We start from the raw sequence: 54,201 nt of genomic DNA on the forward strand, positions 1-54,201 counted from the left end.
GGCGTCCCGTGGTCGTCTCCGGCGGCGAGGACAGAACGGTCCGGGTGTGGGACCTGGCGACCGGCCGGGCGGTCGGCGAGCCGTACGCGGGACACACCGACTTCGTGATCGAGGTGGACGTCGCCGAGCTGGCCGGGCGGCCCGTCGTGATCTCCGGCGGCGAGGACGAGACGATCCAGGTGTGGGACCTCGCCACCAGGAAGCAGGTCACCGGACCGATCTTCGGTCACGGCAGGGCCGTCCACTCGGTGGAGGCCGCGACGCTGGACGGGCGTCCCGTGCTGGTCTCCGGCAGCGAGGACGAGACGGTGCGGGTGTGGGACCTCGCGACGGGGAAGCCGATCGGCGGGCCGTTCACCGGGCACACCGACTGGGTGTGGTCGGTGGGCGTGGCCCGGCTGGACGGGCGTCCGGTCGCGCTGTCCGGCGGCGAGGACGAGACGATCCGGGTGTGGAGCCTCGGCCCGCCCGCCCCGTGACCCCGCCGGGGACTCGGTGAGCCCCCGGCGGAGAGCTCCCGGTCAGCGGCCGGCCGCGTAGCCCTGGGCGCCGCGCGGGTTGGCGGCGGCGCGCAGGAAGCCGCCGGGCGCGGTGGCGCGGGCCACCGCGCTGAGCCGGCCCAGCGTCCAGGAGTCCTGCACCTCGACCTCGTGGCCGCGCCGGCGCAGCTCGTCCACCACGCCGGCGCCGACGCGGTCCTCCACGAGCAGCACGCCCGGACGGGACTCCCTGGGGAAGAACGAGCTCGGGAAGTGCGCGGAGTGGAACATGGGCGCGTCGATGGCCTCCTGAAGGTTCATCCCGGTGTGCACCAGAGTGAGGAAGAAGTTCAGGCTCCACTGGTCCTGCTGGTCGCCGCCCGGGGTGCCGAAGGCCAGCCACGGCTTCCCCTCGCGCAGCGCGAAGGACGGCGTCAGCGTCGTGCGCGGCCGGGCGCCGGGACGCAGCGAGGCCGGCAGCCCGTCCTGCAACCAGAACATCTGCGCCCTGGTGCCCAGCGGGAAGCCCAGCTCGGGGATGACCGGGGAGCTCTGCAGCCAGCCGCCGCTCGGCGTGGCCGACACCATGTTGCCGAACCGGTCCACCACGTCGAGGTGGCAGGTGTCGCCCCGGGTCCGCCCGTTCGGCGCGACCGTGGGCTCGCCGGCGCCGGCGGCGTTCTGGTACGCGGCCACCGCGGCCGAGGGCTGGAACAGCCGCGGCGTACGGCCGTCCACCGTGCCGGGACGCAGCTCCAGGCTGGCCTCCGGGCCGATCAGCGCCCGCCGCCCGGCGTTGTAGGACTCGCTCAGCAGCGTCCCGACCGGCACGTCGGTGAACGCCGGATCGCCGTACCACGCCTCCCGGTCGGCGAAGGCCAGCTTGGCCGACTCGGTGACGGTGTGGATGTAGTCCGGGCCGAGGTGGTCCATCGACCCGAGATCCGTCCCGGCGAGGAGCGCGAGCTGCTGGAGGAAGACCGGGCCCTGCCCCCACGGTCCGGTCTTGCAGACGGTGTGGCCGTGGTAGTCGAAGGACAGCGGCTCCTCCACGGTGGCCCGCCAGCCCGCCAGGTCGTCACCGGTCAGCAGGCCGCCGTGCACCTCGCCGGAGGAGTCCCGCCAGGCGGTCTCCGCGCAGAACTTCGCGATCGCCTCGGCGACGAAGCCGCGGTACCACGCCGCGCGGGCGGCGGCGATCTGCCCTTCCCTGCCGGTGGAGGCGGCCTGCGCCTCGGCGACCACCCGGCGGTAGGTCGCCGCCAGGGTCGGGTTGGTCAGCCGGGAACCGGGGGCGGGCACCTGGCCGTCCGGCATCCAGTGCGCGGCGGAGGTGGCCCAGTCCTCGGTGAAGAGCTGTTCCACGGTGGCGATCGTGTCGGCGATGCGCGGCAGCACGGGGACGCCCCGCTCGGCGTAGGAGATGGCGGGCTCCAGCACGTCGGCCACCGTCCAGGTGCCCCAGCGCTCCAGCATCGTCAGCCAGCCGTCGAACGCGCCCGGCACCGTCGCGGCCAGCAGGCCGGTGCCCGGGACGATCTCCAGCCCGAGGCCGGTGTAGTGCTCGACGGTCGCGGCGGCCGGCGCGACACCCTGGCCGCACACGACCGACACCTTCTGCTCGGCCTCGCTCCACAGCAGGATCGGCACCTCACCGCCCGGCCCGTTGAGGTGCGGTTCGGCGACCTGGAGCACGAAACCCGCGGCCACCGCGGCGTCGAAGGCGTTCCCGCCTCGTTCCAGCACGCTCATCCCGGCCGCGGAGGCGAGCCAGTGCGTGCTCGCGACCATGCCGAAGTCGCCGGTCAGCTCGGGACGGGTGGTGAAGGGGGGCGTGGTGCTGGACACGTGCGTCGTGTTCCTCTCAGTGTGCCGCTGTGGCGTCGGGGATCTTCTCGTCGGTGACCAGGTGGCAGGCGACCGTGTGCCGCCCGCCGTACGGGTCGCGCAGGGCCGGGACCGCGGTGCGGCAGACGTCCTGGGCGAGCGGGCAGCGGGTGTGGAAGCGGCAGCCGGGCGGCGGGTCGAGCGGGCTGGGGATCTCGCCGCCGAGCACGACCCTGCGGCGCTGCCGCTGCTCGACCGGGTCGGGCACCGGCGCCGCGGACAGCAGGGCCTGCGTGTACGGGTGCCGCGGCTCGGCGAAGATCTGGTCGGTGGGACCCGTCTCGACGATCTCCCCCAGGTACATGACCGCGATCCGGTCGGCGAGGAACCGCACCACGGACAGGTCGTGCGTGATGAACAGGCAGGAGAACCCCATGTCCCGCTGGAGGTCCGTGATCAGGTTGAGTACGGACGCCTGGACGGAGACGTCGAGCGCGGACACCGGCTCGTCGGCCACCACCAGTTTGGGCTCAAGGATGAGCGCGCGGGCCAGGCCGACCCGCTGGCGCTGACCGCCGGACAGCTCGTGCGGGAACCGCGCCAGCATCTGCCGGGGCAGGCCGACGCGTTCCATCATGGCGGTGACCCGCCGGGAGACCTCGCCGCCCTTGGCGACCCCGTGCCGGCGCAGCGGCTCGGCGACGATCTGCTCGATCGTGAAGCGCGGGTTGAGCGAGGAGTAGGGGTCCTGGAAGACCATGTGCACGTCGCGGCGCAGCGGGCGCAGCGCGCGGCGGGACAGGTGGGTGATGTCGCGGCCGTCCAGCTCGATCGTGCCCGAGGTGGGCTCGGTCAGCCGCAGCACGCACTTGCCCACCGTGGACTTCCCGCTGCCGGACTCGCCGACCAGGCCGAGCACCTCGCCCTGGGCGATCTCCAGGGACACCCCGTCCGCCGCGTGCACCACGGCTCCGCGTCCCGCACCGTAGTGCTTCACCAGGTTGTCGACGCGCAGGATCATCGCGAACCGTCCTCCAGCGGGTAGAAGCAGGCGGCCAGATGCCCGGGACCGCTCGCCGCCAGCTCGGGCACCGCGGTGACGCAGTCGTCCTTCGCCCGCGGGCAGCGGTCGTGGAACAGGCACGCGGCCGGGTCCGACAGCGACGAAGGCAGCATGCCGGGAATCTCCGCCAGGCGCAGCCGCCCGTCGGCGCCGGCCGCCGCCGCCGTGGGCAGCGCCTTCATCAGGCCGAGCGTGTAGGGATGGCGGGGCCGGGCGAACAGCTCGCCGACGGGTGCCTGCTCGACGGCGCGGCCCGCGTACATGACCACGGCGCGGTCGGCGATGTCGGCGACGACGCCGAGGTCGTGCGTGATGAGGATGATCGCGGTGCCGAGCCGGTCGCGCAGGTCGCGGAAGACGTCCAGCACGCCGGCCTGGATCGTGACGTCCAGCGCGGTGGTCGGTTCGTCGGCGATGAGCACCCGCGGCGAGCAGGCCACCGCGATGGCGATCACCACACGCTGCCGCATGCCGCCGGAGAGCTGGTGCGGGTATTCGTTGATCCGCCGTTCCGGTGCCGGGATGCCGACCAGTCTGAGCAGGTCCACCGCGCGGGCGCGGGCCGCCTTCCAGGACAGCTTCTCGTGCCTGCGCAGCACCTCGCCGATCTGGTAGCCGACCGTGAACGACGGGTTCAGCGAGGTCATCGGCTCCTGGAAGACGACGGAGACGTCCTTGCCGCGCACCCGGCGCAGTTCGGCCTCGGGCAGGCCGGTGAGCTCCCGGCCGTCCAGCCTGATCGATCCGGACAGCCGGGTGCTGTCCGGCGGGAGCAGGCGGGGGATCGACATGCCGGTGACCGACTTGCCGCAGCCGGACTCCCCGCACAGCGCGAGGATCTCGCCCTCGGCCAGGTCGAGCGACACGCCCCTGACCGCGTGCACCAGGCCGTCCTCGGTGTCGAAGCCGACGGTGAGGTCCTTGATCTCTAGGAGGGTCATCGGGCGCTCCTGGGGTCGAAGACGTCGCGCAGACCGTCGCCGAGCAGGTTGAAGCCCAGGGTGGCCAGCGCGATCATCACTCCGGGCCAGATCGCCAGCCAGGGCGCCTGGTCGAGGTACTGCTGGGCGATGGTGAGCATCACGCCCCACGAGGGGGTCGGCGGTTGCACACCGAGGCCGAGGAAGGACAGCGTGGCCTCGCCGATGATCGCCGTCGGGATCGCCACCGTGGCCTGCACGATCAGCGGGTTCGCGCAGTTGGGCAGGATGTAGCGGAACAGGATGTGGCCGTCTCCCGCGCCGTCCGCGACGGCGGCCATGACGTAGTCCATCTCGCGCACCGCCAGCACCTCGCCCCGGGTGATCCGGATCACCGCGGGCAACTGGGCGAAGCCGAGCGCGAACACGACGCCGCGCAGCGACGGCCCGATGATCGCGGCCAGCCCGACGGCGAACACCAGGAACGGGAACGCCAGCACGACGTCCACCATCCGCATCACCACGGGGTCGAGCCAGCGCCGGTAGTACCCGGCCACCAGGCCGATCGGGATGCCGATCACCATCGCGAGCAGCGTGGACAGCACGCCCGCCTGCAACGAGATCTGCGCGCCGGAGGCGATCCTGGCGAGCACGTCGCGGCCGAGGTCGTCGGCGCCCAGCGGGTGCGCGGGGGAGGGCGGCGCGAGTGTCGCGTTGTAGTCCTGCAGGGACGGGTCCGGGGTGACCAGCGGCCCGACCAGGGCGAGCAGCAGGAACGCCACGACCAGCACCAGGCCGACCATCGGCAGCGGCCTGCGCCGGAAGCGCCGCCACAGCCTGCGCCGCCGGTCGGCCCGCCCGGAGGAGACCACGGGCGCGACCGTTTCTTTCACGCCCAACTCAGCCATCGGTGCCTCCCGAGAGCCGGACCCGCGGGTTGAGGAACGCGTAGGCGATGTCCACCAGCAGGTTCACGAGTACGTAGCCCGCCACCGTGACCAGCACCACCGCCTGGATCACCGGGTAGTTGCGGGTGAGCACCGCGTCCACGGTGAGCTTCCCGAAGCCCGGGATCACGAAGATCTGCTCGGTGACCACGGCGCCGCTGATCAGGGCGCCGAGCTGGAGGCCGAGCACGGTGACCACCGTGGTCAGGCTGTTGCGCAGCGCGTGGACGCCGACGACCGCGCTCTCCGGCAGGCCCTTGGACCGGGCGGTGCGCACGTAGTCCGAGGACAGGGCGCCGAGCATCGCCGAGCGGGTCTGGCGCATCAGCACGGCGGCGAACCCGGCGCCGAGCACCAGCGAGGGCATCAGCATCCGCAGCAGGTTGCCGCCCGGGTCCTCGCTGAACGGCACGTACCCGGAGGCGGGCAGCCAGCGCAGGGTGACCGCGAAGAGCAGGATGCCGAGCAGCCCGAGCCAGAAGTGCGGGATGGACAGCCCGGCCAGCCCGAAGCCGGTGGCCAGGTAGTCGGGCAGCCGGCCGCGCCGTACCGCGGCGATGATGCCGGCCAGCACGCCGATCACGATGGCGACGAGCATGGCCAGCGCGGCGAGCTCCAGTGTGACGGGCAGCCGCTGGAGGAGGATCTCCGACACCGGGAGCCCGTCCTGGGTGGACCTGCCCAGGTTGCCGGTGAGGGTCTGGCCGACGTAGGTGACGTACTGCGCGGGGAGCGGCCGGTCCAGGCCGTACTCCTCGCGGATCGCGGCGACGACCGCCGGGGTCGCCTCCTCACCGGCCATCACCACGGCCGGGTCCCCGGGCAGCGCCCTGATCCCCAGGAAGATCAGGACGCTGGCCACGAACATCACGATCAGCGCCGAGCCGGCCCGGCGGAGGACGAACCAGATCACTGGGCGTATCCGGCGTTGGCCAGCCGGGGCAGCGCGTCCTCGTAGTAGTCCACGCCGGCGATCGACTTGTTCATGCCGAGGTAGTACTTGTTGTGGTAGAGGTAGATGAATCCGCGCAGCTCAGCGGCCTTCTGCAGGGCCTTGGCGTAGAGGTCGGAGCGCTCCGCGGGGTCCGACGCGGCGGCGGCGGCCTTGAGCGAGTCGTCGATGACCGGGTCGGAGATGCCGCCGTAGTTGTTGCTGCCGCCGGTGTTGATCATGTTGTTCAGGTTGCCGTCCGGGTCGATGCGGCCGGACCAGCCGTTCAGCAGCACCTGGAAGTCGCCGGCGTTGCCCTGCTCCAGCGTGGAGACGAACTCGGCGGTCTGCACGGAGACGTTGAACCCGGTCTCCTTGACCATCTGCTGGATGACCTCGGCGAGCCGCTGGTTGGTCGCGTCGTTGGGCGCGGTCAGCGTCACCGGGATCGGCGTCTGCACGCCGGAGGCGGCCACCAGCTGCTTGGCCTTGGCGACGTCGCGCTTGGGGCAGGTCAGGCTCGCCGAACGGTAGGGGCTGTCCAGCGGGATGGGGAAGCAGTCCGGCTGGTGCAGGCCGTTGTAGACGGTCTTGTTGATCGCCTCGCGGTCCAGCGACAGCTCGAACGCCTCGCGCAGCTCGGGCGACTTGCCCAGCGGCGAGTCCACCGGGCCGTACTTCTCGGTGGAGCCGCTGACGTTGCCGATGTTGACGGAGAAGCCGTAGTAGCCGAGGCCGCCGCCGGAGACCACCTTGAGGTTCGGGTCGTTCTGCACGCCGGCCACGGTGGTGGTGGCGAGGCTGTCGGCCACCTGCACGTCGCCGGACTTCAGGTTGGCGGCCCGCACGTTCGGGTCGACGATGATCTTGTAAATGATCTTGTCGAGGTTGACCTTGTCGGCGTCGTAGAAGTCCGCCGACTTGTCCAGCACGATCTCCGAGCCCGAGGTGCGGCTGGTGTACTTGAAGGGGCCGACGCACACCGGGTTGGTGCCGAAGTCGTCGCCCTCGGCGTCGAGCGCCTTCGGCGACATGATCATCCCGGACCGGTCGGCGAGCAGCGAGGTCAGCGGCGTGTACGGCTGCGCCAGCTCCAGCTTCACCGTCTCCGGGTCCACCACGTCGACCGACTTGACCTGGGCCAGCTCGGACGCCCTGGTCGACTTCTCCCAGGTGCGGTGCCGGTCCAGCGACTTCTTCACGGCGGCGGCGTCGAACGGCGTGCCGTCGTTGAACTTGACGCCGGTCCGCAGCTTGATCGTCATCGTCTTGCCGTCGTCGGAGACCTCGGGCATCGCACTGGCGAGCTGCGGGACGAGGGTGGACTTCTCGTCGATGTCATACAGCTTCTGGCACAGGTTGACGAAGACCTGACGGCTGTAGAACGTCGTGGCCGAGCTGGGATCCAGGGAGCCTGGATCGGCGCTGAGCCCGACGGTTACCGTTCCTCCCTTCTTGACCGGGCGGTCGTCGGCGGAGGCGGCGGAAACGGAGGGCGCCGGTGCGGCCGCGCCACCGCCGCCCGCGCAGGCCGAGAGGACCAGAGCCAGGGGGGCGGCGATCAGCGCGGCCCGCCACGATGGCGTGAAGGGGGAAGGCATAGGGGGATCTCCTAGCAGGCAGTCGTAAGACTGCCGTGAAGTGTATGCACTATGTTATTACCAAAATGTTTCGGTTTGTCTAATTTTTCACACTGGAACCTTGGGTGATGATCAACTCGTCCCGGCGGCTCCGCCGCTGATCACCGCCCCGGTGCCGGGTCGCGGTCGGCCCCGCCGGGCGGTTCGGACGCGCGCCGGGAAGGTCGCCGGGCGCCTTGTACGGCTCGGCTGACCGAGCGAGCGTTTGGCCGTTCGCGGCCATGCCGGAATCGTCTTCCCGAGGGTTTCGCACGTCCGGGTGAATCGACGGTGAACGCGTCCACAGGATGGTGACCGCTTCCCGGGCACCTACCTCCCCACCTGGTGATCGTCCGCAAAATCGCTGGAGAGGGCCGGTCTGGCGTGCTTGAATGCCCGGCGTGACTTTTCGCGACGGGGGCGACCGGGCCCTGCTGGACCGGATCGAGCGGTTCTACGACGGGGTGCCGCGGCATGAGGCCAGGGCCGAGGACCACGGGCCGCTCACGCTGTTCGTCCGCGACGGCTCGACTGGTGAGGGCTGGCCGTTCTACGCGCGTCCCACCCTGGGACGGCCGGGCGCGGCGACCGCCGCCGACGTGTCCGGCGTCCGCGCCCGGCAGCGCGAGCTCGGCGTCCCTGAGAGCTTCGAGTGGGTCGCCGAGATCACGCCCGCCCTGCGCGCCGCCGCCGAGGAGGCGGGCCTGGCCGTGCACGCGCACCCCCTGATGGCGCTCGAAGCGGACGACCTGGCGCCCGTCCCCGCGGAGACCGCGGCGGCGGCCCGCGTCCTCGGTCCGCAGGACCCGGCGCTGGCGGCCGCGCTCGCCGTCCCGCACCTCGCCTTCGCCGAGCCGGGCACCCGGATCGGCGCGGCGGGCCCGGCCGAACTGGCCAGGGTGGTGGGCGAGCAGGCCGGCGCGGTGCCGCGGGTGGCCGCGCTCGTCCGGGCCGGCCACAAGGCGGTCGCCGTGGCCGAGCGGGACGGGACGGTGCTGTGCTCGGGCCAGTACAACCGGGTGGGGGAGGTCTGCGAGATCGTCGGCGTCGGCACCCTGCCCGCCGCCCGCCGCCGCGGGCTCGGCCTCGCGGTCACCGCCGCCCTCGTCGCCGAGGCGGCCCGGAACGGGGTGAAGACGGTCTTCCTCTCGGCCGGCGACGACGACGTCGCCCGCATCTACGCCAGGCTCGGATTCCGCCCCGTCGGCACCGCCCTGATCGCCGAACCCCGATAAGGCGCACCCTTTTCATAGCTTTCAAGCAGTCCGAAACAAGGTGACGACAGTCGGGTCACCTGGCCCGGCGAAAAGCGCGTAGGCACTGGTCAACACCCCGATAGGACGCGGCGTACCACGCCTCCCACGTGTCTCCCATAACGCCGGGATAGGGGGATAGCTGATACATCTCGGCGCCCATTCCAGCCGTTAACTTGACAGCACCCCCCCAGAAAAAGGAGTGCACGTGTCAAGACAACGCTCCGCTCTCTTAGGCGCCGCGATCGTGGCCCTCAGCCTGGCCGCCGCGGTCACCCCCGCTGCCGCCGCCGCAGCCGAGACTCCGGCGTTCAAGGCCGAACCGGCCCCGCCGGCGATGATCGACGCGATGGAGCGCGACCTCGGCATCACCGAGCAGCAGGCTGTCCAGCGGCTCGCCAAAGAGCAGTCCGCCGCCAAGGCGGAGACCGAGCTGAGCACCTCCCTCGGCAAGTCCTACGCCGGGTCGTGGCTCAACGCCGACGCCTCCAAGCTGCTGGTCGCCACCACCGACGCCGGAACGTCCGCGTCGATCGAGGCGAAGGGCGCCCAGCCGGTCGTCGTCGGCCGCACTCTGGAGCAGCTCACCGGCGTCAAGGAGCAGCTCGACCGGGCACCGGAGCAGGCCAAGGCCGGCGCGTCCGTGTGGTACGTCGACGTGACCACCAACAGCGTCGTCATCCTCGCCGGCAGCCAGGCCGGCGGTGAGGCCCTCGTCGCCGCCTCCGGCGTGGACAAGAACACGGTCCGCGTGGTCGCCTCCGCCGAGAGCCCGCAGCCCTTCATCGACATCATCGGCGGCAACGCCTTCTACATCGGCTCCAGCCGGTGCAGCATCGGCTTCTCCGTCACCCGCGGCACCACCCCCGGCTTCGTCACCGCCGGCCACTGCGGCCGGGCCGGCCAGGCGACCAGCAACCCGTCCGGCACCTTCCAGGGCTCCTCGTTCCCCGGCAACGACTACGCGTGGGTGGCCACCCCCGGCCACACCCCGCAGCCCTGGGTGCGCGGCTCGGGTGGCGCGAACGTCATCGTCCGCGGCTCCACGCAGGCCACCGTCGGCTCCTCGATCTGCCGCTCGGGTTCGACCACCGGCTGGCGCTGCGGCACCATCCAGCAGCACAACGCCAGCGTCACCTACCCGCAGGGCACGGTCAGCGGCCTGACCCGGACCAGCGCCTGCGCCCAGCCCGGTGACTCCGGCGGCTCGTTCATCTCCGGCAGCCAGGCCCAGGGCGTGACCTCCGGCGGCTCGGGCAACTGCACCGTCGGCGGCACGACCTACCACCAGCCGGTCAACGAGATCCTCAGCGTGTACGGGCTCACCCTGCGCGTCGGCTGACCTCTCTCCAGCCCCCCGCGTGCCCGGCGATCCGTCGCCGGGCACGTGTGGTTTTCCGGACAGAACGCGGCGGATTTCCGCCATGGTGGCGGGCGGGCGGGCGTGCCAGGTTCGGGGGATGCTGAGAGACACCCTCACCGCGATCCTCCTCGCCCTGCTGCCGCCCGCCGGCGCCGCCGCGCCGCCCGCCGAGGTCACCCCGGCGGCCGTCGACGCGTACGTCGCCGCCTACCGCGAGGCGACCGGGCTGCCCGGAGTGGCGGTGGCGATCACCAAGGGGACCGCGATCGTGCACGCCGCCGGGTACGGCGAGACGGCCACCGGCGAACCGGTGACGGCGGACACCCCCATGGCCGTCGCCTCGGTCAGCAAGTCGTTCACCTCGCTGGCGGTCATGCAACTGGTGGAGAAGGGCACGGTCGACCTCGACCGGCCGGTGCGCGGCTACCTGCCGGAGTTCCGGATGGCGGACCCGCGAGCGATGAAGATCACCGTGCGCCAGCTTCTCAACCAGACGTCCGGCATGGCGGGCACCGCCTTCCACGAGAAGAGCCTGCCCCAGCCCGGCACCCTGGAAGGCGCCGTCCGCCGCCTGAGGACGGCGCACCTCCTGCCCGCGCGAAGCGTCGCCGAGATGCGCACCCCCTCCCCGCAGAACCCCGGGTACGCCCTCGGCTGGTCGCTCGGCGAGACCCCGCACGGCACCCGCGTCGTGGGGCACGGCGGCGACCTGACGGCAGCCTCGCGGTCACCGTCGTCGGGCCGCCGGGCGGGCTGCGCACCTCGAACGTCCCGTCCAGCGCCCGCACCCGCCGTGCCAGCCCGGACAGCCCGCCGCCGGACACCGCGCCGCCGCGTCCGTCATCGGAGATCGTCACCGTCACCTCTCCCTCGTCCCCGCGCAGCGCCACCGCGATCGCGCCGGCCGCCGCGTGCTTGTTGGCGTTGGTGACAGCTTCCCGCGCCACGAAGTACAACGCCGTCTCGACCTCCTGCGCGAGCCGTTCCGGCAGCGCGCACTCCATCGACACCGGTACGGCCGAGCGTCGCGCGACCTCCTCCAGCGCGGCGCGCAGCCCCAGGGTGTCCAGCTCGGCCGGGTAGACCCGCCACGCCACGCCGCGCAGCTCCTCCAGCAGCAGCCGCGACTCCGCGTACGCCTCGTCGATCAGGGCGGGGTCGGCCGTGTGCCGCACCCGCCCCAGCAGCATCGCCAGCGCCACCCCGCGCTGCTGCACGCCGTCGTGCAGGTCCCGCTCGATCCGCCGCCGCTCGTCGTCCACCGCCCGCACGATGCCGGACCGGGAGGCGGTCAGATCGGCGATCCGCCCCTCCAGGACCGTCCGCCGGTCCGGCCCCGCGAACCGGTCGGCCAGCCGCCTTTCCACCCCCGGCAGGCCGGCGCCGCACCCGCCGGCCAGCGCCAGCGTGACCGCTCCGAGCACGAGGCCGTACGCCCAGCTGCTGCCCATCAGCCGCACCCCGGGGAACCTCAGCGTGATCAGCTCCGTGTCCCCCGACACCAGGTCCCACACCCCGCCGTGGAGCAGCAGCAGCGCGACGAACACCCCCGATACGACCCCATAACCCCCCACCACCCCGACCAGCCCCCGCACGGCCAGATAGACCCGCCCCGCCTGGTGGGTGTGGGGCGTGCCGGCGCGGTAGCCGTACCAGGTGGTCAGGCGGGCGAGCTCCCAGGCGACCAGGGTGGCGGTGCCGCGCCGTGCGCGCCCGTCGCCGACCAGCGGGGCGACGCAGACCCACCCGAGCCCCGCCAGACCGGTCGCGAGCCCCGTGAGCAGCCCGACGGCGCGCCGGAAGGGCACGGTGGCTGCTGGGGGCATGACTGGGAGTCTAGGCGGGGGAGGCGCACGATCGTTCCGCCGTGTGCCGCTGCCCTCGGCGCGGGAAAACGCGCGAGCCCTTGGTCGAACTTTGCCTATATGTGATTGTTCGAGGAACCTTTGCCCATTTAGCTTCGCTTTTATGGCTTCCATCCCCCGTGCCGGTCGGCAGACAGAAATTCTGGAGGAGCTTGCCACCCGATTGTTCGCCGCCCTCGGGTACGACGGCATCTCCCTCGGCCAGATCGCCGAAGCCGCCGGACTGGACGTCGCCGCCGTCAACGACCTCGTCGGCGGCAAACGGGAGCTTTACCTCACCGTCCTGGACCGCCTCTACCGGGCCAAATGGCAACTGCTGCTGAAGGTCGTCGAGGGCGCGAGGGAGAACCCCGAGGTCTCCGCGTACACCCTGCACCGGCTGGCGGACGGCTACCTCGACTTCTGCCTCGTCCACCCCGAGGCCGCCAGGCTGTCGACGCAGCGCATCCTCTCCGACGCCAGCGACGTGGGAGAGGTCGAACGCCAGTACATCCAGCCCCAGAACACCCTCATTCTGGACGGCCTGGCACTCGCGGTCGCCACCGGCCACGTGGACGCCACCGTGGACCTGGAGTTCCTCCTCTGGTCGATCGTCTGGAGCATCCACGACTTCTGCCAGGGCGGCATCCTCGACGACCAGGGCGTCCGCGTCAGCGACCCCTGCACCACCGACCGCTTCCGCGCCCACCTCCACCGCCTCATCCACCGCACCATGGCCCTCCCCGGCCCCCACCCCGGCCCCCACCCCGCTCTCACCCCCGAGAACCCGATGCCCCACCCCTGACCGCGGGCCCCCACACCACGGTCGCGCCGCGGCGCGAAATGGGGATGCCCGCGGGACGGGGCCGCCGATAACCTGCAGGCGACTATGGGAGGAAGCCGGTGGGACACGTCGAGGTGGGTCATCTGACCTATGTGCTGCCGGACGGGCGGCCGTTGCTGGATGACGTGTCCTTCCGGATCGGGGAGGGGATCAAGGCCGCGCTGGTCGGGCCGAACGGCGCGGGTAAGACCACGTTGATGCGGCTGATCGCGGGGGATCTGGAGCCGGTCGAGGGGAGCGTGGCGAGCTCCGGCGGGCTGGGGATCATGCGCCAGTTCATCGGCAGCATCCGGGACGGGCGTACGCTGCACGACCTGCTGCTCAGCGTCGCTCCGGCGCGGGTGCGGGCGGCGGCGGAGCGGTTGCACACCGTGGAGCTCGCGATGATGGAGCGCGAGGACGAGAAGACGCAGATGCGTTACGCCCAGGCGATCACCGACTATTCGGACGCGGGCGGCTACGACATCGAGGTGCTCTGGGACACGTGCACGGTGGCCGCGCTCGGCGTGCCGTACGAGCGGGTGAAGTACCGCGAGGTGAACACGCTGTCCGGCGGGGAGCAGAAGCGGCTGGTGCTGGAGGCGCTGCTACGCGGGCCGGACCAGACGCTGCTGCTGGACGAGCCGGACAACTACCTCGACGTGCCCGGCAAGGTGTGGCTGGAGCGGGCGCTGCGCGACACGCCCAAGACGGTGCTGCTGGTCAGCCACGACCGCCAGTTGCTCGCCAACGCCGCGGACCGGATCGTCACCGTCGAGTCGGGCAACGTGTGGGTGCACGGCGGCGGCTTCGCGGGGTACGCGGAGGCGCGCAGGGAGCGCAACGAGCGGCTCGACGAGCTGCGCCGCCGCTGGGACGAGGAGCACGCCAAGCTCAGGCGCCTGGTCACCATGCTGAAGCAGAAGGCCACCTACAACGACGGCATGGCCCCGGCCTACCACGCGGCGCAGACCCGGCTGCGCCGGTTCGAGGAGGCGGGGCCGCCCGAGGTCGCGCCCAAGGACCAGCTCATCAGCATGCGGCTGCGCGGCGGGCGCACCGCCAAGCGCGCGATCATCTGCGAGGGTCTCGAACTCACCGGCCTGATGAAGCCCTTCGACCTGGAGATCTGGTACGGCGAGCGGATCGCGGTGCTCGGGTCGAACGGCTCCGGCAAGTCGCACTTCCTGCGGCTGCTCGCCGGCGAGGACGTCCGCCACACGGGTGTGGGCAGGCTCGGCGCGCGGGTGGTGCCCGGCCATTTCGCCCAGACGCACGCCCGGCCCGACCTGCTCAAACGCACGCCGTGCGAGATCGTCATGACCGAGCACGCCCGGCTGCGGAACGAGGCGATGAAGGCGCTGGCCCGGTACGAGCTGGCCGGCGGCGTGGGGGACCAGCGGTTCGAGACGCTGTCCGGCGGGCAGCAGGCGCGCCTGCAGATCCTGCTGCTCGAACTCTCCGGCGCGACCCTGCTGCTGCTCGACGAGCCCACCGACAACCTCGACCTGGCCAGCGCGGAGGCGTTGCAGGAGGGGCTGGACGCGTTCGACGGCACGGTGGTCGCGGTCACCCACGACCGCTGGTTCGCGGCCGACTTCGACCGGTTCGTCGTCTTCGGCGCCGACGGCCGGGTCTACGAGGCGCCCGAGCCGGTCTGGGACGAGAGCAGGGTCGTCCGCGCACGCTGACCCGCCGCGCATAAAGAGTTGGTACGGCTACCGCGCGTCACCCCATGGCCGGACCTTTCCCCCGGTTGAGTATGCAAAGTGACGCAGCGTAGTCGAATTGCCGGTGTGCTCGCCCTCGGGGTGGCACTGCTCGCGGCGTGTTCCAGTGAGGAGCAGGCCACGACGCTCAAGCCGCTCTCGGTCAAGGAGCACGTCTCGTCGATATCCAAGGGCGACGAGGGTTACCTGGTGAACTGGGCCGGGGTGCTCGCCAACGGCAACCCGTACCACTTCGGTGAGCAGGTCGTGGCGACGATCGTGGCCACCGACGCCAGGGGCGCCGAGGTGGCCCGGATGGACCAGCCGCTGGACGCGGTGCCGCCCGCCGCGACGCTGGCCTTCAGCGGCAAGACGGTCGCCAAGGGGCAGCCCGCGAAGGTGACGATCAGTTACAAGCCGGCCCAGTGGCGGCTGGCGAGCAGGATCCCGTCGGCGTTCCGGCCGTTCCCGGTCACCGACATCCTCACCAAGCGGCAGAAGAACGGCGGGTATCTGGTCACCGGCCGGGTCGGCAATCCGTACCGGCAGGCGGCGAGCAGCCTGGCGGTGACGGCGTTGCTCCGCGACAAGATGGGCAAGCTGGTCGGCGGCGTGAGCACCTTCGTGGACGACGTGCACGCCGACAACCGGCGCAGGTTCATCCTCACCGCGGACCACGCGCCGCCGACCGTCGCCACGGCCGACGTGGTGGCGCGCACCTGGGGCTCGACCAGTCGCCCCTATGACGAGCTGGCCATGGGCGGCATAGCGCCGGTGCACAAGGCGAAGCCGACCACGGCGCCCTTCGTCAAGGACCGCGGCCTCCAGCCGGTGCCCGGCGTCGACACCGGCCCATGATTCGAAAAATCAGGCAAAAGCGCGAAAAATCGGGGTTAGTCGGGTAATTGGGTTTTGCTGGGTTGTTGACTTCATAGTGACAACTGTTGTCATGGTTGAGTAAAAGGTAGAACCCGGAGTTACTGACCGTTTACCATCCGTGACATGACTGACGAAGTCCTGGTCGAGGCTCTGCGCGAGCGAGATCCGAGCGCCCTCGCCGCGCTCTATGACTCGCACGCGGAGGGAATCCACAGTTTCTGCCTGTCCTCCCTGGGGGGCCTCGACAGTGCTCAGGTCGCGCTTCGGGACACGTTCATCGCCGCCGAAGCCCATATTCACGCCCTCGCCGATCCGGCGCTGCTGCGCGCGTGGCTTTACGCGCTGGCCCGGTGCGAGTGCCGGCGCCGGCGGGCGCTGTCCGGCGCCGGGCGGCGTCCCGGCGTCCCCGACCTGACCGGCCGGCCGGACGCCGACCTGCGGCTCATGGCCTGGCACGCGGTGTGGAGCCTGGCGGCCGACGACCGCGAGGTGCTCGACCTCGCCACCCGGCACGGTCTGAGCGCCGCCGAGATCGCGCTGGTCGTCGGAGCGCCCGCGCACCGCGTCGACACCGGTCACGCGGCGGCCCGCGACCACCTGCGCGACGCGGTCACCGCCGAGATCCTCGCCAGGAAGGGGCCGCACGACTGCCCGCGCCGGGCCCGCATCCTCGGCGGGCGGGAAGGCGAACTCACCCCCGCGACGCGCGAGCAGGTCATCCGGCACCTGGGCCGCTGCGAGGCGTGCTCGCCGCACCGGACCCGGCAGGTGGCCACCACCAAGGTCTTCGACCTGATGCCGCGGATCGCCGCGCCCGAGGCGCTCAGAGTCCGGGTGATGAGCTGCTTCGTCGATCCCGATCTCGTCCCCTACCGGCGGCACGTCGCCGCGCGGGTCGGCCCGCTGGACGCGGCGGGGTTCCCGATCGACCGGGCCGGCCCGGCCCGACGGTGGCCCCGGGTGCCCCGGGTGCCCCGGGTGCTGGCCGGCGCCCTGGTGGCGGGCGCCGCGCTGATCGTGGTCGCGGCGACGTACGGCCCGATGGGGGACACCCGTTCCGGCGGCGTCACGGGCATCGCGTCCGACGCGTTCCCGCCGAAGGGTGAGCCGCCGCGCATCCGCCCGCCGTGGCGGCCGGAGCCCACGCCCACCCGGGTCAGCCGGGAGATCGCCCCCCGCGGCCTCGAACGGCTGGACACCGGCGGATCGACCCTCGGGCCCTTCGCCGGCCTGCCCTTCGAGCCGGACCTCCCGCGCCTGAAGGCCAGGCCCTGGCTACGGCCCGGCGACCGCCCCACCCCGGCCGCCAAGCCGATCGCCCCGCCCGCGCCCCCGGCCGTCTCCCCGGTCCCGCCACAGGGCCCGCCCCCACATCCGGGCCCGCCCGCACACCCAGGCCCGCCCGCACACCCAGGCCCGCCCGCACGGCCGGGCCCGCCCGCGCACCCGGCGCCGATCCTCGTGCCCACCCCGCGCCCCGCGCCGCCCTCGGCGCGCCCGCACCACCCACGCCCGCCCCGCTACACACCGCCCCGCGAACGCCCCCGGCCCCACCACCCGCCGCACCACCCGCCACGCCCCCGCCCGAAACCGACCTCGAAGCCCACCGAGCCCCCGAGCCCGTCCGCCGAGCCCACCCCCGACCCGAGCCCCCAGCCCACCACGACCGTCAGGCACTCCGCCCCCCGCCGCCCGGCCCCGGCGCCCCGCAGGCCGGAGCCGAGAAGACCGCCGGACGCCCCCCACCAGAACCCACCCGGCGGCTCGCCCCCCAACCCGGCCAACCCACACCACCCGCGTCCCCCCGCCGCCCCAGGCGCGACCGACCCGTCCCAGGGCTTCCCCTCCCGCACCGACGACTGGCGCCGCGCCCCCCACCCCTGACCCGCCGCCACCCCTGACCCGCCCTATCCCTGACCCGTCGCCACCGCTATCCCCGCTCTATCCCTGACCCGCCGCCACCGCGGCACCCCTGGCCCGCCCCCACCTCTCCCAGCGCCCGCGTCAGGCGGCCCGGAAGGTAACGCACCGTAGGCGTGCCGGATTCGGGCAAATGGCGATCTCTGGGTTTACGCTGGTGGGGCAGGTGTGCATCGTGTTTCCAGTGGGAAGCATGTTGCGCAGAGTGACGATCAGTCACCGCGGCATCCGGGACCCGGCTCCTTCGGATGGCGAGCCGGGATGGGGGGAAAGGATGCGCTCCGCCAGCAACGGGCCTTCTGCGCGCCGCCGTAGGTCGGCCGCGCTGATCGGGATGGCCTGTCTCGCGATGGGCACCGTCGCCGCGCCCGCGGGCGCGGCTCCGCTGCTCCTGCGGGCGGCCGACAAGCCCCGACCGAGCGCCGAGGAGGTCGCCGAGGCGCGCCGCGACGTGCACGAGCACCAGGATCGGCTCGGTACGGCGGTCGCCAGGCTCGCCCAGGCCCGCGCCCGCCTCGACGAGCTGAACGCGGGGGCGGAGCGGCTCGTCGAGGCGTACAACGGCGAGCTGGTCCGGCTGCGGCAGGCCGAGCAGGCCCTCCAGGCGGCGACCGACCGGCTGCGCGCGGCCGACGCGCAGGTCGCGGAGGCGCGTGCGGCGGTGGCCGCGCTGGCCGCGCAGAGCTACGGCGGGGTGGACCTCTCCCAGCCCATGGTGATCATGGTGGCGTCCGGCGGCGGAGGGCTGCCCGGTTACCTGCACCAGGCGAGCACGCTGCACCATCTCAGCGCAGGCCAGGCCGAGGTGCTCAAGGAGCTGCGCGACGCCCAGACGGCGTACGGGATCCTCCAGGGCCAGACCCGGGACGCGTACGGCGAGCGGCTGGCGGTGGCCGGGCGGGCCGAGCGGGCCAAGGCGGCGGCGGAGGAGGCCGTGCTGCGGCAGCAGGCGGAGACCGGCGGGCTCAGGGAGGAGCGCGACCTGCTGGAGCGCAGGCTGACCGCGGCCCGTTCGACGGCCGACCGGCTGGCCAGGACCCGGGCCGCGTCGATGGAGCGCGCCAGGTTCCGGCGGACCAGCGCGGCGGCCTCCAAGATCGCCAAAGTGCCGAAGAGCGCGTCCTCGTCCCGGATGGGCGACGTCGCCGCCAACTGGGCGCTCACCCAGCTCGGCAAGCCCTACGTGTGGGCCGCCGACGGGCCGGACAGCTACGACTGCTCAGGGCTGACCATGCGGGCCTGGGAGCAGGTCGGCGTCCGGCTCGACCACTGGACGGGCACCCAGTGGACCTCGGGACCGCATATCCCCACCGGGGATCTGCGCCGCGGCGACCTGGTCTTCTTCGGCCGGATCACCAGCAACCCCGGGGACATTCACCACGTGGGCATCTATATCGGGCGGGGGATGATGGTGCATGCTCCGCAGACCGGAGACGTCGTGCGCATCGCGCCGATCTGGCGCAGCGACCTGGTCGGCGCGACCCGCCCGACGTGACCGGGCCGCGCCGCGCAGATCAGTGCTGGCCGCCGAAGGCCTGGGCGCGCTTGACCGATGCCTCGATCTCGGCCTCGGCCTCCACCCTGCCGACCCAGTTGGCGCCCTCGACCGACTTGCCCGGCTCCAGGTCCTTGTAGACCTCGAAGAAGTGCTGGATCTCCAGCCGGTCGAACTCCGGAACGTGGTGGATGTCCCGGATGTGCTGCATGCGAGGGTCGTTGGCCGGGACGCAGAGGACCTTGTCGTCCCCGCCCTTCTCGTCGGTCATCCGGAACATCCCCACCGCGCGGCAGGCGATCAGGCAGCCGGGGAAGGTAGGTTCCTGGAGCAGGACGAGGGCGTCGAGCGGGTCGCCGTCCTCGCCGAGGGTGTGCTCGATGAACCCGTAGTCGGCGGGGTACTGCGTCGAGGTGAACAGCAGCCGGTCAAGACGGATGCGACCGGTCTTGTGGTCCACCTCGTACTTGTTCCGTTGTCCCTTGGGAATTTCAACGACAACGTCGAACTCCACCGCGGTTCCTCCACTCAAGCCCCCGGGAACCCCCGGTCGGGCGTTAATGTCTCGTAGGCGTAGTACCTGTAAGGAGAGAGGTAGGCGACGTGGTTCGGCGTGAGCGGTGGGTGGCCCTGGTCACTCTCGCCTTGCTGCAAGTGTTCGTCATCGCCGCCGGCGCCTATCTGATCACCAACGACTTCAACCTGAGCGCGCTGACCGAGGGGCCGCCACGCCCGGTCGCGCCGGCGGAGCCGCCGCCCGTCCCCGTGGTGACCGCGGGACCAGTGCTGGCCGCGGGTGGGAACGGACCTCTCCCGACCAAGGGTACTTTGGCCGGTCGCCTCGAAGACGCGCTGGGTGACCCCGCGCTCGGCGACCGGGTGGGCGCGGCCGTCATCGACGTCTCCTCCGGCGCCGAGCTGTTCGGCTCCGCCGCCGACGCCGCCGTCACGCCCGCCTCCACCACCAAGGTGGCCACCATGGTGGCCACGCTCGCCTCGATCGGCCCGGAGGCCAGGCTGACGACCCGCGTGGTGCGCGGCCAGGCCAAGAACTCCGTGATCCTGGTGGGCGGCGGCGACCCCACCCTCCAGGGGCCCAGGGCGCCGCGCAGCCGGCCGTACCCGAGGCCGGCGTCGCTGACGGAGCTGGCCGAGAGCACGGCCGAGGCGCTCAAGGCGGCGGGCGTCACGAAGGTGACGCTCGGCTACGACGACACGCTCTACACCGGCTCGCGGCTCGCGCCGGGCTGGAAGCCGGGATACGTGCCGGAGGGCAGCGTCGCGCCGATCACCGCGCTGGCCGTCGACGAGGGCAGGGCCGACCCGGACTCCTGGACCCGGGTGTCCGACCCGTCGCGGACCGCCGCGCTCGCCTTCGCCGCGCTGCTCCGCAAGGAGGGCGTGACGGCCGGCGGGAGCGTCAGGCCGGCCAGGGCGCCCGACGGCGCGGCCGAGCTGGCCCGGGTGGAGTCGGCCCCCGTCTACGCGCTGGTGGAGCGGACCCTGACCCTGAGCGACAACGACCTGGCCGAGGCGCTGGCCAGGCAGGTGGCGCTCAAGGAGGGCCTGCCCGCCTCCTTCGAGGGCGGCGCGCAGGCGGTGCGCAGGGTGCTGGCCCGGATCGGCGCGGACAAGGGCGTGCAGACCTTCGACGGCAGCGGCCTGTCCACCAAGAACCGGATCAGCGCCGCCGCCATGGCCCGCCTGGTCGCCGTCGCGGCCTCCCCCGCCAACCCGCACCTGCACGCGGTGATCAGCGGGATGCCGGTCGCCGGGTTCACCGGCACCCTGGGTCAGCGGTTCACCGGCTCGCTCTCCCGGCCGGGCGTGGGCGTGGTCCGGGCCAAGACGGGCACCCTCAACAACGTCAACACGCTGGCGGGCCTCGCCACCACGACCGACGGGCGCCTGGTGACGTTCGCCTTCCTGGCGGACAAGGTGCCCGTCAACGCCGAGCCCGTCCTTGACCGGCTCGCCACGATCGTCTCGCGTTGCGGCTGCTGATGCGCGGCCGCCGGAAGGAGCACGTACGGTGGACGGTATGCAGGTGATCGACTGGGACCTCGCCGTCTCCACCGGAACGCGCCTGGTGCGCCCGGGCCCTCAGGTCAGCCGTGCGGAGGCCAGGCAGGCCGTCGCCGACCTTCGCAGGCTGTCCCGTGAGGCCGAGGGGCACGTGCGCGAGTTCACCAGGATCGACACCGAGACGGCGGCGCAGCCGGCCACGGTCGTCGACCGCCCCGGCTGGATCCGGGCCAACGTCGAAGGCTTCCGGGTCGTGCTGGAGCCGCTGACCGAGCGGATGTCCAACCGCGCCCAGGCGCCGGCCATCGTGGCCGCCGTGGGCTCGCGGATCACGGGCGTCGAGGTCGGCGCGCTCCTCGCGTTCCTCGCCACCCGGGTGCTCGGCCAGTACGAGCTGTTCCTGCCGCCCGACCCCTCGGGGCGGGCCGCGACCGGGCGGCTGACCCTGGTCGCCCCCAACATCGTCCACGCCGAGCGCGAGCTGGGCGTGCACGCCGGCGACTTCCGGCTGTGGGTGTGCCTGCACGAGGAGACGCACCGGGTGCAGTTCACCGGCGTGCCCTGGCTGCGGGAGTATGTCCGGTCCCAGATGACCGAGTTCCTGCTCGCCGCCGACCTCGACCTGCCGACCCTGATCGAGCGGCTGCGCTCGGCCGCCGACGCGGTGGCCGACGTCGTGCGGGGCGGCGAGGGCAGCCTGATCGACGCGATCCAGACGCCCGAGCAGAAGCAGATCCTCGACCGGCTGACCGCCGTGATGACCCTGGTCGAAGGCCACGGCGACTACGTGATGGACGCGGTGGGCCCCTCCGTGGTGCCCTCGGTGGCCGACATCCGCAACAAGTTCCAGCACCGCCGCGAGGGCGGGTCCCGCATCGACCGGACGGTGCGCAGGCTGCTCGGCCTCGACCTGAAGATGAAGCAGTACGCCGAGGGCTCGGCCTTCGTCCGCGACGTGGTCGGCCACGTGGGCATCGACGGGTTCAACAAGATCTGGGGCTCGCCGGCCACGCTGCCGACCCTGGAGGAGATCGCGGCGCCGGAGAGCTGGATCTCCCGGGTGGTCGACTCCCCGGCCCTTCCCTCGGCCAACGGCGCCGCCTCCGCCGCTTCCGCCGCCTCCGCCGACGGCGCGGGCACGGACGCCGATCCGCGTTCCGACGGGGATTCGCCGGCTCCGCCCCCGCCGCCGGCGAACTAGCGGGCCGTGGGTCCGCATCCGGCCGTCGCCGAGGTCCGCCGGGCCGTGCGCTCGGTCCTCGCCGGACTGCCGCCGGATGCCCTGGTCCTGGTCGCGTGCAGCGGCGGGGCCGACTCGCTGGCGCTGGCCGCCGGGCTCGGGTTCGTCGCGCCGCGCGCCGGGCTGCGCGCGGGGCTGGTGACCGTGGACCACGGGCTCCAGGAGGGTTCGGCGCTGCGGGCCGCCGAGGTGGCCGGGCTCGCGCCCGGTCTCGGCCTCGAACCGGCCGAGGTGCTCACGGTCGAGGTGGGCCGCGAGGGCGGGCCGGAGGCCGCGGCAAGGCAGGCGCGTTACGCCGCGCTCGACGAGGCCGCCGTCCGGCTCGGCGCCGCCGTCGTGCTGCTCGGCCACACGCTGGACGACCAGGCGGAGACCGTGCTGCTCCGGCTGGCCAGGGGCAGCGGCACCCGCTCACTGGCGGGCATGCCCGAGGTGGGCGGCGAGGGCGGCCGTTACCGCAGGCCGCTGCTGGCGCTGACCCGGGACACGACCAGGGCGGCGTGCGCGGCCCTGGACCTCAAGCCGTGGGACGATCCGCACAACACGGACCCGCGTTACGCCCGGGTGCGGGTCCGCCGCCGGCTGCTGCCGGCGCTGGAGGAGGAGCTCGGCCCGGGGATCGCCGAGGCGCTGGCCCGTACGGCGCGGCAGTGCCGGGAGGACGCGGACGCGCTCGACTCCTGGGCGGACGCGGCCTATGCGACGGCCCGGCAGGATTTCGCCTTTAGCGAACAACGGGAGTTCCAGGAGGGCGTCGCGCTGGCCGTACCGGCGCTGGCCGATCTTCCCGATGCCGTGCGGCGCCGGGTGCTGCGGCGTGCGGCGATCACCGCCGGGGCGCCCGCCGGGACACTGGCGGCGGCGCACATCCTGCAGGTAGACCGTTTGGTGACGGAGTGGCGCGGGCAAAGGGGAGCGGATCTGCCAGGTGGCGTGGCCGCCGTCCGCCGGTATGGCACCCTGATACTCGCCAGAGTGACCGGATGAAAGCGGTCATCACCGGAGCCACGTGATATCTGGTCACATCCAGTGCAACACCCACGCGAAGGAACACCCCAGGTGGACGCAGCCGACATGGGCAACGATCTGGAGAAGGTCCTCATCCCCGAGGACGAGCTCCAGGCCAAGATCAAAGAACTTGCCGGGAAGATCGACGCGGATTACGCGGGCAAGGACCTGCTGATCGTCGGCGTACTCAAGGGGGCGGTCATGGTCATGGCCGACCTGGCGAGGGCGCTGCACATACCGGTGCAGATGGACTGGATGGCGGTGTCGTCCTACGGGGCGGGCACGAGGTCCTCGGGCGTCGTGCGCGTGCTGAAGGACCTCGACACCGACATCGCGGGCCGGCACGTGCTGGTCGTCGAGGACATCATCGACTCCGGGCTGACGCTGTCCTGGCTCGTGCACAACCTCAGGTCGCGCAACCCCGCCTCGGTCGAGATCTGCGCGGCCCTGCGCAAGCCCGACGCGATCAAGGTGCCGATCGACGTGAAGTACGTGGGCTTCGACATCCCGAACGAGTTCGTGATCGGTTACGGGCTCGACTTCGCGGAGCGTTACCGCAACCTGCCCTTCATCGGCACTCTCGCGCCACACGTGTACGGAGGAGGCGAGTAAGCGCCTTCCGGCGCGCGCAAAAGTACGCCCTGGGCGAAGCGAACCCTTGAAACCCGTACATTCCTCTGCACCCGCCGGGAACATCGTCATGCCTGACGTACGTTGGTAGGGCAAGACCGGTACGTTCGGCGGTGACCCTGCCGTGCGCTCCGGTGTACCTTCAGACTTCACGAGGGTGACTAGCAGGTCGCCCTCGGGTAGTCAGTTGGAGCGGCTAGGGATGCCGCGACCCCGGGTGGGGGAGGGAGCCGAGCCGGCCACGGCGCGACCGTCACGCACGGTCACGAGGTGGGCGGCGGAGCCGACTCGCCCGGCTTGACCCCCGGGGGCCAGGCCATGGTCAGGAAGGGACGGGCCCGTCGGGGTTCCGCATCGGATGGATCTCAAGAGATTTACACGTGGGCCACTCCTGTGGATCCTGGGCATCGTCGTGCTGCTTCTCCTCGCCACCACCCTGTGGAACGGCGACAGCAACTTCACGCGGGCGGACACGTCCGACGTGGTGCGATGGATCAATGAGGGCCGGGTCTCCAACGCCAAGATCATTGACAAAGACCAGCGCATCGAGATAACCACGACCCAGGGCCAGCGCTACTACTCCTCGTGGGTGTCGGGGCAGGGCGTGCAGCTCGCCGACCAGCTCCAGCAGGCCCAGGCGGCCAACCGGCTGCCCAAGGGCTACACGGTCGAGGTCCCGAAGGAGAACTTCCTCCTCGGGCTGCTGGTCAGCTTCCTGCCGATCATCTTCGTCGTGCTGCTCTTCCTGTTCATCATGAACCAGATGCAGGGCGGCGGCTCCCGGGTGATGAACTTCGGCAAGTCGAAGGCCAAGCTCATCACCAAGGACACCCCGAAGACCACCTTCGCCGACGTCGCGGGCGCCGACGAGGCCATCGAGGAGCTCCAGGAGATCAAGGAGTTCCTCCAGGCCCCGGCCAAGTTCCAGGCGATCGGCGCCAAGATCCCCAAGGGCGTGCTGCTCTACGGCCCGCCCGGCACCGGCAAGACCCTGCTCGCCAGGGCGGTCGCCGGTGAGGCCGGGGTGCCCTTCTACTCGATCTCCGGCTCCGACTTCGTCGAGATGTTCGTCGGCGTCGGTGCCTCCCGGGTCCGCGACCTGTTCGAGCAGGCCAAGGCCAACGCCCCGGCGATCATCTTCATCGACGAGATCGACGCGGTCGGCCGGCACCGTGGCGCCGGTCTGGGCGGCGGTCACGACGAGCGCGAGCAGACCCTGAACCAGCTCCTCGTCGAGATGGACGGCTTCGACGTCAAGGGCGGCGTGATCCTGATCGCGGCGACCAACCGGCCCGACATCCTGGACCCGGCGCTGCTGCGTCCCGGCCGGTTCGACCGTCAGGTGACCGTCGACCGTCCCGACCTGGAGGGCCGCAAGGGCATCCTGCGGGTGCACGGCCGCGGCAAGCCGTTCGCCGAGGGTGTCGACCTCGACGTCATCGCCCGCCGGACGCCCGGCTTCACCGGCGCCGACCTGGCCAACGTGATCAACGAGGCGGCCCTGCTCACCGCCCGGGCCGACCAGAAGCTCATCACGATGGACACCCTTGAGGAGTCCATTGACCGGGTGATGGCCGGCCCCGAGCGCAAGACCCGGGTCATGTCGGACCAGGAAAAGAAGATCATCGCCTACCACGAGGGCGGCCACGCCCTGGTGGCCCACGCGCTGCCCAACTCCGACCCGGTGCACAAGATCACGATCCTGTCGCGCGGCCGCGCCCTCGGTTACACGATGACGCTGCCGATGGAGGACAAGTTCCTCGCCACCCGCTCGGAGATGATGGACCAGCTCGCGATGCTGCTGGGCGGGCGCACCGCGGAGGAGCTCGTGTTCCACGAGCCCACCACGGGCGCCTCCAACGACATCGAGAAGGCCACCTCCATCGCCCGCCGCATGGTCACCGAGTACGGCATGAGCGAGCAGCTCGGCGCCCGTAAGTTCGGCAGCGGCAACGGCGAGGTCTTCCTCGGCCGTGAGATGGGCCACGAGCGCGACTACTCCGAGAAGATCGCCTCCGCGATCGACGAGGAGGTCCGCCGCCTCATCGAGAGCTCGCACGACACCGCCTGGGAGATCCTCGTCCAGTACCGCGACGTGCTGGACAACCTGGTGCTGGAGCTGATGGAGAAGGAGACGCTCTCGCGTGAGCACGTGCTCCGGATCTTCGCTCCGGTGGTCGTCAAGGAGCACCGCCCGTCCTACTCGGGATATGGCAAGCGGCTCCCCTCCGACCGCCCGCCCGTGCTGACCCGCAAGGAACAGAACGGCAACGGCGCCCTGCCTCCGGGCACCGGCAAGGAGCCGCACGACGTCGTGCCGCGGGACGGAAACTGACGAAGTGAGTGGCACCAACGATTTCACGGTTGACTCGGTCCGGATCGAAAAGGCCGTTCGCGAGATCCTGATCGCGATCGGTGAGGACCCGGACCGAGACGGCCTGCTGGACACCCCGGCCCGGGTCGCCCGTGCCTACGCCGAGCAGTTCGCAGGGCTGCGGCAGGCTCCGGAAGACGTGCTGACCACCGTCTTCGACGCCGACCACGACGAGATGGTGCTGGTGCGGGACATCGAGGTCTACTCGACCTGCGAGCACCACCTCGTGCCCTTCCACGGCGTGGCCGCCGTCGGCTACATCCCCAACGAGAAGGGGCAGATCACCGGCCTGTCCAAGCTGGCCAGGCTGGTCGACGTCTACGCGAGGCGCCCGCAGGTCCAGGAGCGGATGACCTCCCAGATCGCCGACGCCCTGATGCACGTGCTGGAGCCGCGCGGGGTCATCGTGGTGATCGAGTGCGAGCACCTCTGCATGACGATGCGCGGGGTCCGCAAGCCCGGAGCCAAGACGATCACCTCGGCCGTCCGCGGCAGCTTCCGGGACAGCGACAAGACCCGCGCCGAGGCGATGTCCCTCATCCTGGGCCGCTGACCCGGGGGGCACACCCGTATCGACAGGGCCGCCGCGTAACACGTGGCGGCCCTGTCGCGTTTTCCCGGGACGTTACGATGCGTGACCGGGAGGGTAAAGCCGGACATCGCAGGTGGAAGTGGGTCCAAGTGACTTCGCTTGGCGTCTCGTTGGGGAAGGCGTTCAATTCGTTATCCCCAAGGCCCACCCGTCGCTCCGCTCGGTGACGGGGAACACCTAGGCTTGTCGGCATGACCACGTGGAGCGTGCCGGGAATGCCCGCCGAGGAGCGGTGCCTGGTCATGGGCGTGGTCAACGTCACGCCCGACTCGTTCTCCGACGGCGGCCAGTGGTTCGACGAGGACGCCGCGGTGCGGCACGGCCTGGAGCTCGTCCGTCAGGGGGCCGACATCGTCGACGTGGGCGGCGAGTCCACCCGCCCGGGAGCGGCCAGGGTGTCGCTGGAGGAAGAGCTGGCCAGGGTGACGCCGGTGATCAGGGCGCTGGTCGCCGAGAGGGTGACCGTCAGCGTCGACACCATGCGCGCCGAGGTCGCCGAGGCCGCCGTGGCGGCGGGCGCCCGGCTGGTCAACGACGTGAGCGGCGGCCTCGCCGACCCCGCGATGCCCAGGGTCGTCGCGGCCACCGGGGTGCCCTACGTCGTGATGCACTGGCGCGGCCACAGCCACGACATGCAGAGCCGCGCGATCTACACCGACGTCGTGACCGAGGTGCGCGAGGAGCTCGCCAAGCGGGTTGACCTCGTGCTCGCCGAAGGGGTCGCGGAGAGCCAGATCGTGCTCGACCCGGGGCTCGGCTTCGCCAAACAGGGCGAGCACAACTGGGAGCTGCTGGCCCGCCTGGACCGGCTGGCCGCCCTCGGCTATCCGCTGCTCATCGGCGCGTCCAGAAAGCGGTTCCTCGGCCGGCTCCTGGCCGCTCCCGACGGCACACCGCGCCCGTTCAGTCACAGCGACGACGCGACGGCGGCCGTGACCGCGCTCGCGGCCCAGGCAGGCGCCTGGTGCGTCCGGGTGCACCAGGTCGGCCCCAACGCGGATGCGGTCAGGGTGGCCGCCGCGTGGACGCGTGGAGGAGGCAGATGAGCGTCGACACGGCGGCGGTGGAGACGGCCAACCAGACGTTCTACACCGCGATCGAGGAAGCCGATCTCGACAAGATGACCGAGATCTGGGCCCTCGACATCGACGGCCAGCAGGTGAGCTGCGTGCATCCGGGCTGGCCGATGCTCACCGGCCGGGGCGAGGTGCTCCGTTCCTGGGCGCTGATCATGGCCAACACGCCCTACATCCAGTTCGTGCTGACCGACGTCCAGGTCACGGTGTTCGGTGACGTCGCCGTCCTGACCTGCGCCGAGAACATCCTGACCGCGGGCGACGCGGGCGAGGCGAGTTTCGCGGCGGGCAAGGTCGTGGCCAGCAACACGTTCATCAGGACCACCGAGGGCTGGCGGCTGTGGATGCACCACGGCTCCCCGGTCCTGCAGGGTGAGGACGACGCCGAGGACGAGGAGCCCGAGTGATCTCCGAGGTGGCCGACACGATCCGGCTGACCGGGCTGCGCGCCCGCGGGTTCCACGGCGCTCTCGACGCCGAGCGGGTGCTGGGGCAGGAGTTCGTCGTCGACGTGACGCTGTTCCTCGACACGGCCCCGGCCGCCGCGGGTGACGACTTGGCCAAGACCGTCGACTACGGCTCGCTGGCCGTGCGGCTGGCCGAGGTGGTGTCGGGCGAGCCGGTGGCGCTGATCGAGACGCTGGCGCAGCGGCTGGCCGACGTCTGCCTGGCCGGTGAGCAGGTCGAGGCGGCCGAGGTGACCGTGCACAAGCCGGCCGCGCCCATCCCCGTCCCGTTCAGCGACGTGTCCGTCACGATCACCCGGCGCCGTCCGGCGAAATGACCGGCCTCGATGGGATGCGGAGCAGGCACCTGGTTTGTTGACCGGTGGGACGGCGACGTGGAGGAGATTGTCTTGGCGGTGGTCGGCAGGTGAAGGCGGTTATCGCACTGGGGAGCAATCTGGGCCGGCGTTTCGACACGCTCCAGGGCGCCGTGGACGCGTTGTTCGACGCGCCGGGGCTGCGGTTCGTGGCCGTGTCCCCGGTCTATGAGACCGATCCGGTGGGCGGCCCCGAGCAGGGTCCCTATCTCAACGCGGTGGTGATCGGCGAGACCACGCTCGACCCGCACACCCTGCTGGAGCGGGCGCAGGGCGTGGAGCGCGCCTTCGGCCGCGAGCGGCGGGAGCACTGGGGACCGCGCACCCTCGACGTCGACCTGATCGCGCTCGGCGATCTGGTCCTCGGCGACCCGGAGCTGACGCTGCCCCATCCGCGCGCGCACGAGCGGGCCTTCGTGCTGGTGCCGTGGTCCGCGGCCGATCCGGAGGCGGCGCTGCCCGGGTACGGCCCGGTGGCCGGCCTGCTCGCCGGGCTGGACACCTCGGGAGTGCGGGAGAGGGCGGAGCGCACGCTACAGGTGCCGATGTGAAGACCACCCGCCCCCTGGTGCTGGTCGCCCTCATCGTCGGCTTCGCCGTGCTGACCTGGGTTCTGCTGCGCTCCTTCTACTCCGACCTGCCGTCGCTGCCGTGGACCGCGATCCCGACCGTGCTGCTGCTCGCCGTCGGCGAGGGCTACAGCGGCTGGATGACCCGGGCCAGGATCGAGCGCAGGGACGACACCAAGCCGGTGGAGCCGCTCGCCGTGGCGAGGCTCGCCGCGCTGGCCAAGGCGTCGTCGCACGCGGGAGCCGTCTTCGGCGGGATCTTCGCCGGGTTCGTCCTCTACGTCAGCGACCGGCTGGACCAGGCCACCCCGCAGCAGGACTTCTTCGTCGCCGGCGGCTCCCTGCTGGCCTGCGTGGTGCTGATCTGCGCCGCCCTCTATCTGGAATACTGCTGCCGCATTCCCAAGGGCGACGAGGACAACCACCGCGACGACGGCTGAGCCGTCACTTGTCGATGTCCCCGACCACGAAGAACATCGACCCGAGGATCGCGATCATGTCGGCGACCAGGTGGCCGGGCAGCATCTCGCGCAGCACCTGGATGTTGTTGAAGGACGCCGAGCGCAGCTTGAGCCGCCACGGCGTCTTCTCCCCGCGGGAGACCAGGTAGTAGCCGTTGACGCCGAGCGGGCTCTCGGTCCACGCGTAGGTGTGGCCCTCGGGCACCTTGAGCACCTTGGGCAGGCGCTGGTTGATCGGTCCCGGCGGCAGCTCGCGGAGCCGCTCCAGGCAGGCGTCGGCGAGGTCGAGGGAGATCTTGACCTGCTCGAAGAGCACCTGGAACCGCGCGTGGCAGTCGCCGGCCGTACGGGTCGCGACCTTGACGGGCAGCTCCCCGTAGGCGAGGTAGGGCTCGTCGCGGCGCAGGTCGAAGTCGACGCCGGAGGCGCGGGCGATCGGCCCGCTCACGCCGTACTGCATGATCGTGTCGCGGTCGAGCACGCCGATGCCCCTGGTGCGGGCGAGGAAGATGTCGTTGCCCAGCAGCAGGTTCTCGATGTCGGGCAGGCGGCGCCGTACGTCGGCGACCGCCTGGGCGGTGCGGGACAGCCAGCCGGCGGGCAGATCCTCCTTCAGCCCGCCGACCCGGTTGAACATGTAGTGCATGCGGCCGCCGGAGATCTCCTCCATGACCGCCTGGAGCGTCTCGCGCTCCCTGAAGGCGTAGAACACCGGGGTGATCGCGCCGAGCTCCAGCGGGTAGGAGCCGAGGAACATCAGGTGGCTGAGCACCCGGTTGAGCTCGGCCAGCAGGGTGCGCGCCCACACCGCCCTGACCGGCGTCTCCATGCCGAGCATGCGCTCGACCGCGATCACCACGCCCAGCTCGTTGGCGAACGCGGACAGCCAGTCGTGCCGGTTGGCCAGCACGATGATCTGCCGGTAGTCGCGCACCTCGAAGAGCTTCTCCGCGCCCCTGTGCATATAGCCGATGATCGGTTCGGCCGAGCTGATCCGCTCCCCGTCGAGCGTGAGCCGCAGCCGCAGCACGCCGTGCGTCGAGGGGTGCTGCGGGCCGATGTTGAGGACCATGTCCTCGGTGGCCAGCTCCTTGACGCCGGTGCCGATGCCGACGATGCGCTCGCGGGGTTCGTGCTCGGTCATACCGTCATGCTGTCACGTCAGGGCGAGGTGGCAAGGTCGCGGAGGGCGGCGACGAGCCGGTCCACGTGCTCCTCGGTGGTGCCGACGCCGATGGAGGCCCGTACGGCTCCCGCCGAGCCGTCCGCGCAGCCGCCCGCCGCGTCCAGCAGGTGGCCGACGAACGGGTGCGCGCAGAACCGCCCGTCGCGCACGCCGATGCCGTACCCCGACGACAGCGCCTCGGCCACCTCGCGCGCCCGCCGGCCCGCCACGGTGAAGGAGACGATGCCGACCCGGGGATGGTCCGGCCCCCACAGCGACAGTTCGCGGACGCCGTCGATGGAGGCGAGCCCGGCGCGCAGCCGGGCGAGCAGGCGCTCCTCCTCGCGGACGAGGGGCGTCCAGCCGGTCGCGGACAGGGCGTCGCAGGCGGCGGCCAGCGCGATGGCGCCCAGCACGTTCGGGGTGCCCGCCTCGTGCCGCTGTTCGGGGTCGTCGCTCCACTCGGTGCTTCCGCCGGCGGCGGCGACGGACTTCGAGGCGCCGCCGCCGCGCAGGTAGGGTTCCGCGCGGGCGAGCCAGTCGGCGCGGCCGACCAGCGCGCCCGCGCCGAAGGGCGCGTACAGCTTGTGCCCGGAGAAGGCGACGTAGTCCAGGTCGAGCGCGGTGAGGTTGAGCCTGCGGTGCGGGACGAGCTGCGCCGCGTCCACCAGGATGCGGGCGCCGTGCCGGTGCGCGATGTGCGCGAGCGCGGCGATCGGCCACAGCTCCCCGGTGACGTTGGAGGCGGCGGTCACCACCAGCAGCTTCGGGCCGTCGATGCCGGAGAGCGCGTCGTCCGCCGCGCGCACGGCCTCGCCGGGGAAGGCGGGCGGCGCCAGCCGTACGGCATCGGGCCAGGGGAGCAGGGAGGCGTGGTGCTCGGTGTCGAAGGCGACGACGGTGGTGCCCGGCGGCAGGCAGCGGGCCAGCAGGTTGGTGGCGTCGGTGGTGTTGCGGGTGAAGACCACGGCGTCGTCGGTCCGGCCGCCGACGAACGCGCGCACGGTGTGCCTGGCCTGCTCGTACCGGGAGGTGGTGAGCTGGGAGGCGTAGCCCGCGCCGCGGTGCACGCTGGAGTACGCCGGGAGCGCGGCGGCGACGGCCTCGCCCACCGGCACGAGACACGGCGCGCTGGCCGCGTAGTCGAGGTTCGCGTACGGCACCAGCCGGCCGCCCCTGACCGGGACCTCAAGGTCGGCGCCGAGCACCTGGGGGATGACGGACCGGACCGGGTTCGCGGCGGCCTGGGCGGGGACCGTCGTCTCCGGTGCGCCGGGTGCGTCGGGGGTGCCAGAGGTGCGAGGGGTGCTGGGGGTGCTGGGGGAGAGGATCGTGAGCAGGGACAACGCCGGCCTCCTGAAGGTCGTCGGACCCCCGCCTCGGCGTCATCATGACCGGAGCCCGCGCTTGCCCGGCGCTTTCTGCGACGGACCAGGTCCTCACCCGGGGCACCCCGCCGCGGACGCGAGGGTTGCCGGCCAGCGAGCCGGGGCTTGGCGCTGGCACTCATGACCTACGCCCGCACTATAACCGACCGGCCGCCCCCGACCGCAAACCGGGAGGTAAACGCCCATCCGTTTACGATGACCCTGTGCGATTCGACCCCTGGGACCAGAAGTTCGTCGCTCATCCCTACGATGTCTACGCCGAGATGCGCGCGTCCACCCCGGTCACGTTCTTCGAGCCGACCGGCCAGTGGCTGGTGGCCAGGCACGCCGACGTCAACGCGCTGCTGCGGGACCGCCGCCTCGGCCGTTCCTACCTGCACGTCGCCGGCCACGAGGAGTACGGCAGGCAGCCCGAGCCGGACTTCCAGGAGCCGTTCTGGCGGGTCACCAGGACCGGGATGCTCGACGTCGAGCCGCCGGTGCACACCCGGCTGCGGCGGCTCGTGTCCAAGGCGTTCACGCCGCGCATGGTCGAGTCGCTGCGGCCGAGGATCCGGCGGATCGCCACCGGGCTGGCCGAGGACCTGGTGGAACGCGGCGGCGGCGACCTGCTCGCCGACGTGGCCGAGCCGCTTCCGGTCACGGTGATCGCCGAGATGCTCGGCGTCCCCGAGGAGGACCGGCACCTGCTGCGTCCCTGGTCGGCCGACATCTGCGGGATGTACGAGCTCAACCCGTCGATGGAGGCGCAGCTCAAGGCGGTGCGCGCGGCCGAGGAGTTCTCCGGCTACCTGCGTGACCTGTCCAGGTCCCGCAGGGACGCGCCGGGGGACGACCTCATCAGCGCGCTCACGCAGGTCGTGGACGAGGGCGACCGGCTCACCGAGGACGAGCTGATCGGCACCTGCGTGCTCCTGCTGAACGCCGGGCACGAGGCCACCGTCAACGTCACGGGGAACGGCTGGTGGTCGCTCTTCCGCAACCCCGGGGAGCTGGCCAGGCTGCGCGCCGACCACTCGCTGCTGCCCACCGCCGTGGAGGAGCTGATGCGCTACGACACGCCGTTGCAGCTCTTCGAGCGCTGGGTGCTGGAGGACATCACGGTCGGCGGCGTGCACATCCCGCGCGGGGTCGAGGTGGCCCTGCTCTTCGGTTCGGCCAACCACGACGACGCGGTCTTCGACGACCCCGCGACCCTGAACCTCTCCCGCCCCGAGAACCCGCACATCTCCTTCGGGGCGGGCATCCACTTCTGCCTGGGCGCCCCGCTCGCCCGCATCGAGCTCATCGAGTCCTTCGGCGCCCTGCTGCGGGCCGCCCCCGGCCTCACCCTGGACGAGGAACCCACCTGGAAGCCCAACTACGTCATCCGCGGCCTCACCTCCCTGAAGGTCTCCGTCTGACCCCGCCCACGGCACCCTGACCGGCGCCGCGGGCGGGTCTTCCGAGGCGGGCTCCCTCACGACCCTGACGGGCGCCGCGGGGGTACAGGCTCTCCCGCGGCACCCTGACGGGCGCCGCGGGGGCTTTCCGAAGCAGGCTCGCGTACGGTGCGGGAGGGCTCGCCGCCCCCCTTCCCCCCGGCGCGGCGCCCGGAGGGCGTCGCGGAGGTCAGGCGCGTTTGGCGATCGCGGTGATGAAGGGCTGGACGAGGCGGGCGGCCAGGGGGCCGAAGGCCGCGAGGATGAGGACGTAGGCGGCGGCGAGGGGGCCGAGGTCGGGATGGGCGCCGGCGCCGACGGCCAGGCCGGCGATGACGATGTTGAACTCGCCGCGCGGGATCATGGCGATGCCCGCCCGCGCCTGGCCCGCCTTCGCGATGCCGGCCCGGCGGGCGGCGTACGCGCCGGCGAGCAGCTTGGTGATCATGCTGACCAGGGCGAGGGCCGCGGCCAGCCCGGCCACCGGGAGGATGGCCCGGGGATCGGTCTGTAACCCGAAGAAGACGAAGAACACGGCGGCGAACAGATCCCGGATCGGGGTGAGCAACGCCCGCGCGTCCTCGGCCAGTTCGCCGGACACGGCGATGCCGACGAGGAAGGCGCCGACGGCCGCGGAGACCTGGAGCTGCTGGGCGAGCCCGGCCACGACCAGCGCCAGCCCGACCACCTTGAGCAGCAGCACCTCGGAGTTGGGACTGCGCACGAACGCCTCGATGAACCGCCCGAAGCGCAGGGCGACGAGCAGCACCACGCTGACCGTGCCGAGCGCGATCGCCACCGTGATGGCCCCGTTGAGCAGGCTGAGCCCGGCCAGCAGGGCGGTGAGGACGGGCAGGTAGAGCGCCATCGTGAGGTCTTCGAAGACCAGCAGCGACAGGACGACGGGTGTCTCCCGGTTGCCTATCCATCCCAGATCGGACAGCACCTTGGCGGTGATGCCGGAGGAGGTGGCGTAGGTGACGCCGGCCATCGCCACGGCGGCGACCGGGCCCCAGCCGAGCAGCAGGGCGGCGATCGCGCCGGGCGCCGCGTTGAGGACGAGGTCGACGAGCCCGCCGCGCAGGTTGCCGCGCAGGCTGCTCACCAGTTCGTCGGCGTTGTACTCCAGCCCCAGTGTGAGCAGCAGCAGGATGACGCCGAGTTCGGCGCCCACCGAGATGAACTCCTCGCTGTCGGCCAGCGGCACGATGCCGCCCTGTCCGAAGGCGAGGCCGGCGAGGAGGTAGAGGGGGATGGGGGAGATGCCGAAGCGGAGGGCCATGGCGCCGAGCACGCCGAGGCCGAGAATGACGAAGCCGAACTCGAGAAAAAGTATCGCGGTGCTGTGCAAGGATCGGCCTACCCGTCGGCCAGGATATCGGCCACGGCTTCTGTGCTGTCCTGTCCGCCCACGACGACGATCACGTCACCGGCGGCCAGGCCGAAGTCCGGGGTCGGGCTGGTGATGACCTGCCCGCCGCGCACGACGGCCACGATCGAGGCGCCCGTCCGGGTCCGCACCCGCGCGTCGCCCATCGGCCGGCCCACGTACGGCGAGCCGGGCCCGATGGGGAGCTGCAGGCTGACCAGACCCTCGACCTGGCTGTGCAGGGCGTTGAGCCGCTGCACGATGCGCGGTGCGCCGAGCAACTCGACGAGGGCTTCCGCCTCCTCGTCGTTGAGCTTGACGGCCTCGCACGCCCGGTCCGGGTCGGAGACGTCGTAGATCACCAGGTCTCGCCGCCCGGTGCGGTGGCTGACGACACCGACCCTACGGCCCGACCGGGTGGTGAACTCGTGTTTGAGTCCTATTCCGGGAAGAGCCGTTTGTTCGATGTCCACCACGCGTGTCACCTCATTAGATACCGCCTATTGGTATCTACAGGGTATAGCGGCTGGTTCATCCGACGTCCTGGCAAAGCCATCCGAAGCCACCAAGGCCGGAAGAATCGATCAATTCGCCTTCCTGGGAGGCGCGGGAGAGGGCGCGCAGATAGCCGCGCGGATCTTTGTGCGCGAGTTCCACCTCGGGCCGCGCACCGGAGATCCCGAGCAGCCGCAGCGCCTCCCGCTGAGTGGTCAGGGTGGTGGAGGTCTCACGGACCGCCTCCACCGCCGCCGCGCAGGCGTCGAGCGCGACGTGCGCGGTGATGTCGCAGGACCCGTCGGGCACGGCGGCGACGATCGCGCCGTCCCGGTAGCCGCTGAGCGTGCCGCAGCCGGGACGGTCGTCCACAGGGTGTGCATAGTCGACGGCGATGGCTCTGCCGCGCTCCAGGCGGCGCACGACGTCGGCCCAGGCTTCGTCGCGGGACCGGCCGATCTCCGCGCGCCGGCCGATCTCCGCGCGCCGGCCGATCTTGGTGAGCGGCCACCAGCGGTCCAGCCACGCCAGGTCGGCCTCGGCCGGCTCCGGTCCCGGCCGTTCCCTGCCGGTCGCCGGGTCCACCAGCACCAGGCGCGGCCCGCGCGCGGTCTGCTCGGCGATGTCCAGCGGCACGTTGTCCAGCCACTCGTTGGCGACCACCAGGCCGGTGATCGACTCCGGCGGGGCGGCGGACCAGGAGATCTCCGCGGGCAGGCCGGCGGGCCGGGGAGCGAGGTCGACGCCGGTGACCCGCAGCCGTCCGCGCAGTTCGGCGGGCGCCCGGCCGAGCACGCCGGCGACCAGGGTGCCCTCCCCGGCGCCCATGTCCACCAGGTCGAGCCGCCCGGGACGGCCGAGCCGGGCGTCCACCTCGGTGAGGACGCGCAGGATCGCCTCGGCGAAGACCGGTGAGGCGCTGACCGAGGTGCGGAAATGACTGGAAGGGCGCTCGCGCAGATAGAAGCCGCTCTCGCCGTAAAGTGCCCGCTGCATGGCGGCGCGCCAGGTGAGCCACACGACATCAGACGCTATCTCCCCGGCCTTGCCCGGGTGTTCGTCGTCGATCCACATCATCATGGCGCAACCGTGACACGCGGAGTCATCGCATTACTGCGATCTGTCATCGCTTTGCGCTAACGTCACTGTGCGTAGGGAGTCGCATCGCCGTCCCGGCCCGTTCCCCCATCGGGCTCGGTCCGGCCGTCTCCCCGGGGCATGGTCAGCAGCGTCCGGCGCCTGGTGCGGGGGCGCGAGAGCGAAAGGAGCCGCCTTGCTCAAGAAATCGGTCCTGGTCCTGGCCTTCGCCGGCCTTCTGAGCTGGCCCGCCGTGGCCGCTCACGCCGACGGCGGTGACGGCGCGGGCAGGGCGATCAACATCGTGCTGTTCGCCGACGAGGTCTTCGAGCCGGTCTCCGTGCCGGTCAGCCTCTGCGGCAACGCCACGGCCAGTCCGGGCAATCCGATCACGGCGTGTAACCGGGGAGCCTCGGTCGTCTCGGACAACAAGCAGGGCTGAGGGCGTCCTCGCCGAGGGAGCGGGCGCCGAGACCCCAAGGGGATCCGGCGCCCGCGAGTGCGTACTCGGAACTGAGTCGCAAATGTGACTCCTCCCCTTTCGATTTCAATAATGTTGGGCCACCCCGACAGGGGATGTACTTTATGTATGCCCTTGCCCCTTATGTCCGAATCTACAGTTGTGGCAAAAGCATGCCATACCGCTGAAGACGTCTTATGGACAGAGGTAGCGTGCCGCGCGGAGCCATGAAAGCGCTGCCGTTACCCTGGCACCGAAGCGGGGCGACCGGACTTGCGGCGTCCCCGTGTGGTCGACAGGACGGTGCGACATGGACGCTAGTGATCGTCCGGCACGGCTGGCCGTGGGGGTGCTCGGCGCGGGCCGGGTCGGGTCGGTGTTGGGTGCGGCGTTGGCGGGCGCGGGGCACAGGGTGGTCGCCGCCAGCGGGGTGACCGACGCCTCGTCCCGGCGCGCCGTCGATCGGCTGGGGGTCTCCCCGGTGTCCCCGGAGGAGGTCGTCTGCGACGCCCAGCTCATCCTGCTCACGGTCCCCGACGACGTGCTCCCGGGGCTGGTCTCCGGGCTCGCCACGACCGGGGTGAACCTGCGCGGCAAGCTCCTCGTGCACACCAGCGGCGCGTACGGCCTGAGCGTGCTCGAACCGGCGGCCCGCTGCGGCGCCCTGCCGCTCGCGCTGCACCCGGTGATGACCTTCACCGGCAGGGAGGACGACCTGCGCCGCCTCACCGGCTGCTCGTTCGGCGTCACCGCGCCCGACCAGCTGCGGCCGGTCGCCGAGGCGCTGGTGATCGAGATGGGCGGCGAGCCGGTGTGGATCGAGGAGGCCGACCGCGCGCTCTACCACGCGGCCCTGGCCAACGCCGCGAACCACATGGTCACGCTCATCGCCGAGTCCTCCGAGCTGCTGGGCCGGATCGGGGTGGAGCATCCGGGCCGGATGCTCGGCCCGCTGCTCGGCGCGGCGCTGGACAACGTGCTGCGGCTCGGCATCGCCGGGCTCACCGGCCCGGTCGTGCGCGGCGACGCGGGCACGGTGCGCAAGCACGTGGACGCGCTCATCCTCACCGCGCCGGAGGCGGCCGACGCCTACATCGCCCTGGCCCGGCTCACGGCCGACCGGGCGCTCGCCGCCGGACTGCTCAAGCCCGAGGCCGCCGAACGGCTGCTGGACGCCCTGGGAGGCAACATATGGACCTGATCGTCGCCGCTGACTCCGCGGAGCTGGCCTCGGCCCGTGCCGAGCTGGGAGGCGGCACCCTCGCGCTGGTGCCCACCATGGGCGCGCTGCACGAGGGGCACAGGTCCCTGATCCGGCTGGCCGCCGAGCAGGCCGACCACGTGGTGGTCAGCATTTTCGTCAACCCGCTCCAGTTCGGCCCCGGCGAGGACTACTCCCGTTATCCCCGGACGTTCGACACGGACGTGGAGATCTGCCGTACGGAGGGCGTGAGCGTGGTCTTCGCCCCGGCGGCCGAGGACATGTACCTCCCCGGCCGCCAGGTCTCCGTGCACCCGGGGGAGATGGGCACGGTGGCCGAGGGGGCGTTCCGGCCGGGGCATTTCGGCGGCGTGCTCACGGTCGTGCTCAAGCTCTTCAACCTGGTCCGCCCGGATGTCGCGGTGTTCGGCCGCAAGGACGCCCAGCAGCTCGCCCTCATCCGCCGGATGGCCGCCGACCTCAACCTGCCGATCGAGATCGTCGGCGCGCCCACCGTGCGCGAGCCCGACGGCCTGGCCCTGTCCAGCCGCAACCGCTACCTCACCGCCCAGGACAGGCCGACCGCCCTTTCCCTGTCCAGGGCCCTGCGCGCGGGCGAGGCGGTCGCGCACGCGGGCGGTACGGCGGGCGAGGTGCGCGCCGCGGCCCTGGCGGTGCTCGGCCAGGCCGCCGGGCTCGACGTCGACTACCTTCTGCTCGTCGATCCGGCGACCTTCGCCGAGGCGGGCGACGACCACGAGGGCGAGGCGCTGCTCGCCGTCGCGGCCAGGGTGGGCACTACCAGGCTGATCGACAACGTCGAGGTCGTCCTGGGCTCACCGGGTCCGGCGCTGCCCGCGTAGCAGGAGGACGACCCCGCCGGTGACCAGGGCGGCGGTCGCGCCGAGCGCGAGGCAGACGGCGTGCAGCGCCCTGGTGAAGCCGGCGCCGTCGAGGTGGCCGCCGCTGATCACGGCGAGCATGGTGCCGACCACCGCGAGGGCGACCGTCTCCGTGGTGAGCCGGACGGTGTTGAACAGCCCCGCCGTCGCCCCGGCCTGCTCGGGGCGGACGGTGGAGACGGCCAGACCGTCGATGACCCCGGTGGTCAGGCCCACTCCCGTCCCGACGAGCAGCAGCGGCAGGCCGAGCTGCCAGGCCGTACTGCCGGCGCCGACGGTGACCAGGAGCGTGACGCCCGTCCCGCTGAGCGCCACCGACCCGGCGACGAGCAGCAGCTGGGACCGCCTGGCGATCATGGTGCCCAGCGCGGGCAGCACCACGGACGGGACGGTGAGCATGAGCAGCCAGGCGCCGGCCTGACCGGCGTCCAGGCCGATGACCGTGATCAGGTAGGACGGCAGGTAGACCAGCAGGGGCACGATCAGGACCATCATCGTCCCCGCCGCCAGGGCGAAGGCGAGGAACGGCCGGTTCGCCAGCAGGCCGAGGTCGAACATCGGGTCGGCGGCCCGGCGTTCCACGACGACGAAACCGGCCCCGCACGCCAGGGCGGCGAGCAGCGCGCCGAGCACCGCGGGCGCGGTGAGTCCGAGGACGGGCGCCTCGACCAGCACGAAGATCAGCAGCACCAGTGCCGCGGTGAACAGCGCCCCGCCCGCCCGGTCGACGCGCCGCCCCGCGTCCCCGCGCAGCCGGGGCAACAGGGCGCACAGCGGCAGGACCACCCCGGCGAGCACCGCGGGCACCGCGAACACCGCCCGCCAGCTCGACGCGCTCACCAGCAGCCCCGAGACGGTCGGCCCGAACGCGAGCCCGGCGCCGAGGACCGTCCCCAGCAGCCCGAAGGCGCGGGTCCGCGCCGCGCCGTGGAAGGTCGCCGCGAGGATCGAGGTCCCCGCCGCCGTGGCGCCGGCCGCACCGACGCCGGCCACCGCCCGCGCGACGTTCAGGAGCACGATGTCGCCCGCCAGCGCGCACATGACGCTGCCGGCGAAGAACAACATGACCCCGGCGGCGAACATCCGGCGGCGGCCGAGCCGGTCGGCCAGCGAACCGGCGAAGGTGAGGAAGGCGGCGAAACACACGTTGTAGCCGTTGATCACCCATTGGGCGGCGGCGAGGTCCGCCGCCAGGTCGTGCTGGACACCGGGCAGGGCGACCGCCGCGCCGGTGATCGTGAGAGGGACGGTCAGGGACGAGAGCAGGACGGCGCCGAGAACGCGCGCGTTCGCCGCCCGGTCAGGGTGGGGGAACCCGGGGCGACGTCGGCCGCGGGTGACGAAGAGGTGCACAGAGAGCTCCGTGGATCGAGCGCGGAGCCGGGCAGCACAGAAGACCGCACCGGCGGGGGACGCTGATGCGGCGAAGCGTGGTCCTGGGGTTCACGCCGCCGCTAAGGGCGGCACACTCTGTCCGACTCTGGCACGATCACAACGTATCCGGCCCCGACACCCCGGCGCCAAGCCTTTTCCCGGCTGTCACAACAGCTCGCCGGACCCGGCCCCCGGCCCGGGACCACCGTCCCCACCCCTGACCTGGGGATCGTGACCTGGCCCCCGGCCCGGGACCACCGTCCCCACTCTGACCTGGGGATCGTGACCTGGTCCTTGGCGTGGGACCACCGTCCCCACCCCCCTGCTCCGGGAGCCCCGGTGGAGAGGGAGATATTCGGTGGTCCGGGTGGATGGGGGTGGGTAGGTTTTGCGGCTGGAGAGGGAGGTCCTGTGCGGGTGTTCGGTGATGACGAGCTTGAGCGGTTCGTGGTGGAGGGGTTCCTGCCGTTACGCGGGGCTTTTCCGAGAGAGGTCGCGGACGAGGCGCGCGGCAGGCTGTGGGCGAAGATCGGGTTGAGTCCGGACGAGCCGGCGGGGTGGACCCGGCCGGTGGAGTGGGCGACCGACGAGGACGGGGCGGGGCCGTTCCGGCAGGCCGTGATGTCGCCCCGGCTGCACGCGGCCTTCGACCAGCTCGCCGGGCCGGGGCGCTGGCTGCCCCGGGGCACGATCGGCAACGTGCCGGTGCGCTTCCCCGGGCTGCCGCCCGCCGACGACACCGGCTGGCACATCGACGCCTGCCTTCCCCGCCCGGACGGATCGTGGGGATACGGGCTGCACGCGCACACCATGCTGCTGCTCATGCTGTTCTCCGACGTGGGCCCGGATGACGCGCCGACCCGGATCAGGGTCGGGTCGCATCTCGACGCCGCCAAGATGCTGGAGCCGTACGGCGAGGCGGGGCCGGACTTCCACGAGCTGTATCCGGCCCTGGTGGAGGCGACCGAGGGCCGTCCGCCGGCCACGGTGTCGGGGGAGGCGGGGGACGCGTTCCTGTGCCACCCGTTCCTGGTGCACGCGGCCGACGCCCATCGGGGGACGAAGCCGCGGTTCATGTCCCAGGGGCCGGTGCTGCTGAAGGAGCCGCTGCGGGTGGACCGCGCCGACGGCGCCTACTCGCCCCTGGAGGCCGCCGCCCGCCGGGGCCTCGGCCGTACGGCGTAGCCCGTGCGGCCTGGACCGTACGGCACGCCGCAAACCCACCCCCCGGGAATGAAACCCCACTGGCCACCATTTATCGTCATGTTGACGAAATAAGGCGATACCAGTCCGGCGACCCGGCCGGGCGGGAAGGTGGCCACGTGAGCGCCCCAGCCATCCCCATGCGTCTGACCGCGCCGCCTCCCGGATGGACGGTGTCCGCCGACGTCGTGGTCGTGGGGTCCGGGGTCGCCGGGCTGACCGTGGCGCTCCGCCATGTCGAGCTGGCCCCGCACGCCCGGGTGCTCGTGGTGACCAAGGACGTGCTGTCGGCCGGGTCCACCCAGTGGGCCCAGGGCGGGATCGCGGCCGTGCTGGACGCGGGCGACTCGGCGGCCGAGCACGTCAGTGACACGCTGCTCGCCGGCGTCGGGCTGTGTGACGTGCCGGCCGTGCAGGCGATGGTGACCGAGGGGCCGGGGGCGCTGCGGCGGCTGATGGAACGCGGCGCCCGGTTCGACCGCGACCCCGCCGGGGAGCTCCAGCTCACCCGCGAGGGCGGGCACCGCAGGAACCGGATCGTGCACGCGGGCGGCGACGCCACCGGCGCGGAGGTGCAGCGGGCGCTGGTGGAGGCGGTGCGCCGCGCGCCGGAGATCGAGGTCATCGAGCACGCGCTCGTCCTCGACCTGCTGAAGGACGCCGCCGGACGGGCCTGCGGGATCACGCTGCACGTGATGGGCGAGGGCGCCCGCGACGGCGTCGGCGCCGTACGGGCGAACGCGGTCGTGCTGGCCACCGGCGGCATGGGACAGATCTACGCCTCCACCACCAACCCGCTGGTGTCCACCGGCGACGGCGTCGCGCTGGCGCTGCGCGCCGGGGCCACCGTGCGGGACGTGGAGTTCGTCCAGTTCCATCCCACGGTGCTCTGGCTGGGACCGGAGGCGACCGGGCAGCAGCCGCTCATCTCCGAGGCGGTACGCGGCGAGGGCGCGGTGCTGATCGACGGGAACGGCGAGCGGTTCATGACCGGCGTGCACGAACTGGCCGACCTCGCCCCGCGGGACGTGGTCGCCAAGGCGATCATGCGGCGGCTCCGGGAGACCGGCGCGGACCACGTCTTCCTCGACGGCCGCGGGTTCGGCGCGGACACCTGGCGGACCCGTTTCCCCACCATCTACGCCGTCTGCCGGGAACACGGGATCGACCCGGCGAAGGACCCGATCCCGGTCGCCCCGGCGGCGCATTATGCGAGTGGTGGCGTGCGGACCGACCTGCACGGCCTTACCAGCGTCGAAGGTCTCTACGCGTGCGGCGAGGTGGCCTGCACCGGCGTGCACGGGGCCAACCGGCTGGCCTCCAACTCGCTGCTGGAGGGACTGGTCTTCGCCGAGCGCATCGCCGCGCACGTTCTCGCGCACCGCCGTGAGCCGGGTGAGCCGGTGGCCGACGGCAGGCCGGGCGGGCTCGTCGATCCCCGGGCGCGGGCCAGGATCCAGGGGCACATGAGCAGGGGCGCCGGGGTGCTGCGCAGCGGCGAGAGCCTGCGCGAGGTCGGCCGCGCGCTGCTGGACGCGCGGTGGACCCCGGTGACGGTCGAGCCGCGCACCGAGTCGTGGGAGGCCACCAACCTGCTGACCGTCGCGTCGGTGCTGGTCTCCGCCGCGCTGCGGCGGGAGGAGACCCGGGGCGCGCACTGGCGCGAGGACCACCCGCAGGCCGACGACGCCTGGTGGCTCGCCCACCTGGACACCGAACTCTCCCAGGAGGGACTGATCATGACCTACCGCCCGCACACGAGCCCCGAGCCCGCGCCGCTGCCCACCAGGGTGGAGAAGGAACTGATCGAGGCCGGGCTCGACCCGGCGGGCGTGGTGGCCGTCTACGAGCGGGCGCTGGCCGAGGACGTGTGGGAGGCCGGCGACGTGACCAGCGCCGCCACCATCCCCGAGGGACTTCTAGCGACCGCCGACGTGGTGGCCCGTGCCGACGGCGTGGTGGCCGGGCTCGCGGTGGCCGAGGGCCTGTTCGCGCACGCCTCGCAGGGCAGGCTGACCGCCGAGCGCCGTACCGAGGACGGCGACCGGGTGCGCCGGGGCGACGTCCTGATGAGCGTCACCGGCCCGGCCCGCGACCTGCTGACCGCCGAGCGCACCGCGCTCAACCTGCTCACCCACCTGTCCGGCATCGCCACCGCGACCGCCCGCTGGGTCAGCGCCCTGGAGGGCACCCGGGCCCGGGTCAGGGACAGCCGCAAGACGCTCCCTGGCCTGCGCGCCCTGGAGAAGTACGCTGTACGGTGCGGAGGCGGCGTCAACCACCGCATGTCCCTGTCCGACGCGGCGCTGATCAAGGACAATCACGTGGTGGCGGCAGGCGGTGTCGCCGCGGCCTTCCAGGCGGTACGGCGGGCCAATCCCGGACTGCCCATCGAGGTGGAGGTGGATCGCATCGACCAGATCGAGCCGGTGCTCGCCGAGGGCGCCGATGAGATCCTGCTGGACAACTTCACCGTCGAGGAGACGGCGCGGGCGGTCCGGCTGGTCGCCGGGAGGGCCCGGCTGGAGGCCAGCGGGGGCCTGACGCTGGAATCAGCTCGTGACGTCGCCGAAACCGGCGTCGATTACCTTGCGGTGGGCGCGCTCACGCATTCCGCGCCCGCGCTCGACATCGCATTGGATCTGCGGGGGTCTTGATGCTGCTCACGATCGACGTCGGCAACACCCATACCGTCCTCGGCCTGTTCGAGGGCGAAGAGGTGATCGAGCACTGGCGGATCGCCACCGACGCCCGCCGTACAGCCGACGAGATCGCCGTCGTCCTGCAAGGACTGCTCGCCCAGTCGCCGTTGCTGAAGAACGCCGACGTCAACGGCATCGCCATCTGCTCCACGGTGCCGTCGGTGCTCAACGAGATGCGCGAGATGTGCCGCCGCTACTACGGCGACGTGCCCGCGGTCGTGGTCGAGCCCGGCGTGCGCACCGGCGTCCCGGTCCGGATGGACAACCCCAAGGAGGTCGGCAGCGACCGCATCGTGAACGCGCTGGCCGCCATCAACCTGTACGGCGGGCCGTGCGTGATCGTCGACTTCGGCACCGCCATCTCCTTCGACGCGGTCTCCGCCAAGGGGGAGTACGTCGGGTCCGTGACCGCCCCCGGGATCGAGATCTCGGTGGACGCGCTGGCCGCGGCGGGCGCCCAGCTGCACAAGGTGGAGCTGATGCGCCCGCGCGCCGTCATCGCCAAGAACACCGTCGAGGCGCTCCAGTCGGGCATCATCTACGGCTTCGCCGGCCAGGTGGACGGCATCGTCGAGCGGATGGCCGCCGAGCTGGCCGAGAACCCCGACGACGTCACCGTGGTCGCGACCGGGGGACACGCCCCGCTGATCGCGGCCGAGGCCAGGTCGGTGGACGTGCACGAGCCCTGGCTCACCCTGATCGGGCTACGGCTGATCTACCAGCGCAACACCACATGAGGTGCGCCTGCCGTACGAAACGGGGTTGAAGACCTCGGTAACCTTTTCCGTGTGACCGATGATGTGACGACCCCAGCCGAGGATGTCCCGGAGCAGATGCGTGTGCGCCGGGAAAAGCTCGACCGCCTTCGCAGCGAAGGCGTCGACCCCTACCCGGTGACCTTTCCCCGCACCGCGACCGTCGCCGAGGTCAGGGACAAACACCAGGGCCTCCCCGCGGACACCGCGACGGGTGAGAAAGTGGGCGTCGCGGGACGGGTCATGCTCTCCCGGGTGGGCGGCAAGCTGTGCTTCGCCACCATCCGCGACGGTTCGGGCGACATCCAGGTCATGATCTCGCTGGACAAGGTGGGCGAGGATTCGCTCGCCCGCTGGAAGCGCGACGTCGACCTCGGCGACCACGTCGGCATCGAGGGCGAGGTGATCACCTCCCGGCGCGGCGAGCTGTCCATCCTGGCCGAGAGCTGGCAGATCACCTCCAAGTGCCTGCGCCCGCTGCCAGAGAAGCACGCCGGGCTGAGCGACCCCGAGGCGCGGGTCCGCCAGCGTTACGTCGACCTCATCGTCAACGACGAGGCGCGGCGGATGGCCAGGGTGCGCAGCGACACCGTGCGCGCGGTGCGCGACTTCTGGCACGGCGAGGGCTATCTGGAGGTCGAGACGCCGATGCTCCAGCCGATCCACGGCGGGGCGGCGGCGCGGCCGTTCAAGACCCATATCAACGCCTACGACATGGAGCTCTATCTGCGCATCGCGATCGAGCTCTATCTCAAGCGGCTCGTGGTGGGCGGGATCGAGAAGGTCTTCGAGATCAACCGTAACTTCCGGAACGAGGGCGCCGACGCGACCCACAACCCGGAGTTCACCATGATCGAGGCGTACGGCACCTACCTCGACTACAACGACATGGCCGACCTCACCCAGCGGATGTACCAGCACGCCGTGACGGCCGCCCTCGGTACCACCGTGGTGGTGCACAAGGGTGAGGAGATCGACCTCGGCGGCGCGTCGTGGCCGCGGATCACGCTCTACGGCTCGGTCTCCGAGGCGCTGGGCGAGGAGGTCACCACGGACACCCCGCTCGACCGGGTGCGCAAGTACGCCGACCAGCGGGAGATCCACTGGGAGGCGAAGTGGGGCCAGGGCAAGCTCGTCCAGGAGATCTTCGAGGAGCTGGTCGAGCACACGCTCCTGCAGCCCACCTTCGTGATGGACTACCCGCTGGAGACCTCGCCGCTGACCCGTCAGCACCGGGAGAACCCGCTGCTCACCGAGAAGTGGGACCTCATCGGCTTCGGCACCGAGCTGGGCACGGCCTACTCCGAGCTGGTCGACCCGCTGGAGCAGCGCCGCAGGCTCACCGAGCAGTCCCTGCTCGCCGCCGGCGGTGACCTCGAAGCCATGCAGCTCGACGAGGACTTCCTCACCGCTCTGGAGTACGCGATGCCGCCGACCGGTGGCATGGGCGCCGGCATCGACCGGATGATCATGGCGTTCACCGGCAAGAACATCCGGGAGACCGTGCTCTTCCCGCTGGTCAAGCCGACGTCCTGACCCCTCGCACGGTCAGCGGGTCCCACCAGGTTTCCTCGTACGGCGGCGCCGGATCGGCAAGCGTCAGATCCGGCGCCGTCGCCGACGCCGCGGTCGGCGCCATGGCCGCCTCCAGCCGGATGCCCCCGCGGGCACGGGGACCGAATTTGACCAGATGCTTGTTCTGTCAGTGACGATTTCACCGCGGTGCGCGCGGCCTGTCGGCATTCGGCGGGACGGATCACGGACAGGGGCCGAATCCGGTACCGGACAGCCCGGATAGGCGGCAATTGTGCGGCGCGAGGCCGCGGCGTCAGTGCAATGTGTGGCGAATTGCCGGATGTCGTGGAGAGAGCCGGAAGTGCTCGGCCAGGAAAATACCCCTGGCGGGTGGCCTTTTGCGGAAAAATGTGCATAGCGGGTGCCCGGAGTGCGGGTGGGGGGCCGCGCGGCGGGCCGCCCCGGTGGGCTGCCCCGGTGGGCCTCCGCAGGGCGGGAGCCAGGCCACGGCGGCGGTGAGCGCCTGCTCGGGCGGGCATTGCGGTCGCCCGGCTCGTCAGTAAACACACCGACATATGGTGACGAGTTCACATACGCATGGGTGCGTCAATGATGATCCACCTGTATGGGTAGAAGTTCTGCTTGACGACCTTTCTCAATCCCGTTTACCGTTCCAGACGAGCGACCACGTATGTGTTCAGTCTCATCGGCATCGTTGAGTACATGTTGGGTGAAGAGGGGGCACCGGTGGCATTTCCCAGGGTGGATTCCCTTCGTGAGGACGGCCTGCCAGACGGCGATGGAGTGGGATTGAGCGAGGACGACCTCGTTCTGCTCGCGGAGCTGGCCAAGGGCGTGACCGTGGACCGCGTGGGCCGCAGGCTGGAGGTCAGCGGGCGCACGGTCCGGCGCAGGCTGCGCGGCATCTGCGACCGGATCGGAGTGGCGACCGCCATCGAGGCGGTCGCCTGGGCGGCGCGCCGCCGCCTGATCTGAGGCGCCCACGACCCGCCGGGCCCGGCTCGCGGCCGGGCTCAGTCGGCGATGCGCACGGCCCCGGCGAAGGGGCGGTTGCCGATCGGCGCGATGTGCACGACATCGCCCGTCTGCGGCGCGTGGATCATCATGCCGCCGCCGACATAGATGCCCACGTGGTGCAGGTCGTTGTAGAAGAAGACCAGGTCTCCCGGGCGCATGTCCTCGCGCGAGATGTGGGTGCCCGCCGTCCACTGGCTGCCGGTGTAGTGCGGCAGGCTGATGCCGACCTTCTGGTAGGCCCACATGACCAGGCCGGAGCAGTCGAAGGAATTCGGCCCCTCCGCGCCCCACACGTACGGCTTGAGCTGCTGGGTGAGCGCCCAGCGCGCGGCGGCGGCGGCCTTGCCGTCGCCGATGATCGGCAGGTCCACCTTCGTCCGGGCGCCCCCGCTGGTGCTCGCCAGCGCCTTGCGGAACAGGTCGCTCTCGGCCCGCTTCACCAGGCCGCGGATCTTGCCGCGCTTGGCGTCGATGCCGGAGACGAGCTTCGTGACCTCGTCGGCGCGCGCCTTGGCGCTCTCCTTGGCCCGCTCGGCCGCCTCGATGGCCTTGGTCACCTGGGCGACCTCCTCGCCCTGCTGCTCCTGGACGGCCATGGTGGTGGCCGCGCGGTCCAGGTACGCCTCCGGGTCGCCGGCGCCGGTGAAGGCGAACGCGGAGGCCAGGCCGCCGGACATGTAGGCGTTAGCGGCCAGGAGGCTGGCCTTGTGCCGGCGGGTCTCCAGGTCCTTCTCGCTGGCGGAGAGGTTCTTCTGGGCGATCTCGGCGGCGCGCTCGGCCTGGGTGAGCCTGACCCGCTCGCCGTTGTACTGCTCGGTGAGGGTCTCGATCTCCTCGTGCAGCTTCTCGACCTGGGTGGTCAGCTCCTTGAGGGTGGGCTCGGGGTCGGCGCCGGCCGGGGTGAGCGGCATGCCGAAGGCCATCAGGCCCAGCGTCAGCGCGACGACCGCGGCCCGGCGCAGGAGGCCGTGTCCCCGACCGTGTCCCCGACCGTGTCCCCGACCGTGTCCCGAGGCGTCTCCCCGGCCGTTGCCCCGGCCGTTTCCCCGGGAGTGCCGTGGCGAGCCCGCCCCCGCGTGCCTGCCCGCATGCCGGGTGCCACGGATGCGCGTGCGCTGCACAGACCAGCTCCTCTCCTCGACGCCTACCGGGTTAGCTGACGGGTTCGGGCCGGAGCAGCCCTACCGCGTCCGACGGCGCGGATTCACCCCAGGTCTGGCTGTGGGTCCCCGGCTCCCCTGACGTGGGGATTCGGCGTTCGGCCGGCAGGCCGACATCGAGCCTGGACATTAGTGCACCTGACGAAGGTGCTCAACCAGAACGCTCAACTCTGTAGGGGACTCACAAATGGGAGATCATATGGTGATCTACCTGATTCGTGATCGACAGGGCGTTACGCTGGTTGTATGTGCATCTGGCCTGGTAGTCCAGTGGTCGCGAAACTGTACAAGTCATGAAAAAACGGTCTTATCCGTATCGTGAGCAGATCGTCGCACACCGTTACTGTGCAGCAAAACTCTCAAATTACGGGCGGGCCGGAATTGGGGAGAGGGCGACCACGTACCCTGAACGTTCATGAAGCAGGCACCGGAGCGAGCTGGGACGGGCGTGCGCCCGGACGGGATCACCGTGCGCCGGGCCAGGACGCCGGACGTGCGGAGGATCAGGTATCTCGTCGACACCTATTCCGGCGCCGGGCCGCGCCTGCTGGAGAAGGCCACCGTCACGCTCTATGAGGACGTCCAGGAATTCTGGGTCGCCGAGCACGACGGTGTCGTCGTAGGGTGCGGCGCACTGCACGTGCTGTGGGAGGATCTCGCCGAGATCCGCACCGTCGCCGTGGACCGGGAGTGCCGGGGCCGGGGGATCGGGCACCGGATCGTGGACATGCTCATCCGCACGGCCCGTGAACTCGGGCTGCGCAGGGTCTTCTGCCTCACCTTCGAGGTGGAGTTCTTCGGCAGGCACGGGTTCGAGGAGATCGACGGCACGCCGGTCGCGCCCGAGGTCTACGCCGAGCTGCTGGCCTCCTACGACGAGGGCGTGGCGGAGTTCCTCGATCTTGAACACGTGAAGCCGAACACACTGGGCAACACCCGGATGCTGTTGCACCTTGATGCCGACCAGAAGGCTGACGGCGGCGAAAGGTGACTGTTGATACCTATATCGATACGTTGTGCTGCAGCCAAGCATGTGAGCCTGACCTACGCCGCATGCGCAGTCGAAGCGAGGTGAGACGGTGAGCACCGGACAGCCGCCGTATCCACAGGACGACCCCGAGCGCAATCCCGCGGCGCGGTCTTCGGGTTCCCCTGAATACGGACAGCAGGACCCCGGGCAGGCCCAGCCTGATCCGGACATGACGATCGTGGGATATCGGGCCGACACCGGTCCCGGCCAGGCCCAGCCGTACAACCAGGCCCAGCAGGGTTACGGTCAGCAGGGCTACGGCCAGCAGCAGCCGTACGGGCAGCAGCAGGGTTACGGCCAGCAGCAGTACGGCCAGCAGCCCGGCTACGGTCAGCAGCAGGGTTACGGTCAGCAGGGCTACGGTCAGCAGTACGGCCAGCAGCCCGGCTACGGCGACCAGGCCCAGCAGGGTTACGGCCAGCAGGGATATGGCCAGCAGCAGGGTTACGGCCAGCAGGGCTACGGTCAGCAGTACGGCCAGCAGCCCGGCTACGGCGACCAGGCCCAGCAGGGTTACGGCCAGGAGCAGGCCCAGCAGCCAAGCTATGGCCAGGAGCAGGCCCAGCAACCCGGCTACGGCCAGGAGCAGGCTCAGCAGCCCGGCTACGGCCAGGAGCAGGCTCAGCAGCCCGGCTACGGCCAGGAGCAGGCTCAGCAGCCCGGCTACGGCCAGCAGTACGGCCAGCAGGGTTACGGTCAGCAGCAGGGCTACGGGCAGGACCAGGCTCAGCAGGGGTACGGGCAGCAGGGTTACGGCCAGCAGTCCTATGGACAGCAGGGCTACGGCCAGGAGCAGGCCCAGCAGGGGTACGCCCAGCAGGGCTACGGCCAGCAGCCCGGTTACGAGCAGGCCCAGGGGTACGGCCAGCAGCAGGGCTACGGCCAGGGCTACGGGCAGCAGGGCTACCAGCAGGCCGCCCCCTACGGCCAGCAGCAGTACGGCCAGCCCTACGGGCAGTCCTACGGCGCGCCGGCGGGCGCGCAGCCGCCCGGGGCCCCGGCTCCGCTGGCGGAGTGGTGGCAGCGGCTGGTGGCGCGCATCATCGACGGCGTCCTCGTGGGCATCGTGACGGGGATCATCTCCGTGGTGATCAACATCGCCGTCGTCACCCAGCCGAGCTACGACCTCGCCACCGGAACGGCCAGCGCGGGCGGCGGTTTCTGGCTGGCGACGATCCTGGTCGCGGTGATCAGCGCGGCCATCGCCTTCACCTACGAGTTCTTCCTGTTGAAGTCGAACGGGCAGACCGTCGGCAAGATGGTCATGGGCATCCGGGTGGTCCGGGTCGGCGGCGCGCTGGTGCCGGCCGGGCTGGAGTCCGGGGTCGCCATGCGGCGCGCGGGCGTCACGTGGGGTCCCTACCTCCTGACCATCATCCCGATCGCCGGGCAGCTGCTCTTCGGGATCGTGTACCTGCTGAACGGTCTGTGGCAATTCTGGGACAAGCCGCTCCAGCAGGCCCTGCACGACAAGCTCGGCGGAACGGTCGTGGTCAAGACCAAGTAGCCGGACTGAAATCGGGGGCCGCCGGGCGACCGGCGGCCCCCTTTTCGTGCCCGCAGGACGCGCCCGCTTCCCCGGAAAAGGGGAAGAAACCGGCGGGTACCGCTCGGTAACCCGCCGGAACCGGTTAGGAAGCGCATCCGCATTCACGGCGTCGCCGAGGGGGCCCTTATGGCCGGGGCGGAGGTGCCCTCCGGTGTGCATGGGGTCTCGGGCGCACGCCTGCGCGTCCTCCCCGGGGCGGCCGAATGGCGGGAGAGGACGATCGCGGGCATGCCGCCGCGTCCGCGCTATTACTTTCTCTTCACCGTGTTCTGGCGGGTCTTGGGTCCCGGCGAGGGGGTACTGCGACGATCGGGGGCGGGCAAGGTGGCCGGCGCGTTCACCCGGCTGATCACCGGAGGCGTCTTTGCCGCCTATGAGGGTCCTCTTACATTCCCACTTCGGGCGGACCCCGGGCAAGCGGTGTTGCGGATCCGGGCGGTGTCCGAACCCGGCCGCGTCCTGACAACGGCGGCCATAGGACGGGGCATAGGACGGCCATGGTGAAACGCGGCGTCGTCATGCCGGGACTCTTGGCACCCGGAGGGATTGCCCGGGTCAATCAGTTCGGGAGCGTCTTCGTCATCGGGATCGGGCTCTTGATGATGATCGACATGCCCTCTCAGCAGGGCTTGTGCGGCGAGCCTGCGGTAACGGCGGCGCCGGGGAGCCCGTGCTCACCGGCGTTTCCGTACATGATGATCGACTCGCCGGGGCCGGCGCGGTCTTTTCACAGCAGATTTACAGACGGCATCCGGTAAGCGGGCTGGAGAGACAGCCATTAAGCTGTCGGGCACTAGGAGGGAGCAGATGGCTCCCCTCCGGCACACCGTGGCCCTCCTGGCGCTATCGTCGTGGATGGGCGTCCGCTCGGACGCCCCTGCCGGGCCCGCCGCGGTGTCCGATCTCGCTTGTGAATACCGTGCGCTCCTGGAAACACCGCCGACCCCGTAGCGAGGGCGAATGTTCGATGTATTGTCCGCGTTGATACCCCCGGCCGTCGTGGGCGGGGTGTTCATCTTCGGCGTCCTGAAGCTGGTCCGTTCCGAAGCTGCCGGAAGGCGTCCAAACCGGCACGATGAGGTCGGGAAGCCTAACTGATCCTCTCACGTCCGGGGTCTCCGGGAAACCCCGGCACCGAGCCGAATTGTGTCGCGGTTCTGTGGGGTATATGTTTGGCAGCGAATGAAACAATGCCCTCGCGAAAGGAATGCTAGATGGCCAAGCAGATCCAGGAGATTCTCATCGACGACCTCGATGGCGGCGAGGCCAATGAGACCGTCGCCTTCGCCATTGACGGCACGTCCTATGAGATTGACCTGAGTGACGTGAACGCCAAGAAGCTGCGGGACGCGCTGTCGCCTTTCGTCCAGAGCGCCCGCCGGTCCACCGCGGTGGCCGCGCGCAGGCGTGGTGGCCGTGGCGGCACGCGCGCCATGACTCGGGAGAAGAGCTCGGAGATCCGTTCCTGGGCCAAGGCCCACGGTCTTCCGGTCAGCGAGCGTGGTCGGATCGCTTCTTCGGTGGTCGAGCAGTACGAGGCGGCTCACTAAAGATCGGCTGCCCGAGGCGGGGTGCCGCCGACGGCTGCTCAGCCCGATCTTTTGTCGGAGCGTGCGCTTATGACGGTCGCCTAGGACCCCGGCGGCCGCCATAAGCGCATGATCGCGTTTGCCCGAGTAAACAGCCGTTCGCTTCGGGCGTATCGGGAACACCTCAGCCCCGAACGGTAGTTGGATAGAGCGTGAACGCCCTGCTCTCGGGGAACGTCTTCCCAGAAGAGCACCTCTTCGGGAGAGGGCAAGGTTCCGCCGAGCCAGGGCTACCATGCGGAATGACGGGCCGGATATCCCGGGCCCGCCTGACCGCTCTGTGAGGAGCGACGAGATGTTCGAGAGGTTCACCGACCGCGCGAGGCGGGTTGTCGTCCTGGCCCAAGAAGAGGCCCGGATGCTCAACCACAACTACATCGGCACGGAGCACATTCTTCTTGGCTTGATCCATGAGGGTGAAGGCGTTGCCGCCAAGGCTCTGGAGAGCCTGGGGATCAGCCTTGAGGGTGTGCGCCAGCAGGTCGAGGAGATCATCGGCCAGGGGCAGTCGGCGCCGTCGGGGCACATTCCGTTCACCCCGCGGGCCAAGAAGGTCCTTGAGCTGTCGCTCCGTGAGGCTTTGCAGCTGGGTCACAACTACATCGGGACCGAGCACATCCTTCTTGGTCTCATCCGTGAGGGCGAGGGTGTGGCGGCCCAGGTTCTGGTGAAGCTGGGTGCCGATCTGAACCGGGTGCGGCAGCAGGTCATCCAGTTGCTGCACGGTTACCAGGGCAAGGAGCCGGCGGCGGCGGGCGGGCCGCAGGAGGCCGCGCCGTCGACGTCTCTTGTGCTGGACCAGTTCGGTCGCAATCTCACCCAGGCGGCTCGTGAGGGCAAGCTCGATCCGGTGATCGGGCGTGAGAAGGAGATCGAGCGGGTGATGCAGGTCCTGTCCCGCAGGACCAAGAACAACCCGGTGCTGGTGGGTGAGCCCG

Annotated in this window: 47 protein-coding genes, 1 pseudogene and 2 riboswitches (1 of these 50 running past the window's edge); of the genes and pseudogenes, 33 read left to right on the forward strand and 15 right to left on the reverse strand. The window is 71.3% G+C overall.

Annotated features, from left to right (window positions below):
- Positions 1-479 carry the 3' portion of a WD40 repeat domain-containing serine/threonine protein kinase gene (locus QSK26_RS26410; protein WP_285777948.1) on the forward strand. Its footprint begins 1,450 nt before the window's first position, so 479 of the gene's 1,929 nt are visible here — the last part of the coding sequence; the start codon falls outside the window, past its left edge; the stop codon is at positions 477-479.
- 42 nt (positions 480-521) lie between these two features.
- Here the strand turns inward: QSK26_RS26410 and QSK26_RS26415 are convergent, their stop codons facing one another.
- The 6 genes from QSK26_RS26415 to QSK26_RS26440 form a co-directional block, all read right to left on the reverse strand.
- The gene (locus QSK26_RS26415; protein ID WP_285777992.1) at positions 522-2,270 is read right to left on the reverse strand and encodes a gamma-glutamyltransferase family protein; all 1,749 of its coding nucleotides are present in this window, start codon (positions 2,268-2,270) and stop codon (positions 522-524) included.
- A gap of 73 nt (positions 2,271-2,343) precedes the next feature.
- Positions 2,344-3,327, reverse strand: a complete 984-nt coding sequence (locus tag QSK26_RS26420; RefSeq protein ID WP_285777949.1) for an ABC transporter ATP-binding protein — start codon at positions 3,325-3,327, stop codon at positions 2,344-2,346.
- On the reverse strand, positions 3,324-4,310 hold the full coding sequence (locus QSK26_RS26425) for an ABC transporter ATP-binding protein (protein ID WP_285777950.1): 987 nt from the start codon (positions 4,308-4,310) through the stop codon (positions 3,324-3,326). The genes QSK26_RS26420 and QSK26_RS26425 overlap by 4 nt, the downstream gene beginning before the upstream one ends.
- The gene (locus tag QSK26_RS26430; RefSeq protein WP_285777951.1) at positions 4,307-5,197 is read right to left on the reverse strand and encodes an ABC transporter permease; all 891 of its coding nucleotides are present in this window, start codon (positions 5,195-5,197) and stop codon (positions 4,307-4,309) included. The genes QSK26_RS26425 and QSK26_RS26430 overlap by 4 nt, the downstream gene beginning before the upstream one ends.
- Positions 5,190-6,149, reverse strand: coding sequence for an ABC transporter permease (locus tag QSK26_RS26435; protein ID WP_285777952.1), 960 nt, complete (start codon positions 6,147-6,149; stop codon positions 5,190-5,192). Before QSK26_RS26435 ends, QSK26_RS26430 begins: the two co-directional genes overlap by 8 nt.
- Entirely contained in the window at positions 6,146-7,768 is a 1,623-nt protein-coding gene (locus QSK26_RS26440; RefSeq protein WP_285777953.1) for an ABC transporter substrate-binding protein, read from the reverse strand. Before QSK26_RS26440 ends, QSK26_RS26435 begins: the two co-directional genes overlap by 4 nt.
- Positions 7,769-8,187: 419 nt before the next feature.
- Between QSK26_RS26440 and QSK26_RS26445 the strand changes: the two genes are divergently transcribed.
- From QSK26_RS26445 to QSK26_RS26455, 3 genes and pseudogenes are all read left to right on the forward strand, one after another.
- The gene (locus tag QSK26_RS26445; protein WP_285777954.1) at positions 8,188-9,021 is read left to right on the forward strand and encodes a GNAT family N-acetyltransferase; all 834 of its coding nucleotides are present in this window, start codon (positions 8,188-8,190) and stop codon (positions 9,019-9,021) included.
- A 226-nt stretch (positions 9,022-9,247) separates the two neighbouring features.
- Positions 9,248-10,381, forward strand: coding sequence for a S1 family peptidase (locus tag QSK26_RS26450; protein ID WP_285777955.1), 1,134 nt, complete (start codon positions 9,248-9,250; stop codon positions 10,379-10,381).
- Between the two features lie 118 nt (positions 10,382-10,499).
- A pseudogene (locus QSK26_RS26455) lies at positions 10,500-10,934 on the forward strand (serine hydrolase domain-containing protein); the annotation flags it as partial.
- Here the strand turns inward: QSK26_RS26455 and QSK26_RS41885 are convergent.
- Entirely contained in the window at positions 10,888-12,228 is a 1,341-nt protein-coding gene (locus tag QSK26_RS41885) for a sensor histidine kinase (RefSeq protein WP_502888748.1), read from the reverse strand. The pseudogene QSK26_RS26455 and the gene QSK26_RS41885 sit on opposite strands and share 47 nt — an antisense overlap.
- 142 nt (positions 12,229-12,370) lie before the next feature.
- Here QSK26_RS41885 and QSK26_RS26465 point away from each other — a divergent pair, with 142 nt between their 5' ends.
- The 5 genes from QSK26_RS26465 (at position 12,371) to QSK26_RS26485 (ending at position 19,072) form a co-directional block, all read left to right on the forward strand.
- Positions 12,371-13,051: a TetR/AcrR family transcriptional regulator gene (locus QSK26_RS26465; protein ID WP_285777956.1), complete on the forward strand. Its 681-nt coding sequence runs from the start codon at positions 12,371-12,373 to the stop codon at positions 13,049-13,051.
- Between the two features lie 98 nt (positions 13,052-13,149).
- Positions 13,150-14,760 carry an ABC-F family ATP-binding cassette domain-containing protein gene (locus QSK26_RS26470; protein ID WP_285777957.1) on the forward strand — a complete coding sequence of 537 codons (1,611 nt, stop codon included), beginning with the start codon at positions 13,150-13,152 and terminating at the stop codon, positions 14,758-14,760.
- Positions 14,761-14,838: 78 nt separating this feature from the next.
- Positions 14,839-15,636: a hypothetical protein gene (locus QSK26_RS26475; protein ID WP_285777958.1), complete on the forward strand. Its 798-nt coding sequence runs from the start codon at positions 14,839-14,841 to the stop codon at positions 15,634-15,636.
- A gap of 144 nt (positions 15,637-15,780) precedes the next feature.
- Positions 15,781-17,541 (forward strand): hypothetical protein, encoded by a 1,761-nt coding sequence (locus QSK26_RS26480; protein WP_285777959.1) that lies wholly within the window; start codon positions 15,781-15,783, stop codon positions 17,539-17,541.
- A 310-nt stretch (positions 17,542-17,851) separates the two neighbouring features.
- A complete protein-coding gene (locus QSK26_RS26485; protein ID WP_285777960.1) occupies positions 17,852-19,072 on the forward strand; it encodes a C40 family peptidase in 1,221 nt (406 codons plus the stop codon).
- A 19-nt stretch (positions 19,073-19,091) separates the two neighbouring features.
- Here QSK26_RS26485 and QSK26_RS26490 read toward each other — a convergent pair whose 3' ends face one another.
- Positions 19,092-19,586, reverse strand: coding sequence for an inorganic diphosphatase (locus QSK26_RS26490; protein ID WP_285777961.1), 495 nt, complete (start codon positions 19,584-19,586; stop codon positions 19,092-19,094).
- A gap of 89 nt (positions 19,587-19,675) precedes the next feature.
- Here QSK26_RS26490 and dacB point away from each other — a divergent pair, with 89 nt between their 5' ends.
- The 11 genes from dacB (at position 19,676) to QSK26_RS26545 (ending at position 29,849) form a co-directional block, all read left to right on the forward strand.
- A complete protein-coding gene (gene dacB / locus QSK26_RS26495) occupies positions 19,676-21,076 on the forward strand; it encodes a D-alanyl-D-alanine carboxypeptidase/D-alanyl-D-alanine endopeptidase (protein WP_285777962.1) in 1,401 nt (466 codons plus the stop codon).
- Positions 21,077-21,113: 37 nt separating this feature from the next.
- Positions 21,114-22,298, forward strand: coding sequence for an Rv3626c family coenzyme F420 biosynthesis-associated protein (locus tag QSK26_RS26500; protein WP_285777994.1), 1,185 nt, complete (start codon positions 21,114-21,116; stop codon positions 22,296-22,298).
- Between the two features lie 6 nt (positions 22,299-22,304).
- A complete protein-coding gene (gene tilS, locus QSK26_RS26505) occupies positions 22,305-23,324 on the forward strand; it encodes a tRNA lysidine(34) synthetase TilS (RefSeq protein WP_285777963.1) in 1,020 nt (339 codons plus the stop codon).
- A gap of 72 nt (positions 23,325-23,396) precedes the next feature.
- Positions 23,397-23,957 carry a hypoxanthine phosphoribosyltransferase gene (gene hpt, locus QSK26_RS26510; RefSeq protein WP_285777964.1) on the forward strand — a complete coding sequence of 187 codons (561 nt, stop codon included), beginning with the start codon at positions 23,397-23,399 and terminating at the stop codon, positions 23,955-23,957.
- A gap of 376 nt (positions 23,958-24,333) precedes the next feature.
- On the forward strand, positions 24,334-26,310 hold the full coding sequence (gene ftsH / locus QSK26_RS26515; protein WP_285777965.1) for an ATP-dependent zinc metalloprotease FtsH: 1,977 nt from the start codon (positions 24,334-24,336) through the stop codon (positions 26,308-26,310).
- Positions 26,311-26,314: 4 nt separating this feature from the next.
- Positions 26,315-26,902, forward strand: coding sequence for a GTP cyclohydrolase I FolE (gene folE, locus QSK26_RS26520; RefSeq protein ID WP_285777966.1), 588 nt, complete (start codon positions 26,315-26,317; stop codon positions 26,900-26,902).
- A 230-nt stretch (positions 26,903-27,132) separates the two neighbouring features.
- On the forward strand, positions 27,133-27,987 hold the full coding sequence (folP, locus tag QSK26_RS26525) for a dihydropteroate synthase (protein WP_502888749.1): 855 nt from the start codon (positions 27,133-27,135) through the stop codon (positions 27,985-27,987).
- Positions 27,984-28,424: a nuclear transport factor 2 family protein gene (locus tag QSK26_RS26530; protein WP_285777967.1), complete on the forward strand. Its 441-nt coding sequence runs from the start codon at positions 27,984-27,986 to the stop codon at positions 28,422-28,424. Before folP ends, QSK26_RS26530 begins: the two co-directional genes overlap by 4 nt.
- An 8-nt stretch (positions 28,425-28,432) precedes the next feature.
- The gene (gene folB, locus QSK26_RS26535) at positions 28,433-28,801 is read left to right on the forward strand and encodes a dihydroneopterin aldolase (RefSeq protein ID WP_285777996.1); all 369 of its coding nucleotides are present in this window, start codon (positions 28,433-28,435) and stop codon (positions 28,799-28,801) included.
- Positions 28,802-28,890: 89 nt separating this feature from the next.
- Positions 28,891-29,391, forward strand: coding sequence for a 2-amino-4-hydroxy-6-hydroxymethyldihydropteridine diphosphokinase (folK, locus tag QSK26_RS26540; protein WP_285777968.1), 501 nt, complete (start codon positions 28,891-28,893; stop codon positions 29,389-29,391).
- Positions 29,388-29,849 carry a DUF3180 domain-containing protein gene (locus QSK26_RS26545; protein ID WP_285777969.1) on the forward strand — a complete coding sequence of 154 codons (462 nt, stop codon included), beginning with the start codon at positions 29,388-29,390 and terminating at the stop codon, positions 29,847-29,849. The genes folK and QSK26_RS26545 overlap by 4 nt, the downstream gene beginning before the upstream one ends.
- Positions 29,850-29,853: 4 nt before the next feature.
- On the opposite strand, the gene QSK26_RS26550 is transcribed toward QSK26_RS26545, so the two are convergent.
- Complete coding sequence (locus QSK26_RS26550; protein WP_285777970.1) at positions 29,854-31,014, reverse strand: NADH-quinone oxidoreductase subunit D; 1,161 nt, start codon at positions 31,012-31,014, stop codon at positions 29,854-29,856.
- Positions 31,015-31,031: 17 nt separating this feature from the next.
- A complete protein-coding gene (locus QSK26_RS26555) occupies positions 31,032-32,252 on the reverse strand; it encodes an aminotransferase class V-fold PLP-dependent enzyme (RefSeq protein WP_285777997.1) in 1,221 nt (406 codons plus the stop codon).
- Positions 32,253-32,433: 181 nt separating this feature from the next.
- Positions 32,434-32,549: riboswitch (SAM riboswitch) on the reverse strand.
- 77 nt (positions 32,550-32,626) lie between these two features.
- On the opposite strand from QSK26_RS26555, the gene QSK26_RS26560 reads away from it, so the two are divergent.
- On the forward strand, positions 32,627-33,826 hold the full coding sequence (locus QSK26_RS26560; RefSeq protein ID WP_285777971.1) for a cytochrome P450: 1,200 nt from the start codon (positions 32,627-32,629) through the stop codon (positions 33,824-33,826).
- Positions 33,827-34,034: 208 nt separating this feature from the next.
- Here the strand turns inward: QSK26_RS26560 and QSK26_RS26565 are convergent, their stop codons facing one another.
- From QSK26_RS26565 to QSK26_RS26575, 3 genes are read right to left on the reverse strand one after another with little or no spacing between them, the layout of a single operon-like run.
- A complete protein-coding gene (locus QSK26_RS26565) occupies positions 34,035-35,195 on the reverse strand; it encodes a cation:proton antiporter (RefSeq protein WP_285777972.1) in 1,161 nt (386 codons plus the stop codon).
- An 8-nt stretch (positions 35,196-35,203) separates the two neighbouring features.
- Positions 35,204-35,686 carry a cation:proton antiporter regulatory subunit gene (locus tag QSK26_RS26570; protein WP_285777973.1) on the reverse strand — a complete coding sequence of 161 codons (483 nt, stop codon included), beginning with the start codon at positions 35,684-35,686 and terminating at the stop codon, positions 35,204-35,206.
- Positions 35,687-35,744: 58 nt separating this feature from the next.
- Positions 35,745-36,788: an SAM-dependent methyltransferase gene (locus QSK26_RS26575; protein WP_352244391.1), complete on the reverse strand. Its 1,044-nt coding sequence runs from the start codon at positions 36,786-36,788 to the stop codon at positions 35,745-35,747.
- 193 nt (positions 36,789-36,981) lie between these two features.
- Here QSK26_RS26575 and QSK26_RS26580 point away from each other — a divergent pair, with 193 nt between their 5' ends.
- The 3 genes from QSK26_RS26580 to panC all read left to right on the forward strand — a co-directional run bounded on the left by QSK26_RS26580 (position 36,982) and on the right by panC (position 39,309).
- Positions 36,982-37,227, forward strand: coding sequence for a hypothetical protein (locus tag QSK26_RS26580; RefSeq protein WP_285777974.1), 246 nt, complete (start codon positions 36,982-36,984; stop codon positions 37,225-37,227).
- 328 nt (positions 37,228-37,555) lie between these two features.
- Positions 37,556-38,446: a Rossmann-like and DUF2520 domain-containing protein gene (locus tag QSK26_RS26585; protein ID WP_285777975.1), complete on the forward strand. Its 891-nt coding sequence runs from the start codon at positions 37,556-37,558 to the stop codon at positions 38,444-38,446.
- Positions 38,437-39,309 carry a pantoate--beta-alanine ligase gene (gene panC / locus QSK26_RS26590; RefSeq protein ID WP_285777976.1) on the forward strand — a complete coding sequence of 291 codons (873 nt, stop codon included), beginning with the start codon at positions 38,437-38,439 and terminating at the stop codon, positions 39,307-39,309. The genes QSK26_RS26585 and panC overlap by 10 nt, the downstream gene beginning before the upstream one ends.
- On the opposite strand, the gene QSK26_RS26595 is transcribed toward panC, so the two are convergent.
- Entirely contained in the window at positions 39,283-40,701 is a 1,419-nt protein-coding gene (locus tag QSK26_RS26595) for an MFS transporter (RefSeq protein WP_285777977.1), read from the reverse strand. The genes panC and QSK26_RS26595 overlap by 27 nt on opposite strands.
- A gap of 432 nt (positions 40,702-41,133) precedes the next feature.
- Between QSK26_RS26595 and QSK26_RS26600 the strand changes: the two genes are divergently transcribed.
- From QSK26_RS26600 to QSK26_RS26620, 5 genes are all read left to right on the forward strand, one after another.
- Positions 41,134-41,907: a phytanoyl-CoA dioxygenase family protein gene (locus QSK26_RS26600; protein ID WP_285777978.1), complete on the forward strand. Its 774-nt coding sequence runs from the start codon at positions 41,134-41,136 to the stop codon at positions 41,905-41,907.
- Between the two features lie 158 nt (positions 41,908-42,065).
- Complete coding sequence (locus QSK26_RS26605; RefSeq protein WP_285777999.1) at positions 42,066-44,582, forward strand: L-aspartate oxidase; 2,517 nt, start codon at positions 42,066-42,068, stop codon at positions 44,580-44,582.
- Positions 44,582-45,364: a type III pantothenate kinase gene (locus QSK26_RS26610; protein WP_285777979.1), complete on the forward strand. Its 783-nt coding sequence runs from the start codon at positions 44,582-44,584 to the stop codon at positions 45,362-45,364. Before QSK26_RS26605 ends, QSK26_RS26610 begins: the two co-directional genes overlap by 1 nt.
- A 51-nt stretch (positions 45,365-45,415) precedes the next feature.
- Positions 45,416-46,918 (forward strand): bifunctional lysylphosphatidylglycerol synthetase/lysine--tRNA ligase LysX, encoded by a 1,503-nt coding sequence (gene lysX / locus QSK26_RS26615; protein ID WP_285777980.1) that lies wholly within the window; start codon positions 45,416-45,418, stop codon positions 46,916-46,918.
- A gap of 783 nt (positions 46,919-47,701) precedes the next feature.
- On the forward strand, positions 47,702-47,893 hold the full coding sequence (locus tag QSK26_RS26620) for a helix-turn-helix domain-containing protein (RefSeq protein WP_352244392.1): 192 nt from the start codon (positions 47,702-47,704) through the stop codon (positions 47,891-47,893).
- A 38-nt stretch (positions 47,894-47,931) separates the two neighbouring features.
- Here the strand turns inward: QSK26_RS26620 and QSK26_RS26625 are convergent, their stop codons facing one another.
- Entirely contained in the window at positions 47,932-49,056 is a 1,125-nt protein-coding gene (locus QSK26_RS26625) for a C40 family peptidase (RefSeq protein WP_285777982.1), read from the reverse strand.
- Between the two features lie 5 nt (positions 49,057-49,061).
- Positions 49,062-49,202, reverse strand: a riboswitch (cyclic di-AMP (ydaO/yuaA leader).
- Between the two features lie 308 nt (positions 49,203-49,510).
- Here QSK26_RS26625 and QSK26_RS26630 point away from each other — a divergent pair.
- The 4 genes from QSK26_RS26630 to QSK26_RS26645 form a co-directional block, all read left to right on the forward strand.
- Positions 49,511-50,086, forward strand: a complete 576-nt coding sequence (locus tag QSK26_RS26630; RefSeq protein ID WP_285777983.1) for an amino-acid N-acetyltransferase — start codon at positions 49,511-49,513, stop codon at positions 50,084-50,086.
- Positions 50,087-50,174: 88 nt separating this feature from the next.
- On the forward strand, positions 50,175-51,632 hold the full coding sequence (locus QSK26_RS26635; RefSeq protein WP_285777984.1) for an RDD family protein: 1,458 nt from the start codon (positions 50,175-50,177) through the stop codon (positions 51,630-51,632).
- A gap of 1,256 nt (positions 51,633-52,888) precedes the next feature.
- On the forward strand, positions 52,889-53,224 hold the full coding sequence (locus QSK26_RS26640; protein ID WP_285777985.1) for a histone-like nucleoid-structuring protein Lsr2: 336 nt from the start codon (positions 52,889-52,891) through the stop codon (positions 53,222-53,224).
- 334 nt (positions 53,225-53,558) lie between these two features.
- The coding region (locus tag QSK26_RS26645) for a Clp protease N-terminal domain-containing protein (protein ID WP_285777986.1) at positions 53,559-54,201 on the forward strand (643 nt) is incomplete at its 3' end.

Source organism: Microtetraspora sp. NBRC 13810, from assembly GCF_030268685.1.
Lineage (GTDB): Bacteria > Actinomycetota > Actinomycetes > Streptosporangiales > Streptosporangiaceae > BSRQ01.

What these genes read in the sequence shown, in the direction of transcription:
- QSK26_RS26415 (WP_285777992.1), bottom strand. Translation starts at nt 2,270, where the DNA reads ATGGTCGCGAGCACGCACTGGCTCGCCTCCGCGGCCGGGATGAGCGTG.
- QSK26_RS26420 (WP_285777949.1), bottom strand. Translation starts at nt 3,327, where the DNA reads ATGATCCTGCGCGTCGACAACCTGGTGAAGCACTACGGTGCGGGACGC.
- QSK26_RS26425 (WP_285777950.1), bottom strand. Translation starts at nt 4,310, where the DNA reads ATGACCCTCCTAGAGATCAAGGACCTCACCGTCGGCTTCGACACCGAG.
- QSK26_RS26430 (WP_285777951.1), bottom strand. Translation starts at nt 5,197, where the DNA reads ATGGCTGAGTTGGGCGTGAAAGAAACGGTCGCGCCCGTGGTCTCCTCC.
- QSK26_RS26440 (WP_285777953.1), bottom strand. Translation starts at nt 7,768, where the DNA reads ATGCCTTCCCCCTTCACGCCATCGTGGCGGGCCGCGCTGATCGCCGCC.
- QSK26_RS41885 (WP_502888748.1), bottom strand. Translation starts at nt 12,228, where the DNA reads ATGCCCCCAGCAGCCACCGTGCCCTTCCGGCGCGCCGTCGGGCTGCTC.
- QSK26_RS26465 (WP_285777956.1), top strand. Translation starts at nt 12,371, where the DNA reads ATGGCTTCCATCCCCCGTGCCGGTCGGCAGACAGAAATTCTGGAGGAG.
- QSK26_RS26480 (WP_285777959.1), top strand. Translation starts at nt 15,781, where the DNA reads ATGACTGACGAAGTCCTGGTCGAGGCTCTGCGCGAGCGAGATCCGAGC.
- QSK26_RS26485 (WP_285777960.1), top strand. Translation starts at nt 17,852, where the DNA reads ATGCGCTCCGCCAGCAACGGGCCTTCTGCGCGCCGCCGTAGGTCGGCC.
- QSK26_RS26500 (WP_285777994.1), top strand. Translation starts at nt 21,114, where the DNA reads ATGCAGGTGATCGACTGGGACCTCGCCGTCTCCACCGGAACGCGCCTG.
- ftsH (WP_285777965.1), top strand. Translation starts at nt 24,334, where the DNA reads ATGGATCTCAAGAGATTTACACGTGGGCCACTCCTGTGGATCCTGGGC.
- folP (WP_502888749.1), top strand. Translation starts at nt 27,133, where the DNA reads ATGACCACGTGGAGCGTGCCGGGAATGCCCGCCGAGGAGCGGTGCCTG.
- QSK26_RS26530 (WP_285777967.1), top strand. Translation starts at nt 27,984, where the DNA reads ATGAGCGTCGACACGGCGGCGGTGGAGACGGCCAACCAGACGTTCTAC.
- QSK26_RS26550 (WP_285777970.1), bottom strand. Translation starts at nt 31,014, where the DNA reads ATGACCGAGCACGAACCCCGCGAGCGCATCGTCGGCATCGGCACCGGC.
- QSK26_RS26575 (WP_352244391.1), bottom strand. Translation starts at nt 36,788, where the DNA reads ATGATGATGTGGATCGACGACGAACACCCGGGCAAGGCCGGGGAGATA.
- QSK26_RS26585 (WP_285777975.1), top strand. Translation starts at nt 37,556, where the DNA reads ATGGACGCTAGTGATCGTCCGGCACGGCTGGCCGTGGGGGTGCTCGGC.
- panC (WP_285777976.1), top strand. Translation starts at nt 38,437, where the DNA reads ATGGACCTGATCGTCGCCGCTGACTCCGCGGAGCTGGCCTCGGCCCGT.
- QSK26_RS26605 (WP_285777999.1), top strand. Translation starts at nt 42,066, where the DNA reads ATGCGTCTGACCGCGCCGCCTCCCGGATGGACGGTGTCCGCCGACGTC.
- QSK26_RS26610 (WP_285777979.1), top strand. Translation starts at nt 44,582, where the DNA reads ATGCTGCTCACGATCGACGTCGGCAACACCCATACCGTCCTCGGCCTG.
- QSK26_RS26630 (WP_285777983.1), top strand. Translation starts at nt 49,511, where the DNA reads ATGAAGCAGGCACCGGAGCGAGCTGGGACGGGCGTGCGCCCGGACGGG.
- QSK26_RS26640 (WP_285777985.1), top strand. Translation starts at nt 52,889, where the DNA reads ATGGCCAAGCAGATCCAGGAGATTCTCATCGACGACCTCGATGGCGGC.